At 46.3% G+C, this 57,671-nt stretch carries 54 protein-coding genes and 1 tRNA gene (2 of these 55 cut by a window edge); 36 read left to right on the top strand and 19 right to left on the bottom strand.

What is annotated here, in order from left to right; translation table 11 throughout:
- The 12 genes from metK to FE785_RS09475 form a co-directional block, all read left to right on the top strand.
- Positions 1 to 316: the final stretch of a methionine adenosyltransferase gene (metK, locus tag FE785_RS09420; protein ID WP_138565504.1), read on the top strand. Its footprint begins 845 nt before the window's first position; only the last 316 of its 1,161 coding nucleotides appear in the window; its start codon lies beyond the left edge, outside the window; the stop codon is at positions 314 to 316.
- A 68-nt stretch (positions 317 to 384) separates the two neighbouring features.
- Entirely contained in the window at positions 385 to 1,236 is an 852-nt protein-coding gene (gene metF, locus FE785_RS09425; RefSeq protein ID WP_138565505.1) for a methylenetetrahydrofolate reductase [NAD(P)H], read from the top strand.
- Positions 1,237 to 1,265: 29 nt separating this feature from the next.
- Positions 1,266 to 2,009 (top strand): 16S rRNA (uracil(1498)-N(3))-methyltransferase, encoded by a 744-nt coding sequence (locus FE785_RS09430; protein ID WP_138565506.1) that lies wholly within the window; start codon positions 1,266 to 1,268, stop codon positions 2,007 to 2,009.
- A gap of 111 nt (positions 2,010 to 2,120) precedes the next feature.
- Positions 2,121 to 3,431, top strand: a complete 1,311-nt coding sequence (gene gshA / locus FE785_RS09435; RefSeq protein ID WP_138565507.1) for a glutamate--cysteine ligase — start codon at positions 2,121 to 2,123, stop codon at positions 3,429 to 3,431.
- A 43-nt stretch (positions 3,432 to 3,474) separates the two neighbouring features.
- Positions 3,475 to 4,437, top strand: coding sequence for a glutathione synthase (gene gshB / locus FE785_RS09440; RefSeq protein ID WP_138565508.1), 963 nt, complete (start codon positions 3,475 to 3,477; stop codon positions 4,435 to 4,437).
- Between the two features lie 14 nt (positions 4,438 to 4,451).
- A complete protein-coding gene (locus FE785_RS09445; protein WP_138565509.1) occupies positions 4,452 to 5,516 on the top strand; it encodes an FAD:protein FMN transferase in 1,065 nt (354 codons plus the stop codon).
- Positions 5,517 to 5,524: 8 nt separating this feature from the next.
- Positions 5,525 to 6,091 carry a YqgE/AlgH family protein gene (locus tag FE785_RS09450; RefSeq protein ID WP_138565510.1) on the top strand — a complete coding sequence of 189 codons (567 nt, stop codon included), beginning with the start codon at positions 5,525 to 5,527 and terminating at the stop codon, positions 6,089 to 6,091.
- Entirely contained in the window at positions 6,084 to 6,497 is a 414-nt protein-coding gene (gene ruvX / locus FE785_RS09455; protein WP_138565511.1) for a Holliday junction resolvase RuvX, read from the top strand. Before FE785_RS09450 ends, ruvX begins: the two co-directional genes overlap by 8 nt.
- Positions 6,498 to 6,558: 61 nt before the next feature.
- Complete coding sequence (gene pyrR, locus FE785_RS09460; RefSeq protein ID WP_138565512.1) at positions 6,559 to 7,071, top strand: bifunctional pyr operon transcriptional regulator/uracil phosphoribosyltransferase PyrR; 513 nt, start codon at positions 6,559 to 6,561, stop codon at positions 7,069 to 7,071.
- On the top strand, positions 7,068 to 8,111 hold the full coding sequence (locus tag FE785_RS09465) for an aspartate carbamoyltransferase catalytic subunit (protein ID WP_138565513.1): 1,044 nt from the start codon (positions 7,068 to 7,070) through the stop codon (positions 8,109 to 8,111). Before pyrR ends, FE785_RS09465 begins: the two co-directional genes overlap by 4 nt.
- Positions 8,108 to 9,391 carry a dihydroorotase gene (locus tag FE785_RS09470; protein ID WP_138565514.1) on the top strand — a complete coding sequence of 428 codons (1,284 nt, stop codon included), beginning with the start codon at positions 8,108 to 8,110 and terminating at the stop codon, positions 9,389 to 9,391. Before FE785_RS09465 ends, FE785_RS09470 begins: the two co-directional genes overlap by 4 nt.
- A gap of 19 nt (positions 9,392 to 9,410) precedes the next feature.
- Positions 9,411 to 10,130: a hypothetical protein gene (locus FE785_RS09475; protein ID WP_138565515.1), complete on the top strand. Its 720-nt coding sequence runs from the start codon at positions 9,411 to 9,413 to the stop codon at positions 10,128 to 10,130.
- 30 nt (positions 10,131 to 10,160) lie between these two features.
- Here FE785_RS09475 and FE785_RS09480 read toward each other — a convergent pair whose 3' ends face one another.
- Both FE785_RS09480 and ppk2 read right to left on the bottom strand, forming a co-directional pair.
- Positions 10,161 to 10,391: a hypothetical protein gene (locus FE785_RS09480; protein ID WP_138565516.1), complete on the bottom strand. Its 231-nt coding sequence runs from the start codon at positions 10,389 to 10,391 to the stop codon at positions 10,161 to 10,163.
- Between the two features lie 15 nt (positions 10,392 to 10,406).
- Complete coding sequence (gene ppk2 / locus FE785_RS09485; protein ID WP_138565517.1) at positions 10,407 to 11,201, bottom strand: polyphosphate kinase 2; 795 nt, start codon at positions 11,199 to 11,201, stop codon at positions 10,407 to 10,409.
- 131 nt (positions 11,202 to 11,332) lie between these two features.
- Here ppk2 and FE785_RS09490 point away from each other — a divergent pair, with 131 nt between their 5' ends.
- Positions 11,333 to 12,028 (top strand): YggS family pyridoxal phosphate-dependent enzyme, encoded by a 696-nt coding sequence (locus tag FE785_RS09490; protein WP_138565518.1) that lies wholly within the window; start codon positions 11,333 to 11,335, stop codon positions 12,026 to 12,028.
- A 262-nt stretch (positions 12,029 to 12,290) separates the two neighbouring features.
- Here FE785_RS09490 and FE785_RS09495 read toward each other — a convergent pair whose 3' ends face one another.
- On the bottom strand, positions 12,291 to 13,253 hold the full coding sequence (locus FE785_RS09495; RefSeq protein WP_138565519.1) for a hypothetical protein: 963 nt from the start codon (positions 13,251 to 13,253) through the stop codon (positions 12,291 to 12,293).
- Positions 13,254 to 13,751: 498 nt separating this feature from the next.
- Here FE785_RS09495 and proC point away from each other — a divergent pair, with 498 nt between their 5' ends.
- From proC to FE785_RS09535, 8 genes are all read left to right on the top strand, one after another.
- Positions 13,752 to 14,573, top strand: a complete 822-nt coding sequence (gene proC, locus FE785_RS09500) for a pyrroline-5-carboxylate reductase (protein WP_138565520.1) — start codon at positions 13,752 to 13,754, stop codon at positions 14,571 to 14,573.
- 5 nt (positions 14,574 to 14,578) lie between these two features.
- Positions 14,579 to 15,157, top strand: a complete 579-nt coding sequence (locus tag FE785_RS09505) for a YggT family protein (protein WP_138565521.1) — start codon at positions 14,579 to 14,581, stop codon at positions 15,155 to 15,157.
- A gap of 6 nt (positions 15,158 to 15,163) precedes the next feature.
- Positions 15,164 to 16,324, top strand: coding sequence for a homoserine O-succinyltransferase MetX (gene metX, locus FE785_RS09510; RefSeq protein WP_138565522.1), 1,161 nt, complete (start codon positions 15,164 to 15,166; stop codon positions 16,322 to 16,324).
- Positions 16,321 to 16,947 carry a methionine biosynthesis protein MetW gene (gene metW / locus FE785_RS09515; RefSeq protein WP_238696262.1) on the top strand — a complete coding sequence of 209 codons (627 nt, stop codon included), beginning with the start codon at positions 16,321 to 16,323 and terminating at the stop codon, positions 16,945 to 16,947. The genes metX and metW overlap by 4 nt, the downstream gene beginning before the upstream one ends.
- A gap of 184 nt (positions 16,948 to 17,131) precedes the next feature.
- Positions 17,132 to 19,519 carry an EAL domain-containing protein gene (locus tag FE785_RS09520; protein ID WP_138565523.1) on the top strand — a complete coding sequence of 796 codons (2,388 nt, stop codon included), beginning with the start codon at positions 17,132 to 17,134 and terminating at the stop codon, positions 19,517 to 19,519.
- A 119-nt stretch (positions 19,520 to 19,638) separates the two neighbouring features.
- Positions 19,639 to 20,172, top strand: coding sequence for a hypothetical protein (locus tag FE785_RS09525; protein WP_138565524.1), 534 nt, complete (start codon positions 19,639 to 19,641; stop codon positions 20,170 to 20,172).
- Between the two features lie 217 nt (positions 20,173 to 20,389).
- Positions 20,390 to 21,337 carry a PilZ domain-containing protein gene (locus tag FE785_RS09530; protein ID WP_138565525.1) on the top strand — a complete coding sequence of 316 codons (948 nt, stop codon included), beginning with the start codon at positions 20,390 to 20,392 and terminating at the stop codon, positions 21,335 to 21,337.
- A 14-nt stretch (positions 21,338 to 21,351) separates the two neighbouring features.
- Positions 21,352 to 21,783: a hypothetical protein gene (locus tag FE785_RS09535; protein WP_138565526.1), complete on the top strand. Its 432-nt coding sequence runs from the start codon at positions 21,352 to 21,354 to the stop codon at positions 21,781 to 21,783.
- Here the strand turns inward: FE785_RS09535 and FE785_RS09540 are convergent.
- The 3 genes from FE785_RS09540 to FE785_RS09550 are packed head-to-tail and all read right to left on the bottom strand — an operon-like array spanning position 21,780 to position 24,036.
- Positions 21,780 to 22,694, bottom strand: coding sequence for a PilZ domain-containing protein (locus tag FE785_RS09540; protein ID WP_138565527.1), 915 nt, complete (start codon positions 22,692 to 22,694; stop codon positions 21,780 to 21,782). The two genes, FE785_RS09535 and FE785_RS09540, sit on opposite strands and share 4 nt — an antisense overlap.
- Before the next feature lie 34 nt (positions 22,695 to 22,728).
- Positions 22,729 to 23,283 carry a HugZ family protein gene (locus FE785_RS09545; protein WP_138565528.1) on the bottom strand — a complete coding sequence of 185 codons (555 nt, stop codon included), beginning with the start codon at positions 23,281 to 23,283 and terminating at the stop codon, positions 22,729 to 22,731.
- Positions 23,284 to 23,340: 57 nt separating this feature from the next.
- Entirely contained in the window at positions 23,341 to 24,036 is a 696-nt protein-coding gene (locus FE785_RS09550) for an alpha/beta hydrolase (protein ID WP_238696263.1), read from the bottom strand.
- 195 nt (positions 24,037 to 24,231) lie between these two features.
- Here FE785_RS09550 and lptM point away from each other — a divergent pair, with 195 nt between their 5' ends.
- Positions 24,232 to 24,360, top strand: a complete 129-nt coding sequence (lptM, locus tag FE785_RS09555; RefSeq protein ID WP_138565529.1) for an LPS translocon maturation chaperone LptM — start codon at positions 24,232 to 24,234, stop codon at positions 24,358 to 24,360.
- Positions 24,361 to 24,449: 89 nt separating this feature from the next.
- Positions 24,450 to 25,703, top strand: coding sequence for a diaminopimelate decarboxylase (lysA, locus tag FE785_RS09560; RefSeq protein WP_138565530.1), 1,254 nt, complete (start codon positions 24,450 to 24,452; stop codon positions 25,701 to 25,703).
- Between the two features lie 19 nt (positions 25,704 to 25,722).
- Here lysA and FE785_RS09565 read toward each other — a convergent pair whose 3' ends face one another.
- The 5 genes from FE785_RS09565 to FE785_RS09585 form a co-directional block, all read right to left on the bottom strand.
- Positions 25,723 to 26,907 (bottom strand): hypothetical protein, encoded by a 1,185-nt coding sequence (locus tag FE785_RS09565; protein WP_238696264.1) that lies wholly within the window; start codon positions 26,905 to 26,907, stop codon positions 25,723 to 25,725.
- 30 nt (positions 26,908 to 26,937) lie between these two features.
- The gene (locus tag FE785_RS09570; RefSeq protein WP_138565531.1) at positions 26,938 to 28,131 is read right to left on the bottom strand and encodes a class I SAM-dependent rRNA methyltransferase; all 1,194 of its coding nucleotides are present in this window, start codon (positions 28,129 to 28,131) and stop codon (positions 26,938 to 26,940) included.
- Between the two features lie 134 nt (positions 28,132 to 28,265).
- Positions 28,266 to 28,658, bottom strand: coding sequence for a glycine cleavage system protein GcvH (gcvH, locus tag FE785_RS09575; protein ID WP_138565532.1), 393 nt, complete (start codon positions 28,656 to 28,658; stop codon positions 28,266 to 28,268).
- A 92-nt stretch (positions 28,659 to 28,750) separates the two neighbouring features.
- Complete coding sequence (locus tag FE785_RS09580; protein WP_138565533.1) at positions 28,751 to 30,637, bottom strand: sensor domain-containing diguanylate cyclase; 1,887 nt, start codon at positions 30,635 to 30,637, stop codon at positions 28,751 to 28,753.
- Between the two features lie 180 nt (positions 30,638 to 30,817).
- Entirely contained in the window at positions 30,818 to 31,423 is a 606-nt protein-coding gene (locus FE785_RS09585; RefSeq protein ID WP_138565534.1) for a LexA family protein, read from the bottom strand.
- Positions 31,424 to 31,543: 120 nt separating this feature from the next.
- On the opposite strand from FE785_RS09585, the gene FE785_RS09590 reads away from it, so the two are divergent.
- Positions 31,544 to 32,887, top strand: a complete 1,344-nt coding sequence (locus FE785_RS09590) for a Y-family DNA polymerase (RefSeq protein WP_138565535.1) — start codon at positions 31,544 to 31,546, stop codon at positions 32,885 to 32,887.
- Positions 32,888 to 32,905: 18 nt separating this feature from the next.
- Here the strand turns inward: FE785_RS09590 and FE785_RS09595 are convergent.
- Positions 32,906 to 32,982, bottom strand: a tRNA-Arg gene (locus FE785_RS09595).
- 259 nt (positions 32,983 to 33,241) lie between these two features.
- Between FE785_RS09595 and hemH the strand changes: the two genes are divergently transcribed.
- Both hemH and FE785_RS09605 read left to right on the top strand, forming a co-directional pair.
- A complete protein-coding gene (hemH, locus tag FE785_RS09600; protein WP_138565536.1) occupies positions 33,242 to 34,360 on the top strand; it encodes a ferrochelatase in 1,119 nt (372 codons plus the stop codon).
- A gap of 158 nt (positions 34,361 to 34,518) precedes the next feature.
- Entirely contained in the window at positions 34,519 to 35,796 is a 1,278-nt protein-coding gene (locus FE785_RS09605; RefSeq protein WP_138565537.1) for a diguanylate cyclase, read from the top strand.
- A gap of 23 nt (positions 35,797 to 35,819) precedes the next feature.
- Here the strand turns inward: FE785_RS09605 and folM are convergent, their stop codons facing one another.
- On the bottom strand, positions 35,820 to 36,548 hold the full coding sequence (gene folM, locus FE785_RS09610; RefSeq protein ID WP_138565538.1) for a dihydromonapterin reductase: 729 nt from the start codon (positions 36,546 to 36,548) through the stop codon (positions 35,820 to 35,822).
- Positions 36,549 to 36,820: 272 nt separating this feature from the next.
- On the opposite strand from folM, the gene FE785_RS09615 reads away from it, so the two are divergent.
- From FE785_RS09615 to folE2, 3 genes are all read left to right on the top strand, one after another.
- The gene (locus FE785_RS09615; protein WP_138565539.1) at positions 36,821 to 38,170 is read left to right on the top strand and encodes an FAD-dependent oxidoreductase; all 1,350 of its coding nucleotides are present in this window, start codon (positions 36,821 to 36,823) and stop codon (positions 38,168 to 38,170) included.
- A 42-nt stretch (positions 38,171 to 38,212) separates the two neighbouring features.
- Positions 38,213 to 39,250 (top strand): CobW family GTP-binding protein, encoded by a 1,038-nt coding sequence (locus tag FE785_RS09620; protein ID WP_138565540.1) that lies wholly within the window; start codon positions 38,213 to 38,215, stop codon positions 39,248 to 39,250.
- 164 nt (positions 39,251 to 39,414) lie between these two features.
- Positions 39,415 to 40,365: a GTP cyclohydrolase FolE2 gene (gene folE2 / locus FE785_RS09625; RefSeq protein ID WP_138565541.1), complete on the top strand. Its 951-nt coding sequence runs from the start codon at positions 39,415 to 39,417 to the stop codon at positions 40,363 to 40,365.
- An 82-nt stretch (positions 40,366 to 40,447) separates the two neighbouring features.
- On the opposite strand, the gene FE785_RS09630 is transcribed toward folE2, so the two are convergent.
- The gene (locus FE785_RS09630) at positions 40,448 to 41,563 is read right to left on the bottom strand and encodes an MBL fold metallo-hydrolase (RefSeq protein WP_138565542.1); all 1,116 of its coding nucleotides are present in this window, start codon (positions 41,561 to 41,563) and stop codon (positions 40,448 to 40,450) included.
- A gap of 162 nt (positions 41,564 to 41,725) precedes the next feature.
- Entirely contained in the window at positions 41,726 to 42,829 is a 1,104-nt protein-coding gene (locus FE785_RS09635; protein WP_138565543.1) for an AI-2E family transporter, read from the bottom strand.
- A 42-nt stretch (positions 42,830 to 42,871) separates the two neighbouring features.
- Between FE785_RS09635 and ppnN the strand changes: the two genes are divergently transcribed.
- Together ppnN and FE785_RS09645 are read left to right on the top strand one after the other, a co-directional pair.
- Positions 42,872 to 44,242 (top strand): nucleotide 5'-monophosphate nucleosidase PpnN, encoded by a 1,371-nt coding sequence (ppnN, locus tag FE785_RS09640; RefSeq protein WP_138565544.1) that lies wholly within the window; start codon positions 42,872 to 42,874, stop codon positions 44,240 to 44,242.
- A 72-nt stretch (positions 44,243 to 44,314) separates the two neighbouring features.
- Positions 44,315 to 45,553: a DEAD/DEAH box helicase gene (locus FE785_RS09645; RefSeq protein WP_138565545.1), complete on the top strand. Its 1,239-nt coding sequence runs from the start codon at positions 44,315 to 44,317 to the stop codon at positions 45,551 to 45,553.
- 78 nt (positions 45,554 to 45,631) lie between these two features.
- Here the strand turns inward: FE785_RS09645 and FE785_RS09650 are convergent, their stop codons facing one another.
- The 4 genes from FE785_RS09650 to FE785_RS09665 form a co-directional block, all read right to left on the bottom strand.
- Positions 45,632 to 46,444 carry an EI24 domain-containing protein gene (locus FE785_RS09650; protein WP_138565546.1) on the bottom strand — a complete coding sequence of 271 codons (813 nt, stop codon included), beginning with the start codon at positions 46,442 to 46,444 and terminating at the stop codon, positions 45,632 to 45,634.
- A 9-nt stretch (positions 46,445 to 46,453) separates the two neighbouring features.
- Positions 46,454 to 47,824: an NAD-dependent succinate-semialdehyde dehydrogenase gene (locus FE785_RS09655; RefSeq protein WP_138565547.1), complete on the bottom strand. Its 1,371-nt coding sequence runs from the start codon at positions 47,822 to 47,824 to the stop codon at positions 46,454 to 46,456.
- A gap of 127 nt (positions 47,825 to 47,951) precedes the next feature.
- A complete protein-coding gene (locus FE785_RS09660) occupies positions 47,952 to 49,151 on the bottom strand; it encodes an EAL and HDOD domain-containing protein (protein ID WP_138565548.1) in 1,200 nt (399 codons plus the stop codon).
- A gap of 85 nt (positions 49,152 to 49,236) precedes the next feature.
- Entirely contained in the window at positions 49,237 to 50,586 is a 1,350-nt protein-coding gene (locus FE785_RS09665) for a dihydroorotase (RefSeq protein ID WP_138565549.1), read from the bottom strand.
- 244 nt (positions 50,587 to 50,830) lie between these two features.
- Here FE785_RS09665 and FE785_RS09670 point away from each other — a divergent pair, with 244 nt between their 5' ends.
- The 5 genes from FE785_RS09670 to ppx all read left to right on the top strand — a co-directional run.
- Positions 50,831 to 51,919: an ABC transporter substrate-binding protein gene (locus FE785_RS09670; protein WP_138565550.1), complete on the top strand. Its 1,089-nt coding sequence runs from the start codon at positions 50,831 to 50,833 to the stop codon at positions 51,917 to 51,919.
- Positions 51,916 to 54,738, top strand: a complete 2,823-nt coding sequence (locus FE785_RS09675) for an EAL domain-containing protein (RefSeq protein WP_138565551.1) — start codon at positions 51,916 to 51,918, stop codon at positions 54,736 to 54,738. Before FE785_RS09670 ends, FE785_RS09675 begins: the two co-directional genes overlap by 4 nt.
- Positions 54,725 to 54,988, top strand: a complete 264-nt coding sequence (gene yidD, locus FE785_RS09680; protein WP_202978301.1) for a membrane protein insertion efficiency factor YidD — start codon at positions 54,725 to 54,727, stop codon at positions 54,986 to 54,988. Before FE785_RS09675 ends, yidD begins: the two co-directional genes overlap by 14 nt.
- A gap of 136 nt (positions 54,989 to 55,124) precedes the next feature.
- Positions 55,125 to 57,275 carry a polyphosphate kinase 1 gene (gene ppk1 / locus FE785_RS09685; protein WP_138565553.1) on the top strand — a complete coding sequence of 717 codons (2,151 nt, stop codon included), beginning with the start codon at positions 55,125 to 55,127 and terminating at the stop codon, positions 57,273 to 57,275.
- Positions 57,276 to 57,406: 131 nt separating this feature from the next.
- A protein-coding gene (gene ppx, locus FE785_RS09690) for an exopolyphosphatase (RefSeq protein ID WP_138565554.1) crosses the window boundary here: on the top strand, positions 57,407 to 57,671 show its 5' end (the start). The gene runs 1,268 nt beyond the window's last position; 265 of the gene's 1,533 nt are visible here — the first part of the coding sequence; its start codon is at positions 57,407 to 57,409; its stop codon lies off the right edge, out of view.

Genomic DNA, 57,671 nt, shown 5'->3' on the forward strand with positions numbered 1-57,671 from the left:
TGTCGCGAAAAACATCGTTGCCGCCGGTTTGGCGGATAAATGTGAAATCCAGGTATCTTATGCCATCGGTGTTGCCGAGCCGACTTCGATCAGCATCGATACTTTCGGCACTGAGAAAGTCGATATCACACTCATCGAGCAACTGGTTCGCGAGCACTTCGACTTACGTCCAAAAGGTTTGATCGCGATGTTGGACCTTTACCGTCCGATTTACCAGCAAACCGCTTCTTACGGTCACTTCGGTCGTGAGCTGGATGATTTCACCTGGGAAAAAACAGACAAGGCCGACGCTTTACGCCGAGATGCCGGGCTGTAATACAGCCAAACAATCAAGCCGCCTGAAGGTCTTACCGCTAGCGGCTTGATCCAAACAAGAGAGAGTTTATGAAATCTCAACAAAAATACGAACAGAAATTTAGTTTAGAATTTTTTCCGCCGCGTACCGAAAAAGGCAGTGAAAAACTCAAAACCGTTGTTGAAGAACTGGGCACACTAAACCCGGAATATATGTCGGTGACATACGGTGCTGGTGGAACCACTCAGGAACGTACCCTGGAAACCGTGCGTTATATTCAGCAAAACACCAACTTTGATGCAGCGCCGCACTTAACCTGTATTGGGGCCAGCGAAGAAAGCGTGACCGAATTGCTTGATACCTATGAAGCCATGGGCATCAAACGTATTGTTGCTTTGCGTGGTGATTTGCCGTCGGGAATGATGGACCCGGGTGAATTCAAATACGCCAGCGATCTGATCAGATTTATCAAAGATACCCGTGGTGACACCTTCAAACTGGAAGTCGCCGCCTATCCGGAAACCCATCCACAGGCGCGTAACTGCGAAGTCGGAATCAAATGGTTCAAGCATAAGGTTGATCAAGGTGCGGATTCGGCGATTACCCAGTACTTCTTTAATGTCGACAGCTATCTGTACTTTATCGACAACTGTGAACGCCATAATATCGATATCCCGATTGTGCCGGGTATTATGCCGATTACCAACTATGAAAACCTGATCCGTTTCTCGGAAGGCTGCGGTGCTGAAGTGCCTCGCTGGTTAAAATGCCGTCTGGAAAGCTTTGAAGACGATCTGGCCAGTCTGCAAGACTTCGGTAAGGAAGTGGTGATGGACTTGTCGCAACGTTTACTTGACGCGGGAGCGCCGGGGGTTCATTTTTACAGTATGAACAGCACTGAGCCGACTTTGGAAATCGTCAAATCCTTAAGCTTTAAATAAGTCGAACACATTTCAGGTGCCGCCGTTTCATGCGTATCTCCAGACTTTATATTCCCGCTGACTACCAGGCTCGGCAGTTATTGTCATTAACTGCCGAGCAAATCCACTATGTGCTCACCGTACTTCGCCTCAAAAACGATTTCAAGGTCGAGCTGTTTAATGGTTACGGACAAGTCGCACAAGGTCGTTTACAGGTTCAGGGCCGCCGCCAGGCCGAGGTCTTTATTGATGAAGTCGCCGAGGTAGACAACAACTCACCGCTCAACACTTTGCTGGTGCAATGTATCTCCCGTGGTGACCGCATGGATTACAGCATTCAAAAAGCGGTTGAACTCGGGGTTCATCATATCCAACCGCTTTTCAGCGAACGTTGCGAGGTAAAACTTAGCGGCGATAAGCTGGAAAAACGACGCCAGCAATGGCAAACCATCGCCATCAACGCCTGTGAACAAAGTGGCCGCACCCACGTACCGGAAATCTTGCCGATTATCGACTTTAGTGACTGGCTGGAACAGCTCAATGGTGCGGATAAAGTCCAAGGCTTTGTTCTCGACCCTTATGCCGAGTCACAATTAAAGCAGCTCAGCCCGCCCGATTTTGAGCAAAATATCCAAATTTTGGTGGGGCCTGAAGGCGGCCTCAGTGAAAGTGAAGTCGAACAAGCCCGTGCCCACGGATTGACAGCAATCCAATTGGGCCCTCGAATCTTGAGGACAGAAACCGCAGGCCCGGCCTTACTGGCGATTATGCAAGCCCTTTGGGGAGATTTTTAAGCCGCTCTGCCTCAAAATCCAGCTAATTGAAAATAGGCTTTTCAAAGCAAGGCCTATCTCACGTATAATAAAAAACACTAACCATAAACCGAAGATTCGAAGAGATTATCTATGTCGTTAACTACGCAAGTACCGCATCTAAAAACCGCCCTTAAAGGTCCGCTTCTGGAACTGGAGAAACACTTTTTAGATAACCGTGCACAAATCGAATCTTGGTTTCGTAAACAGTTTAAAAACACCCCTGCACCGTTTTACGCTTCGGTCGATTTACGTAATGCCGGCTATAAACTGGCACCGGTGGATACCAATCTGTTTCCAGCAGGTTTCAACAACCTCCATCCGGATCTACGCTCTTTAGCGGTTCATGCCGCACAAACGGCAGTCACTCAAGCCTGCCCGATTGCCGATGGCGTATTGATTATTCCCGAGAACCATACTCGTAATACCTACTATCTGGAAAACCTTTACTCATTAAAGGAAATCATCGAAGCGGCCGGTTATGAAGTGCATATAGGTTCTTTAATGGCCGATTTAACCGAGCCGATGCAAATCGATTTGCCTTCCGGCAACCAACTACTGTTAAAACCGATTGAACGCAAAGATGATCGCGTTGGTGTCGAAGGTTTCTTTCCTTGTGCGGTATTACTGAATAATGACTTATCCGGCGGCCGTCCAGAAATTCTGGAAAACATTGAACAGACGCTATTGCCGCCTTTGGAACTGGGTTGGGCCGATCGCTACAAAACCGAACACTTTGCCCATTACTCGGTGGTGACTAAAGCCTTTGCCGAAATGCTCGGGCTTGATCCGTGGCTGATCAACCCGACTTCGATCTCTTGTGGTCCGATCAACTTTAAGGAGCGTACCGGTCTGGAAGAGCTGGCAGGCACGGTAAACAAGGTACTGGAACAGACACAAAAAGATTACGATGCCCACAATATCGCTTGTAAGCCGTTTGTTATTGTGAAGTCCGACAGCGGTACCTATGGTATGGCGATCATGTCGGTCAACAGCGCCGATGACGTCTTGAACCTCAACCGCAAACAGCGCAATAAAATGGCCTCAGTCAAAGAAGGTCTACAGGTTGAGCAGATGCTGGTGCAAGAAGGGGTTTATACCTATGAGAAAATGGATGATGCGGTTGCCGAACCGGTTGTCTATATGATCGGCAGTCAGGTCATCGGTAGCTTCTATCGTGTCCATACAGGTAAAACCGCGACAGACAACCTGAATTCGCCGGGAATGCACTTTGAACCTTTGTCATTTGCCGAATCTGGGGTTGTACCGGATGAAACCCAAAACCCGGATGCGTCACCTAACCGCTTCTATGCTTATGGGGTAATTGCTCGTCTGGCACTGTTGGCGGCAGCAAGAGAAATCGCCGAAGCGAAAGGCTCACTTACCCAAATTGATGCGATATAAGCGCATCCACTTGCACACCAACCAATTAAAAAAAGGAAAAGCGATGAGTTTAAATGTCGGCATAGTGATGGACCCGATTGAGAATATCAAGCCACATAAAGACAGCTCATTTGCCATGCTTTTGGAAGCACAAAGACGCGGTCACAAGCTGTTTTATATGCAGCCAGAAGACATCTATCTTAAAAATGCAGAACCGAATGCGCTGATCAGCGAATTAAAGGTCTGGGACAGAGCAAAAAGCGAACAGTATTACGGTTTTGGTGCCAGCTACGATATAGCGCTAAAGGAACTCGATATCATCCTGATTCGTCAGGACCCGCCGTTTAATAACGACTATCTATACAGCACGCATATGTTGGAGCTGGCCGAAGCCCAAGGCGTGCTGGTGGTCAATAAACCGCAAAGCCTGCGTGATGCCAATGAAAAGCTATTTGCCAGCTGGTTCCCGGCATGCATACCGCCAACTCTAGTCACCGCCAATGCCGATAAATTGCGTGAATTTGTCCAGAACCATCAAGACACCATTCTCAAACCGCTTGATGCGATGGGCGGTGCATCGATTTTTCGCGTTCGTCAGGATGATCCGAATATCAGTGTGATTATTGAAACCATGACCAACCATGGCCAGCATCACATTATGGCGCAAACCTATTTACCGGAAATCAAACAAGGCGATAAACGCATTTTGCTGATTAACGGCGAACCTTTGGATTACACTTTGGCTCGCATTCCTGCCGAAGGTGAAACCCGAGGCAATATTGCCGCTGGCGGCAGCGGGGTCGGTATGCCGATTACAGAACGAGAGCGTTGGCTATGCCAGCAAATCGCTCCGGTTTTACAGGCCAAAGGCCTTTATTTTGTCGGCCTCGATGTAATTGGTGACTATATCACCGAAATCAATGTCACCAGCCCGACCTGTATTCGAGAACTGGATACACAATTTGATCTCAATATCGCTGGTCAACTCTTCGACTGCCTCGAAGCACAATTGGCTGAGCGCATCTAGTCAGCCGAGTTAGCATGCCAACCCTAACAGCTCATAGCGCTTACTTGTTTATGTCCACTCGATTGACAGCATTAAAAAAACTATTGGTTTTATCGCTATTTGCTTTATTACTGAGTGCTTGCGATAAAGCCGCCGTGCCGATTAAAGCGCAATTTCTGGTTTTTGGCACTCAAGTTGACATCACCATCTACCACAGCGACAAACAGACCGCCAACCAAGCGATCCACCAGGTAGAACAACGCTTTCAACAGTTCCACAAAGCGTGGCATGCTTGGGAAAAAGGCGGCATTGTCAGCAAAATCAATCAAGCGATTCAGCAACGGCAAAGCATTGTGGTTGATAACTCGGTTAAACAATTTATTATCAAATCCCAGCAACTCTGCCAACAAAGCCAAGGCCTATTTGACCCGGGTATAGGCTCACTCATCGCCCTATGGGGTTTTCATAGTGACAAATGGCAAGGCCCACCACCTGCGAAACAACAAATCAACAATTGGTTGGCACAGTCGCCGTCCATTCTCGATATTCATTTCAACGGCCAACGGCTTGTCAGTGACAATCCGTATGTGAGCCTAGATTTTGGCGGCAACGCCAAAGGGCTGGCAATCGACATAGCCTTGGAGACCCTGCAAAACCATGGCATTGAGCATGCATTGGTGAGCATAGGCGGCGATATGAAAGCCTTGGGAGAAAAAGATCTTGAACATAAACAACCTTGGCAAATTGCCATTCAAGACCCTAAAAACCCTAGCCGGGCAATTGCCAGCCTTAGCTTACAGGGCGGTGAAAGCGTGGTAACCTCTGGGACTTACCAGCGCTATTTTGATTGGCAGGATCAACGTTACTCGCATATCCTAAATCCAAAAACCGGCTACCCGGCGCAAAGCTTCGCTTCGGTAACGGTTATCTTCAGCGATGCGACCAGCGCCGATTCGGCCGCAACCGCTTTATTGGTGGCAGGTCCCGAACACTGGCAGGAGATTGCTCAGAGTATGGCCATTACCAAGGTGTTTGCGATAACCCAAGAGGGCAAAATCATACAAACAAAAGCCATGGCGCAGCGTGTGAAACTGCTATAATTCGGCTTATGAAGCAGATAAACTCCCTAGAACACCATTTTCTTGTCGCCATGCCCTCTCTTGACGATAGCTGGTTTGAAAAAACCGTTATTTACTTGGCGGAAGACAATGAACACGGCTCCATGGGGTTGGTAATCAACCAACCCCATAAATTGGTTGTGTCCGATCTACTGGAACACTTTGATTTATCGGTTGCCAACAGCAACGACATCAATAATCAAATAGTGCTTACCGGAGGTCCGATTGATGGTGAACGCGGTTTTATTCTGCATCAGGACCGCCATGAGTGGAAAAGCTCAATGCACCTGCCGGATAATATTTCGATGACGGTTTCCGAAGACTTCCTGAAGGCACTGAGTGATAACGAAGTCGATGGCGACTTTCTTGTCTGCCTTGGCTTTGCCGGTTGGGAACCCGGTCAATTAGCACAAGAGATACAGGAAAACTGCTGGCTGACCATTCCGTTTAACCAAAGCCTGATGTTCGAGACCCCGATTGAACAGCGCTGGCAGGTTGCACTGGGTACCTTGGGCGTTTCTCCTGAATTTTTAAGCCGCGAGGCCGGCAATGCCTAAACGGCAGAAACAAGATATCGAAGGCATTGTCATCGGGTTCGATTTCGGCCTGCGTCGAATAGGTGTGGCAATCGGGCAGACCATTAGCCAAACCGCTACTCCGGAAGCGATTGTCGCGAGTCAGGACGGCAAACCCGACTGGCAGCATATCAGCGCACTGTTTGAAAGATGGCAACCCGAAGCGATTGTTGTCGGTCTGCCGATGCGATTGGATGGCAGTGAACAGCCACTAACACAACCGGCACGCAAATTCGGCCAGCGTTTAAGCGGACGTTATCAGCGCCCGGTTTTTTACATCGAAGAACAATTAAGCTCTGTGGAAGCCGAGAACCGCGCAGTAAAACAACAACATATCGATGACCATGCGGCACAAATTTTATTGGAAAACTGGTTACAATCTGCGTAGCGAACTGTTTAAATAACGCATAATAGCAACCGATTTCAACCATCTTAGGTTAGGATTTCTAATGTCTGAACTCAATATTGATGTTCCACAACTGATCGAACAGATTAGCCAACAATTACAAAGCCGTTCGATTTTCACCAGCCCACCGAAAATGATTGGTATCCGCACAGGTGGCGAATGGATTGCCCAAGCCCTGCATGAAAAAATGCAACTACCGGATGAACTCGGGGTTATCGATATCGCCTTTTACCGCGATGACTTTTCCCAAAAAGGTCTGTCGCCATCGGTAGCACCGTCACATATTCCATGGCCGATTGATGATCAACATATTATCCTGGTTGACGATGTCCTCTATACCGGACGCACCATTCGCGCGGCGCTAAATGAGATTTTTGATTTCGGTCGCCCTGCCAGTGTCACGCTAGTTACTCTGATTGATCGTCTCGGCGGGCGTGAATTGCCGTTTCAGGCCGACATTATCGGCACTACCGTAGAATCGTCGCAAGCGATCAAATTATCTGGTCCAGAACCATTAACCGTTTCCCTGATTGAAAACAGTGAGGAATCTGCATGAGTAAATTGGCAGGCCCAAACATTCAGCTCAACGAACTGGGCAAACTCAAGCACTTTATTACCTTGGAAGGCTTAAAGGCCCACCACCTAACCGAAATTCTCGATACCGCCGAATCTTTTATCAACCCGGCGACCAACGATATTAAAAAAGTGCCTTTACTGCGCGGTAAAAGCATTATGAACCTGTTTTTCGAGCCAAGTACCCGTACCCGCACCACTTTCGAAATTGCCGAAAGACGTCTTTCGGCGGATGTGGCCAGCTTGGATATCCAGACCTCGGCGACCAAAAAAGGCGAGTCTTTGCTTGATACCATGTGGAACCTGCAAGCGATGCAGGCGAATATGTTTGTTATTCGTCACTCCGAAAGCGGCGCGGCGCACTTTTTTGCCAAACATGTCGCTCCCGATGTTCATGTCCTCAATGCCGGTGACGGACAACATGCCCACCCATCACAAGCGATGCTCGATATGTTTACCATTCGTAAACACAAGGGCGATATCTACGACCTCAAGGTAGCGATTGTCGGTGATGTTTTGCACTCACGTGTAGTACGCTCGCAGATTCAGGCCCTAAGCATTCTCGAAGCTCGTGAAATTCGCGTTATCGGTCCAAAGACTCTGATGCCATCTCATCCGGAAGCGATGGGAGTTCACGTTTATCACAATATGGAAGAAGGCCTCAAAGACGTTGATGTCATTATCATGGTACGTCTGCAAAACGAACGCATGACCAGCGCATTGATCCCAAGTGAAAAAGAGTTTTTCAAGCTCTATGGCTTAACCGAAAAACGTCTTAAGCTGGCGAAACCGGATGCCATTGTCATGCACCCGGGACCGATCAATCGTGGTGTGGAAATCGACTCGGCGGTCGCCGATGGTCCGCAATCGGTGATTCTTGAACAGGTCACCTACGGTATTGCCGTGCGTATGGCGGTGATGTCGATCATTATGAGCAATGCCGCCCAGCTAAAACAACATCAACTGGAACAACAGCAACAAGCCGATCTCGACTTAGAGGATACTGCGGAGGACAATCAGTGAGACATCTTATTGCCAAGGGTCGTGTTATCGATCCAAGTCAAAATCTGGATAAAGTCACCAACGTTTACCTGTCGCGCGGCAAAATCCTTGCTGTCGGTGATGAAGCGCCTGAAGGCTTTACCGCCGATCAGGAAATTGATGCCAGCGGAAAATGGATTTTACCCGGACTGGTTGATTTACGAGCACGTTTAGGTGAGCCGGGCAGCCAATATGCCGGCAATATTGCCAGTGAAACCTTAGCGGCGGTGGCCGGCGGCATTACCAGTATCTGCTGCCCTCCGGACACTAATCCGGTTAATGATACTCAAGCGGTAACCGAGTTGCTGCAACGCCGTGCTCGCCAAGCGGCAACCGCTTATGTGATGCCGATCGGTGCCTTGACACAAGAACTCAAGGGCGAGCGTCTGAGCAACAGTTATTCATTGATTCAGGCCGGCTGCATTGGTTTAAGCCAAGCAAACCTACCCATTCAAAATGCATTGACACTGAAAAATGCGCTCGATTATAACGCCAGCCAAGATATAACCATTATCTTACGCAGTGAGGACCAACAGCTGAAAAATGGCGGTGTCGCTCACAGCGGTCCGGTGAGCTCGCGTTTAGGTCTGCCGGCCATCCCTGCGGAAGCGGAAACCGCCGCCTTAGCTCGTGATTTGATTCTGGTTGAGGAAAGTGGCGCACGCGTGCACTTTTCACAAATCTCTTGCGCTCGCTCTGTGGAGCTGATTCGCGAAGCCAAAAAACGTGGTCTACCGGTCACCTGTGATGTCGCGATTCACCAATTGCAACTCAGCGAAATGGATGTAATGGGCTTTAACAGTCTGTTCCATGTCAGCCCGCCACTGCGAAGCTTGCAGGACAAACAAGCGCTAATTGCTGGGGTCAAAAGCGGTGTCATTGATGCGATTGTCAGTGACCACACCCCTTTGGAAAAAGACGCCAAACAGTTACCTTTTGGCGAAAGTGCTCCGGGTATTAGCGGTCTGGAAACCCTGTTACCGTTATTGTTGAAAATGGTACATGAAGGTGAGTTGGATTTAATGACCGCGATTCGTTGTGTGACCCACAACCCGGCAAAAATCATTAACCACCCTACCGGTAACCTTAATGAAGGTATGTCGGCGGACATTACCATTGTCGACCCACAAGCGATTTGGACACTGATCCCTGAGAACATGCTTAGTGAAGGCAAAAACACGCCTTTCGCCAACTGGGAATTTGTCGGACAAGTAGAACAGACCCTATTCCAGGGGCGTCCGGTATTCAAACAAAACGCCTGATAGTATTAGTGTTATGTCAATGAATGCTTTCACAATAAACCTAAACGCCATTGTCTGCGAACCACAGCTCAACGGTTACTGGCTTTGGCAGGTTGAAATTGATGAGCAGATGGCCGCCGAGGATCTGCTCGGTCAAGTCTTGTCGCTTAGCAGCGATAGCTTACCTAGCAATCAATTCATCGAAACTTGGCTGTTTGCCATTAACGGGCAATCTTTACAGCTGTTGAGCAAAGATGCCAATCATGCTGAAAGCACCATTGACGAGACCAGTACATGGCAACTGAGCTTAAACAGAGAGACGCAATCACAGAGATTAGACTGGCAAAAACCGATTTTGCTGGTAGCTGAAAACCTGGCGATGGCCAATGCATTTGTAATCGCTAAGCAGAGTCAGCTTGTCCAAGGGCGCTGTCAGGTGATACTGGGCAGTGAAGACGGTTTTCCATTTATGCTTAAACCGGCTCGCTTCATTATGGATATGATGCCTGCACAAGCCATTGGTGCCTGCACTTTATTGGAAGACTGGAAAATCCCGAACCGCTTGGCGAGTCAATCCGGCGTTGCCGGATGTTTCGATGGTTCGACATTGGAATGCTTGAGCGAGTATCTGCATAACTGTCAGCGCTTTGGTGATTTAACCGATCTACAAATTGTTATTTTTAGCGACGCTGAAAACAACGATGATTTCAAAAAACTGTGCCAGCAATTTTCTCAAGTCGACTGTCATATTTTTGCTTAAAATGACTCATCGGGCCTTTTTGTCAATCGCTTACTTTTCCAATTGATCGATAAACTTGGCACGTTTTCGTGCTTTTTTAGCCAACTTTTCGATATCCTTGGCGCAGTCGTCCAATACACATTCGGCGGTATTGGCAATCGCCGCTTCGATTAGAATTTGTAGCTGTTGATAGTCGTTTTCACTCAACAGTTTGCGCTTTGACTTACTCAATGACTCTTTAAAGCTAGCCACGACTCGGTCGGCATGTTTATTTACTTTCATCTCTCACCCCGCTTATTAATCATCTAAAAAGATATCTTCACCAGAACTGACAATCAATGGATCCGCCTGACCGACAATCGTTTCATCCTTGCCGTGATAATCTAGCTGGCTGAGGATATATCGCATAGTTTCCAGACGTGCGCGTTTTTTATCATTCGATTTGATAACCGTCCAAGGCGCATGACTGGTATTGGTATAGAAAAACATATCCTCTTTCGCCTTGGTATATTCCTCCCAACGATCGAGAGAAGCCAAATCCATCGGGCTTAGTTTCCACTGTTTCAAGGGATCGGTCTTGCGTTGATTAAAACGGCGCAGCTGCTCCTGACGACCCACCGAAAACCAGAACTTCATAATGGTGACACCATCGGCTTGAATCATACGTTCAAACTCCGGAGCCTGATGCATGAACAAGGTGTATTCCTGCGGGGTACAAAATCCCATGACCCGCTCTACACCGGCACGGTTATACCAGGAGCGGTCAAACAACACCATTTCTCCTGCGGTCGGCATATTTTCAATATAGCGCTGAAAATACCACTGGCCTTTTTCGATCTCACTGGGTTTATCAAGTGCGACAACACGAGCACCACGGGGATTGAGGTGTTCCATAATGCGTTTGATGGTTCCACCCTTGCCGGCGGCATCACGCCCCTCAAACAACATAATAATGCGTTGGTCGGTTTCCTTGACCCATTTTTGCAGCTTCAACAGCTCGATCTGCAATAAACGTTTGGTCTCTTCATAGTCCTTACGTTTGATTTTCTGCTTATAAGGGTAGTTCACTTCACTCGATTTAACTTTTTTCATGAGGATTCCCTAGTTACAATGGTTGTTAGATTCAATATACTCCGATTTAATTGAATTGAAATGAGCGAAATCATTTTTTCAAGCATTTAGACGGCATTTCGCGGAACATAGGAAAACACTTAGAGAGAGTTATGGATAAGGCCCTGCAAAACAACTATGAAAAGGTTAAACAGCGCATTGAAGAGGCTTGTAATAAATACCGATCAAGCAGCGACTGTGTCCAGTTATTAGCCGTCAGCAAAACCAAACCGATTGAAATGGTCAATACGATTGCCGAGCTCGGGCAAAAACACTTCGGCGAAAACTATGTCCAAGAAGCGCTTGAGAAAATCGACCAGCGCCCTGATCTTATTTGGCATTTCATCGGCCCGATTCAATCGAATAAAACACGCCCGATTGCCGAGAATTTTAATTGGGTTCACAGTGTTGATCGCCTGAAGATCGCGCAGCGTCTGAATGACCAGCGCCCTGATGACAAGGGCAAATTAAATATTTTACTGGAAGTAAATATCAGTCAACAGGCGACTAAATCTGGGTTTTCGGCAAATGAACTGAGCGATGCATTAAAGCAAATCGCCACCATGGACAACCTTCAGGTACGAGGCCTGATGGCGATTCCGCAACCAAGTTCGGATTTTAACCAACAACGTCAGACATTTGCCGCCATGCAACAGCTGCTTGTGGATTTACAACAGGAATTTCCAGAGTTGCAGCTAGATACTCTGTCAATGGGGATGTCGGGAGATTTGGAAGCGGCTATTGCCGAAGGGGCAACCATCGTGCGCATTGGAACCGATATCTTCGGTGCCAGAGATTACAGCAAATAAATACAGGCCAGAAAAGAAAAAACCAAAACCGCCACGGCGGTTTTGGCCATCTCCTTTTTATACAGCCCGTAAGATATAGTTAAATCACATTTAACCGGACCCTACACACTGTTAGGGCAATTCTAAAACAGTAAGTTGATGAAACTGTTTTGATCACCTCTGTAAATAAGTTAACGGCCAAAACACGAATGCTTTAACCGAATTGTGCGTTTTTTGACCTAGCATTGCCGAGACCGAAAAACTCAATAACCACTGGTAACTTTTAGACAGCCGGATTATTCTGATCGTTCACAACAGCCGGTTCAGAGTTCTCTGTCGCTTCTAGCTGTGGAGATTGCTCAGACTTCTGCTGCGCTAATTGCGCCAACTCTTCGTGGAAAGAACGCACTCTTTCCAACCAGCCAGGACGACTATCCTGCTCAGGAAAACGTTGTGCGTTAATATCGGCCATCAATTCATTGAAAAAGCTTTCAGCATTGGCAAACTGCTCATCTAATCTTTCCAGCACCTGTTGCCAGGTATCGTAGTAATTTGGCAAGGCGGCCGGATCGGCATTTTCAGCATTTTCCTGCTGATCAGCTTCGCTACCCTCAGTATCGTTTTGCACATTCTGATACTGCGCCAGCGCCTGCTGCTGATAACTCTTAACCACAGTTTCGGTTTGAGTCAGATTCAGGCTCATACCACTTAACTGATCCATATCCAGTTCTAGATTCTGAGCTTTTTCGAGCGCTTTTTCGATATTACCGCCATAAAACTCACCGGCCAACTCATCAACCTTGGCGAACACATCGTAAATCGCTTGCAGCTCTTCCTCGTTCAAATCACCTTGCACCGAAAATGCAAAACGCTCTTCAAACATGGTCGCTTCCATAGCTTGCTTAGATTCAAAATAACGCACACCGGAAGGGCCATCTTCAGCCACTTTCATTTCCTGATAAGACTGATACTGGGCATAAAGCTGTCGGAAATCGAGCGTGACCTTGTCACCCTCTTTGGTAGTCAATTGCAAACTCATGGTTTCGCTATATTGATAAGCCTGTTGCATCTGCATCATACTGGCGGCTTTAGCACTGCCACGCGCGGTCGGAGAATAATCAACATCAGCCTCTAGCTTTGCTTTTGCCAATTCAGAAATATCCTGCCCCGGTTTATTGTTGGGATTCTGTGCCTTAATATCAAACAACTGTTTGACAAAAGCGTTGTCGTTGATTGTATTAGCCATAATTTATTCCTTCATTTAAGAAAAAATATCCCCGGTGTGAATAGTGAATAGCAAAACAGAACTCAAGCTTGTCTTGATCTGAATTGTGCGGCAAAGAATCTGTTTATTTTAATGAATTGCCGTCGTTTTTTTACGCTTATTGCCAACGATTGATTGTTATTAGCAGTCGCTTATAAAAAATATAGCGGCCACCAAACCTAAAACTTTAGCAAAATAAATAAGTTAGGACGGAATCAATTTTTTCTTTATCTTCTTTTAAATCCAACGGCAAACAAATAAGCTGCAAATTTATAGACAATTGAATCAATTCAAATACAACTTTCTTATTAAAATCCAAGCCAAAAAGCCGCTTATTTGCTTAAACAACCGTCACCGTCTAATATTATTTAGCCATCAACTTAGCGTATAATACCGTTTAGTTATCAGACGCCGAAAATGGTGCGCTTGGATTCAATTTAGATTGATTGATTTAGAGCAAAGCAAAAAAGGGTATTTCACATGGAAGCAACCATCTGTTTTATTGGTGCGGGTAATATGGCGCAAAGCCTGATTGGCGGTCTTATTTCCAGCGGGTATGACAAGAACAAGATTATAGCCACCGATCCCAATCAAGAACAACGTGACTTGGTCACACAAAAATTTGCCATTCAATGCTTAGCTGACAATGATCAGGCGATTGGGCAATCTTCGATAGTTGTTTTGGCGGTCAAACCGCAAATTCTACAGCAGGTTTGCGCCGAGATTGAAAACATCGTCAATCAGCAAAACCCGCTATTGCTCTCTGTCGCCGCCGGTATTCGCAGTGCTGACATTGCCCGTTGGTTAGGTGGTGACAAAGCGATTGTGCGCACCATGCCGAACACACCATCGCTAATTCAAAGTGGTGCCACCGGAATGTTTGCCAATGATTCGGTTTCCTTGGAACAAAAAAGCCAAGCCGAACATATTATGCGCGCCGCTGGCTTGACTATTTGGGTTGATGAAGAGCCACAATTGGATGCAGTCACTGCTTTATCGGGTAGTGGACCGGCTTATTACTTTTTGTTTATGGAAGCGATGGAAAAGGCCGGCGCCGAGCTCGGACTTGATGCCAAAACCGCGCATCTATTGACCTTACAGACTGCTTTGGGTGCAGCTAAAATGGCACTGGAAAGCCACCAGGACTGCCAAACATTGCGCCGCAATGTGACTTCACCTAACGGTACTACCGAGAAAGCGATTCAAAGCTTTCAAAGCAATAACCTGGAAAGCATTGTCAAAACCGCGATGCAGGCCGCACAAAGCCGAGCCAAAGAGCTTGCCGACGAACTAGGAGGATAGAATTAATGGATGGTAGCAGCCCACTAGGTCAAGGCGGCCTTTTTTTACTACAGTTTTTAATCGGTCTGGTTATTTTCGCCCTGATGTTGCGTTTTTTACTGCGCGCAACACATGCCGATTGGCGCCACCCGATTGTGACCTTTATTGCTAAGGTCACCAACCCGTTATGTGCTCCGGTCAATACCGTGATCCCGGCTAAAGGTCGCTGGGATGTTTCCGCATTGATCACCGCAGTGGTTATCCAAGCAATCTTTGTTACCGCTATCGGTTGGCTAACCGACCGCAGTTTCGGCGTGGCGTTTATCTCCTTGGCTGCGACAACCGAAGTCGCCAATCAACTTATGGACATGATGTTCTGGCTGATTATTATTCAAGTTATTCTCAGCTGGGTATCACAAGGCTACAACCCGAATACAGCGATTTTTGACCAGATTACCCGCCCTATTCTGGAGCCGTTCCGCCGCATAATTCCTCCGATCGGCGGCATGGACCTATCACCGATTTTTGCTATTTTGGCGATTAAGCTGTTCCAAATTGTCATTATCGGTTCGATTGCCGGTCTAGCCCAACAAATGATAGGTTAAGCATCCATGAGCGAATTGTCAGTCAGCCCTCAAACTCTCAAAGTTGAGGACCCTTTACAGCTTAGCAGCGGTGCCAGCTTGCCGGGTTATGAACTCATCTACGAAACCTATGGTGAGCTCAATGCCGATGCCAGTAACGCCATTTTGATTTGCCACGCCCTAAGCGGTGACCATCATGTTGCCGGCGTCGATGATGAAGGTAAGAAAGGCTGGTGGGACGGTTATATCGGCCCAGGAAAAACGATCAATACCGATCAGTTTTTTGTTGTCTGCTCGAATAACCTCGGCGGCTGCCGTGGCAGCACCGGGCCGACCACGATCAACCCTGAAACCGGCAAGGTCTATGGCCCGGATTTTCCGATTGTTACCTGTCGCGACTGGGTCAATAGTCAGGATCGGCTGCGTGCACACCTCGGTGTTGAGCAGTGGGCGGCAATTGTCGGTGGTTCCATGGGGGGAATGCAGGTGTTGCAATGGGCAATTGATTACCCCGATAGATTACGCCATGCGGTAGTGATCGCTGCAGCACCTAAACTGTCGGCACAGAATATCGCCTTTAATGAAGTGGCGCGCCGAGCCATTATGAGCGATCCGGATTTTGCCGAAGGGCGTTTTATCGAAAAAGACACCCTGCCTAAACAAGGCCTGTCACTGGCTCGAATGCTGGGGCACCTGACCTATCTGTCAGATGATATGATGGGTTCGAAATTCGGCCGTGAACTGCGTGAAGGCAAATTACAATATAACTACGATGTCGAATTCCAAGTGGAAAGTTATCTGCGGTATCAAGGTGAAAAATTCGCCACCAAGCAAAACTTCGATGCCAACACCTATCTGTTGATGACCAAAGCCCTCGACTACTTCGACCCGGCGGCGGAATTTGAGCATGACTTATCAAAAGCTCTGGCCAAAGCGAGCGCCAAATTCCTCGTGGTGTCCTTTACTTCGGACTGGCGTTTTTCTCCGCAACGTTCGCATGAGATTGTCAAAGCCTTGCTCGATAACGACGCCAATGTCAGCTATGCCGAAGTCGAATCGCAACACGGGCATGATGCTTTCTTACTGCCTAATACACATTATGAAGGTATTTTCAGTGCCTATATGCAACGTGTTTATCAAGATTCAACGCCCTCCACTGGCACCCTTGATGGAGGCAATGCAGAATGAACAAACAAACCATGACTCAGATTTCCCCTGAATTCAAACTGATTGCCGATTGGATTACACCGAATAGTCGTGTACTGGATCTTGGCTGTGGCGACGGTCAACTTTTAAAGTACCTGATCGATAAACACCAGATCAGCGGCTACGGCATGGAAATCGATCCGGAAAAAAATGTCCAAGCGCTGCAAAAGGGACTCAATGTCATTCAAAGTGATTTGAACAGCCGAGATATCAGCCAATATTTTGATAACGACTCGTTTGATTTCGTCATTATGACTCAGGCATTGCAGGTAGTGCGCCGTCCGGATTTATTGATTGATGAAATGCTCTCTGTCGGTAAGCAAGGCATTATCACTTTTCCAAACTTCGGCCACTGGCGTATGCGTATGCAGTTAATGCTAAAAGGTCGCATGCCGGAAACCGAAACCTTGCCTTACCACTGGTATGACACGCCAAATATCCACCTGTGTACTTTCAACGACTTTGAAAACCTCTGTGAAGAAAAAGGCCTGGAAGTGGTGTCACGCACCGTAGTCAACGCACAACATAAAAGCTCTCTAGGTATGCGTCTACTGCCTAACTTACTCGGTGAAGTCGCGCTTTATCGAGTGCAAAAGAAACTCTAAGCGAATACCAATCCGTTCTAGGCAAACTGTTAAGCTAAAGCCTGTCTGGCTTTAGCTTAAATATTAGAATTTTCTGATAAAATTGCTTTACTTAGCCATAAAGAGATTCATACCGTTCTTATCTAGATAATTACTAGCATTTATATATACTTGTGCTAACCCAATAACAACTGACCACTCTTTTGTGAACCTAACCCGCACCTCAAAATTGATATTAATCGGCTATCTCTTTATCGCCCTGTTTATTCTGATTAATATCCAATCCACAGCGCATCACGATAATAATCTTGAAAGTCATTATCAAAAAATGCTTACCAGTGAGAAGCAGGTTCACCTCATCCAGCAACTGCAATTGCATGCGAAAAACCGCTCGGTTCTACTGGTTCGGATTATTTTTGAGAAAGACGCTTTCGCTCAGGACGACTACATCCAACAAACCTACATTGAAGGCTTTAACTTTGTGCAAACCCGCCAGGCACTGTTAAGAACAGACTTGAGCGAAAAGCAAAAATATCTGCTCAATGAAGTGCACAAGATCACCAGTGAAAACCGCAGCCGTCAGGAAAAAGTTATCGCTTTGATACAAGCTGGAGAAGAGCAAGCCGCTCATGAAATGCTATTGCAGACCGTACCGGTACAGAACAAGGTTGTAAAGAGCCTGAGCAATCTAAGCCATCAACTGCAGGCAACAGCGCAACAAGCCAGAGCCTCATATCAAACCATCGTCAAACAAAGCGACCTGCTCGAAACCCTATTACAAAGTTCCTTGTTGATTATTGTTATTATCGTCGGCATCTTCAGCTACAACCAAATAAGGCGCAGCGAGAACATACAGCAAAAAACCGTCTATAAACTGACCCGTAAAATGCAAAATCAGGCCTATGAAAATGCGATGGATGCGCATATTTTGCATGCCGTTGACGAGTATGTCGTCCTGGTTGACGATCATGGCCGTTTCATTCGCGCCAATCCACGCATGAATAATATCCTCGAAGAAACTCATTTTCTTGATGTACATACCATCTGGCAACTCCTGGAAGAGGCAAGCAATCAGCAAATTGAAATCTCCAGGGCGCAGCAAGCCCTGATGGATAAAAAGTCCTGGCAGAAAGAGCTGTTTCTGCTATCGCCGTTTGAATGCTTCGCTTTATGTGAAATACATGATTTCCATTCTGAAGAAATCCCTAATGCCCGATACCTGCTGACCATCAAAGATATTACCGAACTGAAAGAGACTCAGGAAGCGGTTGAGCTACAGGCCAACTTCGATTCAGTGACCGAGCTACCAAACCGTCACTTCTTCCAGAAAACCCTGACTGAACTGACCACACAAAACAACAAGCTGGCGGTCTGCTATATCGACCTCGATGACTTTAAGAACGTCAACGACACCTTAGGGCATGACTACGGTGACGGCCTATTGAATGCTGTCAGCCGTCGCATGTACAACCTGCTATTATCGGATTTTATACATGACTTCCATTTGGCGCGAATCGGTGGCGATGAGTTTGCCATCATCCTGACATTGCCCGAACAGCAACAACACGAATTCTGCCAGCAATTTGGCCACAAGCTAATCGAAGTGGTCAGTAAGCCCTATAACGTCTACAAGCAGAACCTGGTGATTGGTTGCAGTATCGGGGTGGCCTTGTACCCTCAACATGGAACCGATGCCACCAAACTGATGCGTCACGCCGACCTGGCGATGTACGAAGCCAAACACAGCGGCAAAAACCAATGTGCGCTCTTTAACAATACCATCGGTCAAAAACTGGAACAAAAACTGATATTGAAAAACCGTATCGAACAAGCTTTGGTCAATCATGAATTCATCCTTCACTATCAACCACAATACAATCTGCACAGCAACCAACTGATCGGTCTTGAGGCGCTGATTCGCTGGGAACACGATGATTACTGCTACTCGCCGAACGAATTTATCCCTTTTGCCGAAAAACACGGTTTTATCCAACTGATCGATGAATATGTACTGGAAATGGCTTGTCAGCAAATCGCCGAATGGCAGGAGCAAGGCCTTGAAGTACCAAGGGTCGCGGTGAACATTTCCAGCCAGCAGATTAATTCGCGCAAATTAGTCGACATCATCAATAGACAGCTGGAAAGGTGTCAGTTCTCCGGCAACTTAATTGAATTGGAAATCACCGAATACTCTTTAGTGAAAAGCTTAGAAAAGAACCATAAAGAAACGAACTGGTTGAATGAATTAAAACAAAAAGGCATTCAAATCGCCATTGATGACTTCGGTACCGGTTATTCTTCACTTAGCTACCTGCAACATATGCCGATCGACCGTTTAAAAATCGACCAGAGTTTTGTCCGCAACCTGAACACAGAAACAGAAACGCACAGCATTATTTCCAGCATTATCTCGCTAGGCCACAATGTTAATGCCACTGTGCTGGCAGAAGGTATTGAGACCGAACAGCAAAAAGATATCCTTAAACAACTCGGCTGTGACGACGGCCAAGGCTATTTAATGAACATGCCGATTAGCGCGAAGCAGGTCACAGAAATATTGTCAGAGGGTAAGACTCTGCTCGCCGCCTCCTAATCCATGTCATAAAAGCGTCATTTTTTTGTTAAAAAACCGTTAATTCCATCACCTAAAATGCAACGCAGATAAACAGCAATAGCGTGTTTATAAATTGAATAATTTGATTGGAATATTTTATGCGACTAAAGACTCTTTTCAGTACTGCTATGTTAGCCACCGCGATACTTTTAGGCGGTTGCCAAACCACAACAGAGAAAAACTCTGCCAATACAATCAACTGGTTCGAAGCCGATGAAGACGGCCGCATCCACGTATTTTACGACAAGGAAACTTTCAGCCAATTCAAACAGGTTGGCGAAACAGCCTACCGTTTAACCCGTATCGGTGGTGGCCCGAATGGTGAAACCCTTGTATTTGGGCTGACCAAGGCTGATAAAAAACTAGGTGAAAACACTCCGGCAGCCATGCTATGGGATGGTAAACAGGACGTTTCGTCATTCTATGGTGAAATGCACAAACACGGCCGAATCTATGTCTTCGACAACAAAGCCGATATGGACTTTGTCCGTAAAGTGGGTGAACCCTCTTATATGTATACACAAATCGGTGCCGGTCCAAAAGGTGAAACCGTCGTGTTTGTGCTTAACAAAGCAAATAAAAAACAAAAGCCAGAGAGCTTAATGGCGCAATTTGCCGCCATGCATAAATAATGCCGGCAAATCCCGCTTTCTAACTAAAAACCTTTAGTTATACCCAACAATTCAGCCCCCTTTATGGGGGCTTTTTTATAGTTCAAAACCGCCCAATCCCAAATTGCATTGAGCACATAAAAAATTCATGGTTTTATAGAATAATTTTTGGCTATTAATTTGCTTATAAAAAAAGTAGAATCAGGATAATTAACGCTCAGGGATACATATCAGTTCAATGAATAAATGGTTTAGAAAAGGCAATGCCAGGCGCTACAACCGTGTAGATATGCCGATCCGATCATTTATTGTGCCCAGCTCACCGATTCGTGACCGTGAAATTTATGCAACCGGCGCCAATTACTTGCCCAAGGTGGTGATCGACAAGATTAAAAGCCAACGCCTTAAGGTCTTTGAGGCCGTATCCAAGGTTCAGGAACAAAAGGAATTGGTTACTGAAATCACCAAACAGATCGTTTTGGCTTTAGAAATTTTTGGCCAGTGCTGCGAAAAAATCTCCAGTGGCGCCAGTCCGAAACTTGATTTACCGCTATGGCGACAAGTCAATATTATTTCCGCAGGCTTTGCCAGCATCAAAAAATTGCAAGCCGCCTCCCCTAAAACACATCAATATCTAGCGTTGCTTGAAGATAAATTCATCAAGCATTTCTATTATCTGATCTTCTCGATAGAGAATTCAACAGCTGATCAGTTTCAAGTCAAAGGGCATCTACCGAAAGGCTTTGCGATTGATAAGTTGTTAAAAAGCTTCGAAGATCCCAAATATGAAAAAATCCCCTTGGTACAAACCATCCTCAACTTGGGGGGATTGATGAATACTTATCTCGAAGTCTATGAATTGATCAATGAAGACAACTATGCGAGACAGTTCCCTGAAGAATGGGCCATCAAACCGGCCAATGTCAGTGCCAGCGGTATCGCCATCCATTTGGGCAAACGCTTTGAGCTCTATACAAAACTGGACGTTTTGATTTATATTGAAGGCCTGAACAAAATTCTTGAATTCGAAGGCAGTGTGGTCGATATTCGCGACAATGCCGCGCAAGGAACAGAGCGCGTGGCGATAAACTTTGAATTTCCCGACGGTAAAGACCAAACGTTACTGCAACAAGAGATTCAAAAACAGGAAGTCAAAGAGTGCATGAAGTTTGCACTTTTTTCATAGATTGGAGAAACTGAATGCCAGGCACAAACCATGACATAGATCCAAGCTTTATGGATAATCTGGATCAATCGCTACGCGACCCGGCGCTGGAGTTGATTCGTTTTTCGAGCTTGAAGGACATGCTGGAAATGCGTCTTAAAGGGCCTAGCGAGTTTTTGGCGGCCAACTTTGACCTGAGCCAGCAACAATGGCATGAAGTTCTCAATAAAGTCATTCTCACCAAAGTCAGTTATTTCGATATGCAAGTCCACTTCCCTAACCGCTATATCGACAAATTGATTGAAATTGCCTGCTATGCGGCAAGCATGGATCATGTCGATCCGATCGTGCTTTATCAGGCCATGTTGAAAGATCACCCGATTTTTGCCGCCTGGCTGAAAAAGGCCATTCAGACCAAGCAACTCAATATCCGTTTTGAACAACAGCGCCTTGGCGAAACGGCCTAAATAGGAACCGATACCATTGCGTCCTGCAATTCTTTATGCTGCTCGAATAGAGTAATCGATTGCTCCTGCTCGGTGGTCAGCAAATCGAACTCAACGCCGATACGATAAGGAAAAAGTTGATCATTGGACGCGGTTTGCGAAACAATTTTGCCGCGGCATACCAACACCTCATCATTGATTTCCATAAACACATCCATACTGCTAAAGCGCTCATAAGGGTCAACCGATAAGAAACTAAAACCTCCGGCACTTAGATTAACCCGATAGTTCATCCAGTTTTCCGGCTGGGAAATGCCTTTATAGGCTTGCTTTAAACGCTCATAGACATTGGTTTGCAGATTCAATGTATCCACCAATAAACGCAATACCTTGGCGGCAATCACGCCTTGTTGCGCCAACTTATCGAGATTGGAGACATATTTTTTCTCATCAAAGGCGACTTTCGATGGCGCGGTGTATTTAAAAATCTTGCCGTCGACACTGTTATCCACCACCGAGACTAACTCACGGATATAATCTTCAATCTGATCATATAAACCGGCAATCAATGGACCAATTTTTGAAGTATTGCCCGTTTTAGGACGGTCAAACTTAGCATCTTCTTTAAGGCGAAAACGATAGTCCCTTTGCTCACGCGGATCAGTGGTATCGACCAGCTGATCGATCAACCACCACATAAAACTCATGCGCTGATTCAAGCTATAGAAAATATAAAATGCATTTGAGTTGGAACTGTAGAGCTTATCCAGTTTGGCTTTGATTTGCGCATTGAGAAAATGTAGCTGCTCTTCTTCCTGCTCGGAAATCAATTGACGACGACTGGTAGACACGTGTTTACCGTAGCGATCCACCATTTCCAGGTGCATCGGTAAAATCACATCATAACGAAAATATCGTCTTACATTAGTCATAAACGTCTACTGAATCCTAAGTTGGAATGTTGCTTTATTGTCTTTTCTGTTCAAGCTTGTCACAAGGAAGTCCTTGAAAACGATAAGCCTGACCAAAGCCCTGCACATAATCACCGCTAATGCATTGCAGCTTGAAAAGGTGAAAGTCCAATGTCTTTAATATATCGACCACTTCACCAAACTCTTCAGTAAATTGCGCCAATATCGGCTGGTAGATTTTGCTTTGCGAGTCAACCTTGCCAACCTCGCACTGCATGCTCAATCTCTGGCGAGCGAAAAGCTGTGTCGTTTCGGCTTCATCACAACTCAATAAGATGCTGATCAACACCGCGGGCTCTTGTTGATGCAGCGCATTGTACTCAATTAACGCTTGGAGGTTAGCGGTATGTTGCGCAAGCTCACTAATAAAGATAAAAAAGGCGTTATCGCGATAGATAAAAGGCGTCACCGAACTATGCAAAACCGGTACAGCAGTAGCTTGATTTACCTTTGATTGCCGCCAAAAACTGCTCTGCAAGGTGCTCAACATCAATGTTTTACTATTGGCAATCAATTCCCGACAACTTTGTTGCGGTGCTGTTTCACTCATTTTTTCTCCAAGTGACTTAAATCGTTATAACTCCATACCTTAATAAATCAATGGCTGTTACTGCAAATTCAACCTGGCAAGTAGCCAGGCTCCCATATCATGGATCTCTTGCAAACAGACATTATGCGCCATTGGATAGGCATGCCACTCGACATCCACACCGGCATTTTGCAAACGCACTCTAGAGGCTTCGGCCACCTCATAGGGTATGACCGTATCCTGATAGCCATGCGTCATAAACACCGGTGCCTTATCAAGCGGCTCCGCATCAAGACAAACCTCTGGAAAATAGGTCGATAATGCAACGATTCCGGCTATTTTATAATCTAAATAGAGGCCCGATTTCAACGCCACCAGACCGCCTTGGGAAAATCCGGCCAAGACGATGCGCTGCTCGACGATGCCTTGCGCAATCTGCTGTTCGATCAGGTACTTCACATAGAGCACGGAATCGGCAATACCCTGCACATCAATACGCTGGGCAATATCAAGGCTATAAATATCGTACCAAGAACGCATAGACATGCCGCCATTCACGGTTACCGCTTGTACCGGAGCATTCGGAAAGACAAAACGCCAAGCAATATCCTCAGGTAGATTCATCTGCGCTACGATATCGGCAAGATCCAAACCATCCGCGCCCAATCCGTGTAACACTATGACACAGGCATCCGTGGTTGAATTGGTTTCGATAATGACCGGCTTATCGAAACTGTTTTCAAAATCCATTTCTTGTTGCGAATTGTCGTCCATTAATCAACCTCTGGTTCTCATTGAAATGAGTAAAGCTAGCTATACAGGCTTCATTCTATGCCGTGTGACATTCTATTGCTGTCTATTAACAGCGGCTCTGTTAAAATAATGCCAATTATTTTCAAGACCTTGGTTCCAGCAATAAATTTTCAAACGATTCAAAGCTGATCCAAGCAAACAGGATTAAACAAACCGATGCGAAATTGGACAATCGTTTTAATAAGCTGTTTTGTATTACTAGGCTGTGGCAAAAAAGGCCCTTTGTATATGCCTGAACAAAACTCAATCGAGCACCATCAAACTTTGCATAGTGCGCAATTCTGAAATTGCTTATTAAAGCGATAGATTTCGCCTACAAACATTTTCCCCTGTGAAGTCAACGATTGCAAGCCAACAGGGATTTAGGACAGATAATGAACCCAGTTTTTCAATTAAAAAACCAAAGCCTTTATGCCGAAGATGTCAGCCTAGCAAGCTTAGCTAAAGAGTACGGCACGCCACTTTATGTCTATTCTCGCAGTGAATTTGAAAACCGCTGGCAAGCATTTGACCAAGCTTTCGGCAACCAGCCGCACTTAGTCTGTTATGCGGTCAAAACCAATTCAAATATTGCCGTATTGAATGTACTGGCAAAACTGGGGGCCGGTTTTGATATTGTGTCTCAAGGTGAACTGGAGCGTGTGCTGCGCGCCGGCGGAGACCCGAAAAAAGTGGTGTTTTCCGGCGTTGCCAAGCAATCTGGAGAAATTCGCCGCGCACTGCAAGTCGGCATTCGCTGTTTCAATATTGAATCTCATGCCGAGCTGGATCGCATTCAAGCGGTCGCCCAGCAGATGGATAAAGTCGCTGATATTTCAATTCGCGTTAATCCCGATGTCGATGCCAAAACGCATCCTTACATCTCTACCGGTTTAAAAGACAATAAGTTCGGTGTCGATATCAATACCGCACCGGAACTCTATCGCAAGGCCAATAGCTATTCGCATATCAACCCGATCGGTATCGACTGCCATATCGGTTCACAGTTGACCGAAATCACACCGTTTGTCGACGCACTGGAACGCGTCCTGACATTGAAAGACCGTTTGGCTGAAGATGGCTTGAATATCCACCACTTGGATTTAGGTGGCGGCCTGGGCATCCAATATACCGATGAAACACCACCTGCCATTGCCGACTATATTCAAGCCTTAATCACCAAGCTTGATGATCCGTCGATTGAAGTGATTATCGAACCCGGTCGTGCCATTGCCGGTAATGCCGGCGTGTTACTTACCGAGGTTGAATACCTGAAACCGACAGAGCATAAAAACTTCGCCATTATCGATGCGGCCATGAACGATCTGATTCGCCCGGCACTCTATCAGGCCTATCAGGATATTGTTGCGGTCACGCCTCGCGAAGATGGCATTGAAGCCGAATGGGATCTGGTCGGACCGGTTTGTGAAACTGGCGATTTTCTTGGCAAAAACCGCAAATTAAACCTAAAAGACGGTGATATTCTGGCGGTCAAATCAGCTGGCGCTTACGGTTTTACCATGAGCTCAAACTACAATACCCGCCCACGTGCGGCGGAAGTCATGGTTAAAGGCGATAAGGCTTATCTGATTCGTCCACGTGAAACCTATGATGAGTTAATGGGCACTGAACAGCTGATTGAAGACTGATTAGCTTAAAACCATGCAGCTAAGCCTTAAGACGGCTTAGGTGCAACTGGGTCAGTTGTTGCGCGCTCGGCAAGACATTATTTAAACCCCGCACTTTTATGACCGCTTGCTCCACAGGCAACACTTTTGTATCCAGCAGTGCACCCCAAACACCCTGTTCATCCTGCCAGGCTAAAAGCTGCAATGTCGCTTTCGATTCTCTAGACGACTTTTGCCAGTGCATTAACCAGGCATGCTGCTGCAATTCTGTCAAAGCCAACCATTGCTGTTTCTGATGCAGAACTTGCGGCGTACTGGTCAGTTGGTTTTGCAGTTCATCAATGCTAAAGTCCAAACAAGAATCGACATGACCATTGTCAGCCTGATCCAACAGCACCAATATCCATTGTTGATAGAGTTTTTCCACCTCGACCAAATAACGGCATCCACCGATTTTGTCTTGCTCGCCAGACGCTAAACCGAGGAAGTCCGCCAACCGGTATGCATCTTCCAGCATGGCCACCATTGATTGGCACTGCATCGGCCGACAAGGCAGTTGCGCCAAGGTTTTATGCAGTCGCGAGCCAATCAGGTGAGGAAAACGCGCCGCCAAAGACAGCGCCATCGAGTTCACTCGAGGCAAATCCTGCAAAGCCTTTAAACGCTGTTCGTCTAACAGACAAGCCTCGACCTGTTCGACAATCTCCGGGCTAACCCAGCGTAAACGCAGATTGGTCAAAAACTTGATGGTCTGAGCTTTTCCAGGCCAACCGACACTGGCGGCAATCTGGGTACGCTTACCGGCCAGCAATGCGACGATTTCAGCCTCTTGCAGATCCGATTTAACCAATTGCCAAGCCAGCATCGGCGCATGATCGAGCAGTTCCAGAATCTGTGGATACTTACCGGCATAATGCAGCAATGTTAACTGATGCGATGGAAACAGACGACAACTGTCTTGCACCCACTTGGGAATCTGTTTTAGCCAATCGACAAAGGCCCCCTGCTTTGCCCAAGCCATGGGTTTGAAAAAACTCGGGTAGCGGGGAATCGGTTCGTTATTGAGCATCATCGCATCCCAGCCGATGACATTAACCACACCAATTTTTGGAAAAATTCGGCGCGCATCGATGTACAACAGCTGTTCGACATCGTCCCAATAACAGTGACGAACCAACTGCTGCTGCCAACGATCCTGTTGTGTCAATACATCGATATGCTGCACTTTTGTTCCAAAATGATTTTTGCTTAGTCTTTACCAGCTGGCGCTGACTTTAAAAAACAGGGTTTTAATGTATTCGGTTTCGGCAATCGCCGGATGTACCGGATGATCCGGCCCTTGATGGCCTTGTTCAAACAACTGTACATTACGGTCAATATGACGTGCCGCGGTCTGCACCGCTTGCAATAAGTTATCACGACTCAAGTGATGTGAGCAGGAGGCTGAAATCAGAATCCCGTCTTTATTGAGCACTCGCATCGCCAGTTCATTGATTCTGCGATAGGCTTCAAAACCGTTTTTAAAATCTTTTTTACGTTTGATAAACGCCGGTGGATCGACAATCACCACATCGAATTTCTGGCCATCGGTTTTCAATGCACTCAAAACATCGAAAGCGTTGCCTTGGATGGTCATCACCTTATCGCTAACACCGTTTAACTGGGCATTGTAATCAACTCCGTCCAAAGCCAACTCGGAAGCATCGACACAAGCGACTTCTTCGGCACCGGCGGTTGCCGCAGCCAGTCCCCAGCCGCCTAAATAGCTGAATACGTCCAATACTCGCTTGCCTTTGACCAAGGATTGCATTCGCTGACGTGCCATACGGTGATCATAGAACCAACCGGTTTTCTGACCGTTTTCCACCGGAATAGCGAACTGGGTGTTATTTTCGGTAATCAGGATCTGTTCCGGCAGCTCGCCGGCGACCACTTCTTCATAAAGCTCCAAACCTTCCAACTTGCGGTTGGCGTTATCGTTTTTGAGCACAATCGCCTGCGGTTGGTACAGGTTCTCCAGCACTTGCAAAATATCGGCCTTGACCGCTTCCATTCCCGCAGTGGTGATCTGTACCGAAAAAACATCGCCAAAACGGTCGATTACCAAGCCCGGAAGACCATCCGATTCACCAAAAACCAAACGGTAAAAGGGGTCTTCAAAATGCAGCTCTCTTAAATCCTGTGCGGCTTGAATGCGTTTTTTCAAAAACTTCAGGTTCAGCTCCCGCTTACTGCTGCGGCTTAACATACGAGCGCAGATCAAAGTATTCGGGTTGACATAAGCCAGCCCCAATTCCTTGCCGTTGGATGCCTCAACAATGACTTGCTGCCCCGCTGCAAACGATTTCAATGGACTGACATTATTGTCCACCTCATTTGAATAGATCCATAGATGGCCTTGTTTAAGGCGACGTTCTTCATTTTTCTTTAAACGTAATTTGGCTAACATTGTTTTTCTCTTTTGGCGCTAAAAATGGACGCCTCTAAATAAAAAAGAGGTTCAGCTGGGCTAAAACCTCTTTTGTTTATCATTCATTTCAGCGAATCATCGCGGCTGAATAGGTAACGGCGGCTAAGAACGCATTAATACTCGCTATCAATTTGGTTTTGATAATCCTCATCGGATAGCAGCTCTTCAATCTCTTCAACATCATGCGGCATAATCTTGAATAACCACCCCCCGTCATAAGGCTCATCGTTAATCAACTCGGGCTCGTCTTCGAGCGCCTCGTTGATTTCAACAATCTCTCCACTGACCGGCGCAAGGACTTCGGTGGCGGTTTTCACCGATTCCACCGACATAGCCTCTTCACTGGCAGCGATATCGGTACCTAATTCAGGATAGGTCACACTCATAATCTCACCCATTGATTCCTGGGCGAAATCGGTTAAACCGACCACCGCATGACCATCGGCATCGATATAAACCCATTCGTGGTTTGGTGTGTATTTTAAGTGATTGGGTAAAACGCTCATCTGCCCACCCTTTAAAAAAGTAATAAGGTTATTATAACGACTATTTATCGCGGCATGATACCGTAAAACGGATGATTTGTTTTAGGGGAGTTTTAAGCGCTGGCTTCTTTTGCGATTTCGACGCGGTTACGGCCATTGCGTTTAGCCCGATAGAGCGCATCATCGGCACGTTTCAACAGCGTTTCATGACTATCCCAGCGCGAGATCTCGGCGACACCGAAACTTAAGGTGACACTGTCCGGCAAACCATCGCGATGCATGTTTTCTATCGCTCTGCGCACACGCTCCACACTTTGCAGTGCCTGTTCTATTTTGGTCTCCGGCATAATCACGGTGAATTCCTCACCGCCGATACGGCTGAACACATCGGTTTCTCTCAACAGGCTCTGAACTTCTTCGGTCAAGGCGATTAGAACCTGATCTCCGGCGGCATGGCCGTAATTATCATTAATCCGTTTAAAGTGGTCGATATCAAAAATCGCCAAGCAGAAAACCTGATGATAACGGTGTGCGCGTTGTACCTCTGTTGCCAATGCCTGGTTAAACACCAAACGATTCGATATACCGGTTAAGTTGTCGGTGCGAGATAACTGTTCGAGCTGTTTTTTATAAACTTCCTGATGGGTGATATCGTGCATAATCACACTATAAAGAGGTTTATCAAAAATATTGATTTTGGCGATTTTAATTTCAAAGAAATACGCCTTGCGATGCTTATAGATTTTAGCTTTATTCTGCTTAGCATCGCCTTGCAAGACCTTATTGATACAATGTTTGAAATCAACCCCGGTAGTCAAATACCCCTCTTCATTGGCAAAGGTGTCACACACGCATGGATAGGCATCAACAAACTCCTGCAAACTGTCGAATTCATCGTAAAACTCGAAAAAGCGCTGATTAGCCTCGAGAATACTTTCACTATCGGAGACAAAAATAATCTCTGACGCCGAATCCAATACGCTTTGATAATAGCGGCTGGATTTATCAGAGCGCTCTTTAAAGACATAAAGCAGCACCAACAATATGCTGAGCACCAGCAAGGTCATTAACCCGTACAGATACTGTTTCTGCAAACGCTCTAATTCAACTAAATCGAGATTGGCCATATCGGAAAAGGTAAACCAGTAACCTATCGGCAAGGATTCATCATTGCGGATCATATGCTGAGTGATAATCTTATGCCCAACTTCCAACTGAGTATGTGCTCTAAAAGCCTCATTGACGCCAATGCTAGCCAATATATTCAGATTGCTGGGATTAGCATCGCCATTGACCACATAATAATTGTCGACAAAAAGCTTCGTCTGGTTTTTATCGAGTTGTTGCTGAAAACGGTCATCGGCAAGAATCACCGATTCGACACCGGTGCTCTTCTGCAGCTCTTGCGCTAGGTTGGAAAAATGACTGATGACCTCAATCACCCCTAAAAGCTTATGGTCATCAGCGAATAACGGCACCATCGCCTTAAAAGTCATACTAAAACGTCCGACACTGACGCTCTGGTAGATTCTCGGTGCCAGCAAGACTCGACGCAAATCCTCACGCACCCCCTTGAGGTTGTCACCGATCTTGTTGGTCCAACTCCGGTAACGGCTAAAGCCGTCTTTATCGATCACTTGAATCCATAAATTACGATGACGAGTGTGAAAAGCCAAACGCTCCAATAAAGCGCTCAACACCATTTCGTTCTGCTTATTGCAATCATCACACAATAACGATTGCACACGATTGTTTTCCGCCAAAGCGAGTGCCAGCGCCATCGTCGATTCACGGCTATCCTTGATTAAACCTTGAATATCCATATCCAGCTGCTGTTGATACTTGTGTAACGAGACGTTATATAGATGATCTTTCGCATTACCGTAAAACAGGTAGGCAAGCACCATCAAAAATGCAATCAAAGCAGCCGCCATACCGATAACCAGATTCAAGTTTCGGTCACTGAAAATATGCTTGTTAAATCGTGAAGATGGCGTCACATAATTCCTATTTGTAAGGATAATGGCTTAAGCTAAACAACAAATATTAGCTATGTTTGTCGATATAAATAACCGTATTAATGGTAGGTCAATTTTACCTAATTTCTTTTATTAGGCAATTGCCAATATATAAAATCCGCTCGCCACTGGCAAGCAGAATCAAAGCTCCCTTCCGAGAGTTCAAAATTGTGAAATCGTTGCGGTAACCACTCCCCAAATCAGCATATCGGTCTCTTCTTTGACTTTAATCGGTGGATATTGATCATTTTCCGGCAATAGCCAGACCCCATCTGCGCGCATAGCTAAGCGCTTTACCGTCAATTCACCATCCAAAGCTGCTATGACAATTTTGCCATCAACCGGTGTGATGCTACGATCCACCACCAAAATATCCCCATCTTTGATTCCCGCATCCTGCATCGAATTACCTTGCACGGTTAATAAAAAAGTGGCTTCTTTATTACGAATCAACTGGTCATTCAAATCAATACGCGCCTCAATATAGTCTTCCGCCGGACTGGGAAAGCCGGCGACCACCTTGTGACCGAACCACGGCAATTCGACTAATTGTGCATCATTGGCCGGCACGGAAACCTGCACCGCTTGATTTGACCAGTCCGGCTCGATCGTTTTCTGTGCCTGCAACCAAGCTTTAATGGCAGCCACCTTGGATTCAGGAATACGCATAACCTTGGTAGCTTCCCCAAATTGCCCGCTACCAGGCTTTCTGCCGGCACCTTGACGCGCACCGCCACGGGTCGGCGCTTGTCGTTCTGTTTTTTTCATGACACCCAATCCTATTGATAGCAATAAATATTAAATAACTGCGTTTATTATCGCAATTTATTGACTTAATTTGAATAGTGTTACAATATTCAAAAAGCTTATTTTTATCGAACCGATCTTATGCCTATTTATGCCTTAGTTGACGGCAACTCCTTTTACGCGTCTTGCCAAATCGCTTTTCAGCCCCATTTGAAAAACCGTCCGGTGGTGGTTTTATCCAATAATGACGGCTGCATTGTCGCCGCCAATGATATTGCCAAAGCGCTGGACACTCCAAAAAACTATGGTACCGGCGGTTACCGTGCCGCCAAGCCGACCAGCATGATGTTTCAGCCTTACTTTAAAGTCGCGGCTTTGTTAAAGCGTCATAAGGCGGTGATCTTCAGCTCCAACTATGAACTGTATCAGGACATGAGCCAGCGTATGCACGCCATTAGTGCACAATTCAGCGATTCTCAGGAAATTTACTCCATTGATGAAAGTTTTCTCGATTTCAGCGGCTTAACCCCTATGCAACGAGAACAACAGGCACAACAACTCAAACAACGCGTTATGCAATGGATCGGCATTCCGGTCGCTGTCGGTATCGGCCGAACCAAAACCGAAGCCAAACTTGCCAATCATCTGGCAAAAAAACTGCCGACGCAAAACGGCGTAATGGATTTAACCGAATTTGACCCCAGCGCGCGCGCATTGCTCTATAAAAAAACACCGGTGGATAAGGTATGGGGGATTGGCCGCCAGGTCTCGACACGACTCCAGCAAATCGGCATTAACACTGTCTACGATTTACAAAATGCCGACAATAAAACCTTGAGAAAGTGTTTTTCGGTGAATCTGGAAAGAACCATCCGCGAACTCAATGGTCAGGCGTGTTTTGCTTTACAGCAAACGCCACAGGCGAAAAAAAGTATCGTTTCATCTCGCTCGTTCGGTCTACTGGTCGATGATTTTCAACAGATGCGCCAAGCGGTTTCCAGCTATATGGCGATCGCTGCGGAAAAACTGCGCCATCAACAGCACCTCTGCCGAGTAGTCAGCGTCTATATCAGCACTCCCAAACACCAAGCCGTTGCGCAATATCGCAATCAGCACAGCATTGCTTTGGTCGAACCCAGCGACAACACCATTGTGCTAAACAAAATGGCCTTAACCGCACTGAAAGAGATTTGGCGGCCTGAGTTCAAATATCAAAAAGCCGCCGTCATGCTCAGTGGCCTATTGCCAGACAGCGGCATACAAGCCGACCTGTTTGGCGAACCGGTCATGACATCACAAACACAAGCAGAAACCTCCGCCAAATTGATGCAGACCATCGATCAGATCAATCGAAAAATGGGCAAAAAAACGTTGCAGCTGGCGAGTTGCGGTCAAGGAAAAACCGCTTGGCAAATGAAACGTAATCTGATTTCACCGCGCTATACCACGCGTTGGCCGGAGATCCCGGTTGCAAAAGCCAATTGACATCACAAAACATAAAAATGGCGCGCTTGAGAGGAGTCGAACCCCCGGCCTTCCCCTCCGGAGGGGGACGCTCTATCCAGCTGAGCTACAAGCGCAGAATAAGATAGTACAATCTTTATCGAATAGGGATTAAGGTCATACTTGAGGCGGTATTATAAAGTTTTAGGCACCCTTTGTGAAAAGTTTAACTGATGGATGTGCAACTTATTCGCACCAATATCGACAAATCACAAATAGGCAGAAAAATTTTATTGTCACCAACAGTTCATCTAAAATCTTACTCTGAGCACACTCTAGAGTGAATTTGTGCAAAAATAAGTCCATCGCAAAAATTTAGATAAAAAAGGAAATCCAGTGCATTACCAAGGTGTAACAAACTATCAACACGGTACTGAAGCAGCGACAGGAATTTTAATCACCAATCTGGGAACACCAGATGCGCCGACCAAAGAAGCCTTAAAACCTTATCTAAAAGAATTTTTAATGGATCCTCGGGTGGTTGAGCCGCCTCCAGCACGCTGGCTTTGGAAACTGATTCTGAATGGCATTATTTTGAATACCCGCCCGGCGAAATCGGCAGAAGCCTATGCATCGGTTTGGGATTCAGAAGGCCCAGGGGCGCCCTTGTTGAACATTTCCAACCGTCAGATCAATGCGGTGGCCGAACGAGTACGCCCACATTTTAAGGGCCGTGTGGAATTCGCTTTGGGAATGCGTTACGGCAATCCGTCGATTGCCAGCGGCCTCAAAGAACTGCAGGATAAAGGTTGCCAACGTATTTTAGTACTCCCTCTTTATCCGCAATATGCAGCCGCCACCACCGCTTCAACCTTTGATGCCGTCAGTGCCGAACTGCAAACCTGGCGCTGGTTGCCGGAGATGCGCTTTGTTAATAAATACCATCGCCATCCGGGCTATATCAAAGCCTTGGCGAATAGTATTCGTGAACACCAGCAACAACACGGTAAGCCACAATTATTGGTGATGTCTTATCACGGCGTGCCGCAGCGTTATCTGGACAATGGCGATCCATACCACTGCGAATGCCATGTCACCTCTCGTCTGGTTGCCGAAGAACTGGGGCTGAGTAAAGACGAATATAAAGTCACCTTCCAATCGCTGTTCGGTAAAGAGGAATGGATCAAGCCTTATACCGATGCCACCATGAAATCTTTACCTGAAAAGGGCATTAAAGATATTCAGGTTATCTGTCCTGGTTTTTCGGCGGACTGCCTGGAAACCATTGAGGAGATTGATGAAGAGAACCGCGAATACTTTATTGAAGCCGGCGGTGAAAAATTCAGCTATATCAAATGCCTGAATGACAGACCCGATCACGCCGATGCTCTGGCTACATTGGTTTTACAGCATACCCAAGGCTGGTATGAACGCGATCAGTTTGATGCCGACACTGACAGCAAAGAACGTCAAACGGTTGCCGCCAATGCCAAGGCGATGGGCTGCCCATTTTAATCGGCTTATTGATCAAGGCCATTTGAGTTTTAAATGGCCTACTGTACCTGAGTACAATACACTTATAAGCATCAGCTTATATAATCGATAACTAAGAACTCAAACAACGGTGTTTGACTCGAAGATATTTTGTAGCTTATACAAGGTGAGTCGGATACATGCTTTCTACCCAGAGTCTTAGTCAAAAAATCACCCTTCATTACGCTTTGGCGGTGTTTATTCTCGCGCTGCTCTCTACCTCTGTGTACCTGGCATTCAGCTACCTCATCGCAAAAAACCAAGCCAGTGCCGCGGTAATCAATATTTCCGGCCAACAACGCATGTTAAGTCAACGTGCGGCCTTATTTGCCAGTCAATTGGTGCTTGCCAAGGTGCCCAGCGAACAAGAAAGAATTCGCCAATCCTTGGCAAATACCATCGAGACCATGGCTCTCAATCATCAAACCCTAACACAGGGCAATGACGCCCTTAATATTGCCGCTGAACACAGCGACGCTATCAAAAGACTGTATTTCGGTGACAGCTACCTTGATGCCAGAGTAAAAAAATATCTGAACCACCTACAGTCTCTTCTTGAACTGAATCGTCCGCAATTGAGTTCGCGCAACCATCATTACCTTTATATCGAACGCCAATTCACCCCCTTATTGATCGATCTCGACAGGGTCGTTTTCCAATACCAGCTTGAAGGCGAAGCCAATGTGGCTCTTATCGGTCAGGCCGAGCAAGCGTTATGGTTAATCACCCTATTTATTTTAATGCTTGAGGTAAAATTCATCTTTAGGCCGATGAAACGCGAAGTACAAGAGGCATTAATCGAACGTGACGCTTATGAGACTCGCCTGCAAGAAGATGTCGAGAAAAAGACCCGCGCCTTGAAAAAAGCCAATCAAAAACTCAATAAACTGTCTAATACCGATGCCTTGACCGGTTTACGTAATCGTCGTTCCCTGGAACACAAACTCAAACAATTTTATCGAGGTTATCTCAGCCATCATCAAAGCTATACTTTAGCAATTATAGACTTGGATCACTTCAAGCAACTCAATGACCGCTATGGGCATAAATGCGGTGACCAAGTCTTGCAGCATATTTCAGACACCTTTATGAACGGCTTAACCTCCGAGGATATTATTGCCCGCTATGGCGGTGAAGAGTTCGTGGTGCTCATGCCCAATTGTGGCATTCATAGTGCTCAACACAAAATTGAACAGCTGTTGGCACAAATCAAACAGCAACCGCTGCAGTGTGAGAAGCAATCGATCTATATCAGCTTCAGCGCCGGTTTGGCTGAAGCCAAACATACTCGAAGTGAAGATGAATACGATATTTTTAAACAGGCAGACCAAGCGTTGTATCGTGCTAAAAAGCAAGGGCGTGAACAGGTTAAGTTACAAGAGTTCGAGGCTTTGACACTGAATGAAAGCCTGCAATAAAAGGCTGTCATGAACACGCCGGCCTACATGATAAAGCGACCGCCATCCAAACGCAGACTGGTTCCGGTTGTATAACAATTGTCCATTAAATATTGCACCGCCTGCCAGATCACCTTTGCTCCCGGTTCAATCGGCAAGGCCGCCTGTGCCAGCCGTTGCTGTTTGTATTCATCGGAGTCATCTGCATGAAAGATAATCAACGACGGCGCTATATCGTTTACCTTGATTTGCGGAGCAAACTTTTTCGCATAGCCCTGACTCAAGGTTCGCAGAGCGGCCTTACTGGCCAAATAACCGATATGATCGGCTTTAACCCGATCCACCGAATAGTCGGACAGAGAAATAATGTCTTTCAGTTCTGAATCGGACTGCAATAACAGCGGCGCCAAAGCGGTATTTAAAAAATGCGGTGCTTCGACATGCACGGCAAACATCTGATGATAACCTAAAGATCCCGGTGGCGCCTGATGATCATCCATCCACAAAGAGGCATTATGAATTACCGCACGCAAGGACCCAACCTGCTGTTCAATCTCATCAACCAAACCGGCCAAGTCATGCGGTTTGGTAAAATCGGCTTGGACACCCACCGCACCCAACGCCATCAATTCTTCGACTTGCGGCCTTAAGCTACGATAACTGAAAATGACCGGATAATCGCTGTGTGCTAGGAACTGACGCACCAGAAACTCACCGATACGTTTACCGGCGCCACTGATAAAAACCGCATTTTGCATTTTTGCCACTTGCATTATCCCCCCTACTATTTTGTAATGAATCCAAAGTCGATCACTTGCTTGACTCACTATAAACCAGTGGCAAAGCGATACACAACCCAGATTTGGCAAGAATCATTCAAGTCCATAAACGGAATCCAGAATCCTGCATAAAATAATTTTTTATTGGCATAAGATTTCAAATCAGGCGTTTCTTTTATATAATAGCGGGCTTGCATTTCAAATGATTGTTATTGCGGTGTTTTCTGCCTTCGGTGGAGCCGTCTTTGACCAGAGATAAAATATTCATGAAAAATCGTAGTTTTGATGTCGTCATCGTTGGTGGAGGAATCTCCGGAAGCGCCCTTACTTATATGCTGGCCAAATACTCCAACGTTAACTCTATTGCCATGTTGGAAAAATATGGTTCTTTAGCGCCATTGAACTCCCATGCACGCGCCAACAGTCAAACGTTGCACTGCGGTGACATCGAAACCAACTACACCTTGGAAAAGGCCAAGCTGGTCAAACAGCAAGCCAATATGATTGTCCACTATGCCGACAAGGTGGAAAAAAACGATTTTCTGTATAAGTTCCCGAAAATGATTCTTGCGGTTGGCGACGATGAATGCGAACGTCTGCAAAAACGCCACGAAGAATTTAGCGACGCCTTCCCTTATATGGAGCTTTGGGATGCCGAACGTATTGCCGAAGTGGAACCTGCGGTGGCACTGGTAGACGGTAAACCACGTGAAGAGAAAATCATCGCTTCAGGCTGTACCGATGAATATTCGGCGGTCAACTACGGTAACCTGTCCAAATCCTTTATTAACAGCGCGCGTAAAAGCAATAAGGAGATCAATGTCTCTTTAAGCTGCGCGGTGGAGAAAATCACCAAATTCGATGACCACTATGAACTGGTCACACCTCAAGGCACCTTCCTTGCCAAGTTTGTTGTCGTTTCTGCCGGCGCGCACAGCCTGTTATTGGCGAACCAGCTTGGTCACGGTATGGATATGTCGATTCTACCGATGGCCGGTAGTTTCTACTATGTGCCGAAGATGCTTAACGGCAAGGTCTACACCATGCAAAACGACAAGCTGCCGTTTGCCGCTTTACATGGCGATCCGGACTTGATCGAATTAAACAAAACGCGTCTTGGGCCGACCGCTTTGGTATTGCCTAAACTGGAGCGCTATACCGGTGGCACCTATTGGGATTTCTGGAAGAGCCTGAAACTTGATTTCAAAGTACTCAGAGTATTCTGGGATCTCATGAAAGACAGCACCATCCGCAACTATATCTTGCGTAACTTCGCTTTTGAAATTCCGATTTTACGCCGTAAGCTATTTGCCAAGGATGCACAGAAAATCATCCCAAGCCTAAAGCCGCAAGACTTGGAATATGCTTCGGGGATCGGTGGCCTGCGCCCTCAGGTAATCGATAAAACCACCATGCAGCTTAAGCTCGGTGAGGCAAGCATCGTTCCTGAAGACGAGAACCTGATTTTCAATATGACACCATCGCCAGGGGCAACCACTTGCTTGGGTAACGCCTATCGCGACGCCAAAATCGTCTGCCAACGCCTTGGTTTGGAACTGAATCGTCAAGCGGTTGTCGATGATTTATTGGGCGGCACCGATATTCCTGAAAAATAATCACCTTGGCGGTGGTTATTATCTCAAACAGAGATACGCTCCATGACCTCTCAAGCGCTGCCTGTTCATCTTATTAGCGGATTATTAGGTAGCGGCAAAACCAGCTGCCTGATCGACCTGATCAAACAAAAGCCATTAAACGAACGGTGGCTGATCATTATCAATGAATTCGGTGATATCGATATTGATAAGGCACAAATCTCCTCCTCTAATGACGACAGCATCTATTCTGAGGCCGTTGCCGGAGGCTGTATCTGTTGCAGTGCGCAACTCAACCTGCAGCAGGCTTTGATCGAGCAACTCCAGCAGCACCAACACCAAATAGACCGTATTTTTATCGAGCCGACCGGCTTGGGCCATCCGGCAAAAATTATCGATACCCTACAAAAAACTCATTGGCCTTGTGAACTGGTACTGGGGCGCAGCGTTTGCCTGACCAACGCAGAGCAGCTAACCGAACAGAACTGGCAAAAATCCGCCGTGCTTCGCGATTTAATCAGTTTGGCAGACATTATCGTCATCAACAAAACCGATCTGGCTGCAGAAGATGACATCAAATGCTGTGAAACATTTATCGGCCAACTCTATCCAGGCAAAGCAACGCTTATCAAAAGCCAGTTCGGCAAACTGGATTTAGCCATAGTCTGTAAGAAAAAGGTTCCCCAGCCGCTACAAATATTAGCGGCCAAGGATGAACACACAAAATCACTGCAACAGTTTAAGCGCAGCGCGTTCGATTCCCATATCAGCAATACCGAGCAGTGTTTTGTGCACACCGACACTGCCAATAATCTTTTCAGCATCGGCTGGCAATGGACAAATAAAAACCAATTCAATCGCGTCGCGCTGAAACAGTTTTTTGCCAACTATGCTGCCCACCTGCACAGAGCCAAAGGCTTAATAAAAACCGGTAATGAATGGCAACTACTCAACTTGAGTGATGATATGCTGCAGTTTGATGATATTGCCTGGCGAGCAGACAGCCGTTTACAACTGATTTTTAAAAGCGAAACAGAAAACCCGGTTAATATCAGCACACTGGAAAGCGATTTACAGGCTTGCTTATATAAAACTGAGTAAATGTGCCGGCAACCCGTTAACAAGAAAAATGAATAACCCAGTAAATTTGTCAATTTTTTGTTAAAATTCAAACTCTTTATTTAATCCATACAGTCAGTTACACAATATTAAAGCCGCCGCTTACGGATTAATATTACAACTAGCTCAAAGTCGAAGGAAATTGCATGACCAAGCACATGCCCGATATCGCTTGCCAACCTCATCACGGTCCACAAGGGAAACTAAACTGGGTCGGAATGAGTGGAATCGAGCTCCCGATTCAAATTCAACAAGGTTTAAGCCAAGATAACCCGATTCAGATATCCTCGAAAGCGCAAGCTTACGTCAATCTGAACGACCCGGAAAGCAAGGGCATTCATATGTCGCGCCTATATCTGATCCTCGATCAGATGGCGACACAACAGCCATTGACTTCAAGCCGTGTGAAAACCATTTTGGAAGCCTTTATTGATTCGCATCAAAACTTGAGTACTCAAGCTTTTGTCGAATTCAAGTTTGACTACTATGAACGTCGCAATTCATTGCTCAGTCAAAACAGCGGCTGGAAACACTACCCGGCAACCATTCGTGGTGAAATGCGCGACGGTGAATTTAGCTGTGAAGTGTCTATTGAAGTGCCTTACTCATCAACCTGCCCATGCTCTGCCGCCTTGTCGCGCCAGCTGATTCAAGAAGCCTTTGAAAAACAATTCGCTGGCCAGTCTCTGGACTACCAACAAGTCATGGACTGGCTCGGTACACCGGAAGGAATCTGTGCCACGCCTCATAGCCAACGCTCTTATGCGCAGGTTAAGGTCAAGGTAAATGAATCCGACCTGCTTGAGCTATCGGCTTTAATCAACGACATCGAAGCGGCACTTCAGACGCCGGTACAAGCTGCGGTTAAGCGTGAAGACGAACAAGAATTTGCGCGCTTGAACGCGGCGAATTTGATGTTCTGTGAAGATGCCAGTCGTCGACTGCAACAGGCGTTGAACTCGAAACCTAACTATCTGGATTTCTGGGTACGTGTCAACCACCTAGAAAGCCTGCATCCGCATGATGCAGTCGCAATTGTCACCAAAGGCATCGCAAACGGTTATATTGATGATCCAAACCTAATGGATCCGATGTAATCCGCTCAATGCTTTCAGTGATTCAATAAAAAAGCCGCAGCTTAAACACTGCGGCTTTTCTATTTGAAAACCCCAAAAGCGTTTAGAAGAAACCGCCGCCGGTGAGTTCTTTATAGACATGCTGGGCATTATTCGAAGCCGCTTGATCGAATACCGGACGATCCTTATACATCGATTGGTCGATATTGGTCGCATCCTCCAAAGTACCGTTGTTATCAACAACCTTACCGATCTCGGTATGCAGATATTTCAGGTAGTCATAGGTTTGCTTCTTGATGGTTGCCATAGGCGCCGCATTACCGTGCCCCGGTACCACCAATGTATCCGCTGGCAGCTTACTCATCATATTTTCAAACGAAGCCGCCCAGGCATAAGAGTCGGTATAGCTGAAAAAGACCGGCATACGCTCATTGAAACCAAGGTCTCCAGAAAGCACAACCTTACGAGACGGCACATACAGACTGGTTGAAGCCGGGGTATGACCTGGACCATAATCGACCAACTGGACAATTTCCCCGCCACCGACATCAATGATCATTTCCGAATCGAAAGTGGTGAACTTATCCGAAACATTACGTGCCGATTTGGTAATGTCTTTGCCTACCCGGCTTCCCCAATCTTCCTTGATAAAATCAAACGCTTCATTGAATTGACGGTTAGCCATGCTGCTCGAATAGAGATTCTTCACCCCAACATCGACCCAATAACTCGCCCCTAAATAAGCATGCCCTTGGTTATTTTCAACCGCGACCCATTTAACCGGCTTGTCGGTAACACGTTTGATTTGCTGATGTAATGAATACGCCAAGGCCGGGTTGGCTCCAGCATTGAAAACAAACACGCCCTTGTCAAAAATAATAAAGGAAAGGTTGTTGTTCAAACCGAAATTGGAAGGTGTATGCCAAATCATACTGCCGATTACCGAATAGACACCATTAGCCACCTCTATTGCCTTTGGAATCGGTAATTCATCGCCGATATAACCAACACTTCGCTCGGTTTTGATGACATCGTCAATATATTCATTAGCCGCATCGGTCAGCACATTGCTGTAGCTGTTAACTTCTTGCGCATAGGCTTTGAAGCCATCGACATAAGGATCTCCACCAGAGCTGGTGGAGGCCTGGCTTAAGGTTGAAAACGACATGACTGCCGCCGCAATCAGTGAATAGGACCAAAGTTTTGGCTGTGCTCTCATAGCGTATCTCCTATACAACTTTGTATGACTTGGGCAAGATGCCTGTAACAACATCTCGGTGGTTTGCTCATGCTGAATGGACAAGCCCCCAATATTATTAATTAGATTAAATGCTAAGTCGTAGTATGGATATTAACATGAGTCCAAAGCGGAAATCTACGCCTAACTTCTATCCAAAACATCGGCATTTTTATGCTCGTAAACATCAAAAATGGTAATGGCCATCGCCGCCAAAACTGGCCCGAAAAACAAGCCGATCACACCAAAATGGATCAAACCCGCAAAGGTCGATAAAACCGTGATCAAGGTATGGTTCGCGACTTGCAGACCTTTTGCCGCCAATCCCATGCTTCGTGTCAGACGGTTGATCAACCAGGGGCGCATTAGATTATCGACGACAAAACCGGTAATCACCACACCCCAGAAGGTGATAATCAAAGCGCTGCTGTAATCGCCCTGCAACAGCGCATAAATCACCATTGGAATCCAGACCAGCGCAGCACCGACCACAGGAATAAACGAAGTCACCGCAATTGCCATACCGATAAACAGTCCCGGCCAACCTAATAGCCAAGCCAGAGAGGCAAACAACACGCCTTGAATCAAAGCAATACCCACCACACTTAAGGTCAATACCGTTGAAAGCGAAGCAAAACGGTCCATAATCATCTGATCATAATGGTTTTCCAATGGCGACAAAACCTTTAGATGGCAGGCAATATTATGACCATCGCGGTAAAAGAAAAACAGTGCGAAAACCGACAAGCCAAAAAAGGTTAAAAAAGAAGAGGTCGTACCTAAAACGCCCTGCAACAAAAAGACACTGACCTGCTGTACCCAACCGATGATTTTCTGCGAGTGTTCTTTAAGCTGCTGCAATAACTCATTTTGCGTTATATCACTGATCGGCAAATAATGGAGCACCGTCTGATGCAATACCGACAAGCTTTCCGGGGTTTGCTGGGCAAGCCAGCTCTGCGCACTGCCATATAAAGAACCCAATTGAAGACTGACTTCAAACAGCAAATAAGTCACCGGTGCGATAACACCGAAAAATACCGCCAAACTCATAATACTTGCCGCCAGCGTAGTCGATTCTTTGACTTTTGGCAGCAGTTTTAGATAACCTTGGTACGAAGCTGTCGCCAAAATCATGGCGAAAAACAACGCTTCCAGAAAAGGCGAAAACAACCATAACAAACCTGCAATGGCTAATAACAATAAAATATTTAAAAATCCTTCTTCATGCGATCGCTTGTCGCGCATAATAGACCCCTGTTTGGCTGTCAATACAGTGAGTACACTACCATGAATACCGATATTTCAGAAGTCATTATTAGACCGGAAGGTTCGTTGCAGATTCTCTCTTATCAAGAAGCGCAGCAGCTTTGTGATGTCAGCGATGCCGGTCTAAACGACTTACTTAAACGCTGTGCACTGGCCGTGCTCAATACCGGTGCCAGCGAAGATGACGAACCGACCTTATTGAATAAATACAAACGTTTTTCCATTGAAGTTACCGTCAAAGGTCGCGGTGTACAGTTGGTGCTTAAAAATGCACCGCGTCACGCCTTTGTCGACAACAAACTGATCACCGGTATTAAGGAGCACCTGTTTGCGGTCATTCGTGACCTGATTTATTCTCAAAATGAGGTATTACAGAACCCAGACCTGAATTTGGAAAGCTCACACGGCATCACCAACTCCGTCTTTCATATCGCGCGTAACGCGCTGCTGATGAAACCTAATATCTTACCGAATATTGTTGTCTGCTGGGGTGGTCACTCCATTCCCGAAGACGAATACAAATACAGTAAACACCTCGGGTATGAACTCGGTTTACGTAATCTTGATATATGCACAGGCTGTGGTCCCGGGGTGATGAAAGGGCCGATGAAAGGCGCGATTCTCGGTCACGGTAAACAACGCTATAAAAATGGACGTTATATCGGCATTACCGAACCCGGCATTATTGCCGCCGAAGCGCCGAACGCCTTTGTTAATGAACTGTGCATTATGCCCGATATCGAAAAACGACTGGAAGCCTTTATTCGCATCGGCCACGGCATCATTATCCTACCGGGAGGCCCAGGCACCATGGAAGAACTGCTCTATCTCTTGAGCGTGATTCTGCACCCGGAAAACCAGGAGTTAATGCTCCCCGTTATCTTGACCGGAGATGAATGCAGCCGCCAATATTTTGAATCGGTGATGAACTTTATTCACAGTACCATCGGCCCTGCCGCCACCGAAAAGCTTGAAGTGATTATCGGTCATGCACGTGATGTCGCTTTTAAAATGCAGCAAAACATGGAAGAGGTTCGTCAAGACCGCAAAGCCAGTAGCGATGCCTATTATTACAACTGGCGTTTAAAACTGGAATTGGATCACCAGCAACCGTTTCTTCCAACCCATGAAAATATGGCCAATTTGAATTTATACGGCAATCAGGAGCCGCATAAACTCGCCAGTGAACTGCGTAAGGCCTTTTCAGGTATTGTCGCCGGTAACGTCAAAGCCGAAGGCATCCGTCAAATCAAAGAGCATGGCCCCTTCGAATTACGTGGTGATCCCCACATTATGGAAGCGATGGATACACTGTTGCATAGCTTTGTCGAACAAAAACGCATGAAACTCGATTACAGCGAGTACCGTCCTTGTTATAAAATAGACAGATAATTTCTCGCCACGCCGGTTTTCGACTCAATCAAACCGGTAAATTGGCGCAACCCATTACATACTGAGACGCACATGACTTTTGAAGAACTGGACCTGGATCCTGTTTTATTAGCCGCCGCTGAGCAGCAAAAATTCCACAAACCGACACCGGTTCAGCAACAAGCGATTCCGGTAATGCTTGACCGTCAGGATTTATTGGCGGGGGCTGCCACCGGAACGGGGAAAACCGCGGCATTTGTTCTACCCGCTTTACAATACCTGCTGGATGAACCGCGCCACGCCACTTCACGCCCTCGCATCCTGATGCTGGCGCCAACTCGCGAACTGGCCTTTCAAATCCATAAGGTGGTCAAGCAACTCGGTACCCACTGCCAATTTCCAAGCACCATTATCACCGGTGGCTTTAAGATCTCACAACAGCTGGAAACCTTGAAAAAACCATGCGATATTCTGGTTGCGACACCGGGACGTCTTGCCAAGATCATGGAAGAAGACGGTGTCAATTTAAGCGATATTGAAATGCTTATTATCGATGAAGCCGATCGCATGCTCGATATGGGACAAGGCCCTACAGTGCGTGCACTTCTGGATTCAATCGCCGGTGACTTCCAGGCCGCTTTGTTCTCGGCAACGCTAAGTGGAAGCGGCGTGGCGAAGTTTGCTGAAGATATTTTGGATGAACCGCAAACGGTACAGATCGATGCTCCAAACCAAAAATCAAACCAGGTTCAACAGCTGGTCTATCTGGCCAACGACAAAGAACACAAACAAGCGCTATTGAACAACTTGCTCAATGACGCCACCTGTCAAAGCGCGATTGTCTTCTGCAATAAAAAAGAACGTGCCATCGAGGTAACCGATTATCTGCAATCACAAAACCTTTCCGCACAGGTATTGCACGGTGACTTCATTCAGGCGATACGTTTGGAAAAAATGCACAAGTTCCGCAGTGGTAAAATCAAGATTCTAGTCGCCACCGATGTCGCCGCACGCGGGTTGGATATGCTCAATATCACTCATGTCATCAATTATGACCTGCCTTATCGCGGAGACATCTATATTCACCGTATTGGCCGAACCGGGCGTGCCCAGCAGGTCGGTATCGCGATCAACCTGGTGGAACGTCACGACCTGGTCAATCTGGAACGTATCGAATACCATCTGCAACAGAAGCTGCCTATTGAAAAAATAGCCGGCTTGGAGGCGAGCTGGAAAATCAAAGATGCGATGAAAAAAGCGACTAGCAAGAAAAAGTCAAAAAAGAAAACCGCCGACAAGAAAAAAGCGGCGAAGAAAAAAAGCAAAAAATAAACGCCTCTACCGCAAACAGCAAAAACAAAAAAACGCCGGCTCTAGCCGGCGTTTTTTACTGATAAACCTGCCAAGTGTTTATGAATCAACACCCTCAGCTTGAGTCTGCGCTGGTGACGAATCCATTACCGCGGCAGCCTCTTGTTCACCACGTAAGATTTCAAAATAGTAGTGCGCCAAAGCAATCACCGCAAGAACCGGAATAAACAAACCGACCAATGGCATGGTGCTCAACAAAAACAAGGCACCCAAAGCCAAAGTCGGCGGCCAGTTACCGAAGTCTTTTACCTGATTGAACAGAGCTTCTGGCAAAATCACCTGGCCGACGTCCAAAACCAGCGAATATCTAAAGAATAGAAAGCCCAGCAACCAGAACCAGATCAGATTGACTAAAGGAATAAACAGCATCGGAATGGTGACAATGAACAACAACAACAGCAAAAAACCAAACCAGAGCAGCTTCCCGGTCATCCCCAGCAGACTGCCATGCCCCTGATAGGCGACATTCGGATAATGCTTGTCGTGAACAGCCTTAACCAGGCTGTCGGTCATAAAGGCGGTAATCAGCATGGCAAACAATAAAATAAGATAACTGCCGAGTAACACTCCTAACACACCGGCGATTACCGCAAACACCAGGCCTAACACCCATAATAATGCCGCGCCGACAAATGGAATCGAGCCAATGGTCTGTTCCGCCTCATTGGTCCATTGAGTGACTTCGGTGACAAACGGATTTTGCATCACCATATCGCTGACCAGAAACACGCCGAAAATACCGTAACCCAGCAGTGACACCAGTATAATGGCGGCCACAAATGGAATAAACAACCGCCATAAAATGGCGGGTTCTTTTAAGTCTGCAAAGGTTTTAAACAATAAGTCCAGCATCCATTCGCCTTATTTAATCCAGATTGATTTGATATTGGTGAACTCGCGAATTCCGTGATGCGACAATTCTCGGCCATAACCGGAATTTTTCACTCCACCGAATGGCATACGCGGATCGGAGAAACTGAAGTTATTGACAAAAGTCGCCCCCGATTCCATCCCTCGCGCCATGGTTTCTGCGGTCGACAAATCATTGGTCCAAATAGAGCCCGCCAGCCCCAAGTCGATACCGTTGGCGATACCCAAAGCATGTGCCGGCTCGGAAGCTTTGATTACGATGGCAACCGGACCAAACAACTCTTCATTATAGGCCGGCATATTCGAGCTGACATTGGTTAAAATGGTTGGTGCATAATAGCAACCCGGACGGTCTAGTTGATAACCGCCGGTGACGATCTCCGCACCCAGCGCAACCGAATCCATCACTTGCTGATGCAGTTCATCGAGTAAATCCTGACGCGCCATAGGCGCCAATGTAGTCGCTTCATCCAATGGGTCTCCGGCAACAAACTTTTCTTCAATCGCTTGCTTGAACTGCTCGATAAAATCATTGGCAATGGTCTGGTCGACAATAAAACGTTTGGATGCGATACAGCTTTGTCCCATATTCATAAAACGCCCGGTCACCGCACCCTGTACCGCGGCTTTCATATCGGCACTATCCAACACGATAAACGCATCCGATCCACCCAGTTCAAGCACCGTTTTCTTCAGCTCCGCGCCGGCGATACTGGCTACCTTGCGCCCTGCCGTTTCACTACCGGTTAAGGTCACCGCCTTAACAGCCGGGTGACGGATTACCTGCTCTACCTGATCTGAACCGATCATCAATGTCGAGAATATCTGATCCGGGAAACCGGCCTTGCGAAATACTTCTTCCATTGCCAAAGCACACTGGGGTACATTCGATGCGTGTTTCAATAAAGCGATATTACCGGCGATCAATGCCGGTGCGGCAAAACGGAAAACCTGCCAGAACGGAAAGTTCCATGGCATAACCGCCAACACCACCCCCATTGGCAAATAAGCGACATAGCTTTTACTGGCATCGGTTTCGACCATCTCATCGGCCAAGAATGACGGGCCATTATCGGCATAGAACTCGCAGCAAACCGCACACTTTTCGATTTCAGCACGCGCTTCATTAATGGATTTACCCATTTCCAAAGTAATCAATTCGGCCAAGGGCTCCATATCATCTCTGAGCACGTCGGCCACACGGCGAACCATCATGCAACGGTCTTCAATCGGGGTTAACTTCGACCAGTCGGCAAACATATAACCTGCCTGAGTCACTACCTGATCGAGGGTTTCCGCATCCCAAGTATCGAACTCGGCCTGTAATTCACCTGTTGCGGGGTTAATGGATTGCATAGTCATAATGAGACTCCTTTTGCGCTACAGCCAAAACCTTAGGCGTTCACGGCATTGGAAAACAAATAAGCCGGATAGAATCCGACTTAACTGTGAATTTGAATGGTTTGAATAATTTAGCTCAAAAAATCAATTACGATTTCATCACCGTTTGCGCCCAGGCATTGGCCGCCATAAAATTATTACCAAGTGAACCGATGCCCATACCTTCGTACTCGACATTGGTTAGGGTGGTGTTGGCGCTTTCCATACTGTTCAGCACCTTCAGGGCTTCACCCATTTTTCCGGTCTTATGGATCAGCGCTTCTTTGATATCATCCGCTACCGGAATCTCATTGACGATTTCCTCAACCGGCACCTTGAAAAAGGCGCTTAGGTTTGAGAAAAGCCCAACGAGGAAATAGCTGTCTTTGTGCGATTGCTGACCGATAGATTCCGCCAACAACTCACAAAATTTAGCACGCATCAACGAGGTGGTGATCAACTCTTGCGGAATATTTTCCATCGAGGAGAGCATTAACATATTGACCCAGAACTTAAGGCGCTTAAGTCCCATATATTTGAGCGCATCGGAAACCTTTTCAACCTTGACCGGAATCATCGTCGCCGGATTATTAATGGCGATCAGCAACTTATGACTTAACCCCACATCTTGACTGATAATCGATGACAGCTCATCAAAGTCGGTATTAGGGTTGTTCACCTTAGCCAATAACTGCAACAAAGTCAGCTTATTGCCGGACAGAGTCTGGCCGTTGATCACCACCGGATTGGTGAAGAAATAACCTTGGAAATAATCAAAACCGATTTTGCGCAGATAATTGAACATCTCTTCGGTTTCAACCTTCTCGGCAATCACCTTAATGCCTTTTTCATGCATATCCTCGATGATTTTTTTCAATTTCAGCTCTGAAAACTGCTCGATATTGACTTTAATGTAATCACTGATGGTTGCCAAGCGCAGACTGGCATCTTCCTCGACGAAGTCATCCAGCGCAATGGAGGAGCCTTCGGCTTTGAGTTCTTTCAGGTGACGGAGTAACTCGACATCCTTGGTGATGTTATTCGGGATTTCCAACACGATTTCCTGTTCAGGATTGAATTCAGGGATTTTACTTTTGTCGATCAAGGCTTTCGGCAGATGAAGCATGGCGGCATGCTGACCGACAATGGCCTTGAAACCGATGTTCTCATCGGTTTTCTTAATCAGTTCTTCAGTCGCTTCAATGGTTTCTTTATTGGGGTTCAATCCGGTATGAAACTGTAACTCATAAGCAAAGACTTTCATGTCTCTGTCCAAAATCGGCTGTCTACCAATGAACACTTCTGACATAGTGCTACCTCTTAACTGATTATTATTTTATATATCACACCGGTAGAACAGACCCACCAATGTTTCAGGGCAATTTTTCGCTGTTTTACTGACGATTAAACAACAAACGATGACCCGGTGTAAAGTCTGCAAACTCACCTTGGTGATATTTTACTTTACCGGACACAATGGTGGTCATCACCGAAGACTTGAATGTATGTCCTTCCCAAGGAGACCATTGACACTTATATAAGTTGTGCGCCTTGTCATCGGTATGCGGCTTGTTCATGTCCACCAAAACCAAATCGGCCCAATAGCCCTCACGAATATAACCACGCTCTGCCACTTGATAGCGGATCGCTACATTGTGAGCGGTTTTCTGGACAATGGTTTCAATATCGAAAACGCCGTCATGCACCATATCCAATAACGCCGACAGCGATTGCTGTACCTGCGGCAGTCCCGCTGGAGCCATAAAGTAACTGTTCTGCTTCTCTTCATCGGTATGAGGTGCGTGGTCGGTGGCGATAATATCAATACGCCCGTCTCTTACCGCTTGACGAATCGCTTCACGATCCGATTTGGATTTAATGGCCGGATTGCACTTGATATAGGTACCACGGGTTTTATAGTCTTCATCGCTGAACCATAGATGATGCACACAGGCTTCAGCGGTGATCTTCTTACCTTCAACCGGGCCTGGTTCAAACAAATCCATCTCTTCAGCGGTGGTCAAATGCAGAATATGCAAATCCGCTCCGGTTTCCTTAGCTAGCTGTACGGCAAAAGAGGACGACTTATAACAGGCTTCACGGCAACGAATTTGCGGATGCATTTCAATCGGTACATCTTCACCATATTTGGCGCGGTATTTTTCTTCCTGAGCCTTAATCATCGGTGTATCTTCACAGTGCGTGGTAATCAAAGTCGGACTATGAGTAAAGATGTCGCGTAACGCCTGTTCACGATCCACCAACATATTACCGGTTGAAGCTCCCATAAAGATTTTCACACCACAAACCGTATTAGGATTGACCTGCTTTAGCTCTTCCAGGTTATCATTGGTCGCGCCGAAATAGAACGAATAGTTGGTCCAGGCTTTTTGCGCCCCCAACTCATATTTGGCTTCGAGGTTGGCGATCGTCGTCGTGGTCGGTTTGACGTTCGGCATCTCCATAAAGCTGGTGGTACCACCTGCCACTGCCGCACGGGATTCGGTAAAGATATCCCCCTTGCTGGTCAAGCCCGGATCTCGGAAATGTACCTGATCGTCAATCATTCCAGGAAGCAGCATTAAACCTTGGGCATCGATCACCTCTGCGTTATCCGCCGAGACCTGCGCTCCGATTTTACTGATACGACCATTTTCAACCAGCACATCCACTACCTGCTGCTGACCTTCGTTTACCATGGTGGCTTGTGAAATCAATAAGCGATCTGCATTCCATAACGACATAATTAAACCTCTGTGTTTTCCAAGGCGTTTACTCAACGCGGGTGAATATCTTGATTGTATTTTATCTAGTTTCCATCTGTTGTTAGTGAAATTTTAAGTAAGTTTACAGGCAACGTCAGGGGAAGATTGATTAAAACCGCCAATTTGACCTAATTTGTCCTCGCCTGCTTTTGTAAATAATAGGTGACAAACTTATAATATAATCAAGTTAATACATGGTTTTGAAAGCTTGAGATTCTTCTTGATGTTAAGCAATGCAACTTTAACATTCTCCAAAAATGGCGATCTGAATACGACTCGTCAGGGCATCGAGATAACAAAATTCCATCTACCAACAAGCGGCTTGGCGGTTCTTGCCTTGATTATGTTATGCCTGCCATGGAAAACTTTTGCCGATCAACAAGCACCCAAAACCTATGATTTACCTATTTGTGCCTATGTCGCTTCTTATCACCCTGGCTACGAGTGGCAGGACAGAATCACCCAAGGCCTTCAGCAAAGCCTTGATGGTAAATGTCACTTGAAAACCTTTTATATGAACAGCAAATCGTTAAAAGCCCGGCGCGAATTGATGGCGGTAGGAGAGCAGGCAGCCAATTTTATCAAACAAAGCCAAGCCAAGGTTGCGATCGTTTCAGATGACAATGCGGTACGCTATGTCTTACAAAAACACTTTAAAGACGATGCGCTGCCCTTTGTGTATTGTGGCGTCAACCACAGTGGTAAACGTTATGGTTTACCTTATAAAAACACCACAGGCATGGTGGAAAAAAACCCTTTGGAGCAACTTTTACGTTTAATCTTCACCATCCAACCGGCAAAAACCCGCACAGCCATGCTGACAACACAAAGCAATTCAGCCAATATCAATGTCAATGCCTTTATTGAACTGGCGCGTTCACTCGGTATTGACTACTCGGTCTATCAGGTCTCTACTCAAAAGCAGTGGCAGGATGCTTACCTCGATATACAGTACAATCCCAATATCGATATTCTTCTGTTCACCAATTATCAACCCATCAAAGATTGGGATGCCCGGGCCAATGTTGAATTGATCGAAAACAACAACAATATACTCTCTCTGACCATGCAACACTTCATGATGGACTTTAACGCCATCGGCATGATTAAAATCCCTGAAGAACAAGGCCATTGGGCGGGTGAGGCGGCAATGGAAATTCTTCATGGCAGTCGTCCCGACCAAATAGCCGTTGTCCCCAACGAACAATTTCAACTCTGGGTAAACCCGAAACTAATCAGACCATACAGAACAGCGAAAATGGACGGAATCATCAATCAAGCGATTGTTTTCAGTCCAAATGAGACTCCATGAAAACCGGTTATTTAAAACATCTATTCAAATCGAATCCAAAACAGTGGCAACTATTGATTATCAGCGGGTTCCTATGGCTGCTGTTTACCAACTTTCAGTTGACCCTTAATCAATATGCTCAGGATGAAGCGCGGTTTTATAACAACGTAAAAGAGTTTATTTCCAAGCAAGAAATAGAAATCAAACGCTCGGATACGCTATTACACGCCTTGTCGGAATACTATTCTGCACAGACCCTAAAATCGAATCTCGATTTTCGCCATTTTGCCAGCGGTTTGGTGAAAAACAACCAGGGCGACATGATTATCGGCTTAGCCAGTTTGATTAATCGTAGCCAGAAAGCCGAATTCGAAAATCAACAACAGCGCTTGGGTTATGAATCGTTTCGCGTTGATGACGATTTTATTTTCAACCAACAACAAGAAAATAAAAAATACGCGTATCTGCCGGTAGTCGCCGTGACACCGATGAACCCGAAAAACTCAAGCCTACTGGCACAGGATCTATTTACCATTCCCAAACTGGTCAAGAAATTCGCCGCTAGTCTAAAAAGCAACAGTACCCAACGCATTTTACTTGCCGAAAAACAGAGCGGCAATGTGGTTCAAATATCGATTCTGCCAACCTATGTCAACAACAACTACCTAACCAGCCATGAACAACGGTTAAAAGCGGTGCGCGGCATAGTGTTCACCATCGAACCTCTGGAACAGGTACTTAGTAAAATTGCCAGGGAGTTATTTACCGAACGTGACTTGAGTTTGATTCTCAGACAAAGTGAAGACATTCGTACAACAAAACACTATTTTATTGATGAAGACAAAAGCCATCATCATGCTATCGACCATATCTTCAACTGGGAGTTTATCGCCAAGATTCCGACCATGTCCAACGCCGAGTCACAAAGCCTGGAGATTCGTGAAACCTGGCACCTGGAACGCCTGCAAACCTGGGATCTGCTTAAATACAACCTGATTGCGCTGATTATCTATCTGCTGATCGCGACACTGTTAATTGCGTTCTATCGCTACACTTACCATCTTCAAGAGATTGAAAATCGATTAAAACAGATCTTTGCCACCTCTCAGGATGCGGTGATCATCACCGATGAAAAAGGCCATATTGAAGAATGGAACCCTCAGGCCGAGAAAACCTTCGATATCAAACGCGAAGACGCCATCGGTGATTCGATTGTCAATCTGATTATGGGCAGCGCAAAAGATAACGACCTCTCGCGTTATAGCGAATCCGGGCGCATCGAACTGTTCCAACGTACATTCGATTTGGACTTGGATAACCCGCAATCACAAACCAATGAGGTATTGCTTTTCAATGCACACGGTAAACAGATTACCGCGGAAGTGGCAAGCTCCATTCTGCAAATCAACAACAATACCGAAATCAGCTTGTTTGTTAAAGACATCACCCATCAGCGCAAGACAGAAGAAGCCATGACGCAAATGGCGTTTTACGACCCTCTGACAGGCCTGGAAAATCGTAGTTTCTTTAAAAAATCGGTGACCGAAGTATTAAAAAACAACCCCTATCATCAAGTCTCGATTTTGTTTATGGATTTGGACGGTTTCAAAAAGGTCAACGACACCCTAGGCCATAGCGTTGGAGATGAATTGCTCAAGGTCATTGCCAAACGCATACAAACTACTATTCGTGATAGCCGCGACAAGGTTCATATCTGTCGTTTCGGTGGCGATGAATTCATTATCATGCTGGAAAACGTCAATGCCAACGGAGCGGCCAATGTCAGTAAACGACTGCTCAACAAGGTCGAAAGGACCATAAAAATCGCTGAAGATGAAATGGATGTTTCCGGCAGTATCGGTATCGCTTGCTACCCTGACCACGGCAGTGACGTCGATACCTTATTGCGCCATGCCGATACCGCAATGTATCAATCCAAGGCAATGGGCAAGAACACTTATTCACTCTATAACGAAAATATGGAAGCTCAGCTCGAAGAGAAACTATTGATTGAAAAGCACCTGCGTAATGCCATCGAAAACGATGAGCTGGAAGTTTATTATCAACCGCAAGTCAGTCTCAGCAGCGGCCATATCAATGGCGTTGAAGCCTTATTACGCTGGCATAATCCGACCTTGGGCTTTGTACCGCCTGATAAATTCATCTCCATCGCCGAAGACAGCCAACTGATTCTTAAGCTTGGTGAATGGGTAGCTCAGACTTGTATTGAACAATTGCAAATCTGGCAGCAAACGCACTTGGCCAATCTGCATATCGCCATGAACGTCAGTAGCGTTCAGTTTGAAGACCCCGACTTTATTGATCAAATTTCAAACATGATGAAACAGGCTAACCTGCCCAATCACCTTTTGGAAATTGAACTGACCGAACGCACCGTTATGAGCAATGTCAGCGATAATATCGTCAGGTTCAACCAAATCCGTTCCAGCGGTTATGGTCTGTCTGTGGATGACTTCGGTACCGGTTACTCATCATTGAGTTACCTGAAGCGTTTTCCTTTGAGCATTCTCAAAATCGATAAATCCTTTGTTGACGGCATTCCCAAGGATGATGATGACAAGAGTATCGCCACCGCCATCCTTAATTTGGCACACAGCCTAAATATGCACGTTGTGGCCGAGGGAGTCGAGACCATTGAACAACTGCTTTTCTTGCGTGAACTGAATTGCGATTTTGCTCAGGGTTACTTTATCAGTCGCCCCTTACCTATTTATGAGCTGGAAGAGTGGTTACAATTAAATAAAGGCAATTTCTATTATCGCCACAATGACCTGAAACAACTGATTGATGCCGAGAGTTTACGTTATGAAAACCTATAATCCGTTATCTTGGCTGGTGATTATTCTGGTTAAGTTCTATCAGCTCTTTATCAGTCCGTTATTAGGTCCGCGCTGTCGTTTTTACCCTTCCTGCTCACACTACACCATAGAGGCCATCCAAACCCACGGCTTTTTCAAAGGAAGCTGGCTCGCAATCAAGCGTATCAGCCGCTGCCACCCTGGGAATCCTGGTGGTATCGATCCGGTTCCGCCTTGTCAGTGCAAGCCCTCCGAAGATAAAAAAAACTAATCGAAAACTTTACGATTTGTGTCACGAATCTGTAACCATTTAGCTTTTAAAAGCATTAGAATAAATGGTTATTAAGTGTATTTAGTAACCGATCAATCTCGGCAACTTTCACCACAAAAATTCAGTAAAGGCCATCATGACAGACGTTAGCGACACTCAAACCTCCGCAGAACATACCGATAGCGATGCAGAATTACCGCCTTATATCAACCGTGAACACAGCCTGTTGGAATTCAATAGACGCGTGCTTGCGCAAGCTAATAATGAAAGTATTCCACTTTTGGAACGCTTGAAATACCTGTGTATTTCCAGCAGTAATATGGATGAATTTTTCGAGGTTCGTCTCGCCAGCCTGCATGAGCTGCAGGATGATCCCGGCGCTGTGACGCAACCTGACCAGCAATCACCGCAAACCGTGATAGACAGTCTCTCGGCAGTGGCGCATGACATAGTTGAAGAGCAATATCACACCCTTAACCATGTACTGATTCCGGCTTTACGTAAAGAGAATATCCGCTTCCTGCGCCGTACCCACTGGGATGATGTGCAAAAGAACTGGCTCAGCGATTATTTTAAAGACTCCCTACAGCCGGTATTAAGTGCGGTAGGACTGGATCCCTCTCACCCTTTTCCCAAGGTACTCAATAAAAGTTTGAATTTTATTGTTTCGCTTGAAGGCAAGGATGCCTTCGGTCGTTCGAACGGTTTGGCAATCGTCCCGGTACCGCGCTCCTTGCCGCGTATTATCAAGCTGCCGCCGGAAGCGACCGATGGCGAAAACGATTTTGTTTTCCTGTCCTCCATCCTGCACGCCAATGTCTCGCGTCTGTTCCCGGGAATGACGGTAACCGGCTGTTATCAGTTCCGTGTCACCCGCAATACCAACCTGTTTATCGATGAAGAGGAAGTTGACGATTTAATGAGCGCTCTGCGCGGTGAATTATCGAGCCGTCAATACGGTGGGGCGATTCGTCTCGAAGTGGCCGATAACTGCCCACAACACATGATCGATTACCTGATGGACCGCTTCAACCTCAATGAACAAGCGCTCTATAAAGTTAACGGCCCGGTCAACCTGCACCGTCTCAATACCGTACCGGATATGGCAAACCGTAACGACTTACAGTTCCCCCCTTACCAACAAAAAAACCTCATTAGTCAGAAGGCGCAACCCAAGGGCGCCTTGCGCCTATTCACCCGCCAGAAAAATCGCGAAAGCCTGTTTGACAGAATCAGTAAACAGGATGTGTTATTACACCATCCTTATGACTCCTTTAATCCGGTGGTCGACTTTCTGCGCGAAGCCTCCGCCGACAAGGATGTATTGGCGATTCGTATGACGCTATATCGCACCGGTGAAGATTCCGCCATTATCAAGGCCTTGGAAAAAGCGGCACAAAACGGCAAAGAAGTGACCGCCGTGGTTGAGCTGCGCGCCCGCTTTGATGAAGATAACAACATCCTCCAGGCGACCCGTTTGCAGGATGCCGGGGTGCATGTGGTATATGGAGTGGTTGGCTATAAAACCCACGCTAAAATGATTCTGGTGGTTCGACGTGAAAACGGCCGCATCCGTTATTACACCCATATGGGAACCGGAAATTATCACCATATCACCACGCGTTTCTATTCCGATTTCGGACTGATGACCGCAAACCAAGCAATTGGCCGCGATTCGTCTAAAATCTTCCAGCAGCTCACCAGCCTTGGTGACACCAAAGATCTGGAAGCCTTGCTGCAGTCGCCTTTCACCTTAAAAAGCGGCATGATCGAGCGTATCCAGCGCGAAGCGGAAAATGCCCGCCAAGGCGTATCGGCGCGCATTATCGCGAAAATGAACGGTTTGGATGACCAAGACATTATCGATGCGCTTTACCAAGCCTCACAAGCCGGTGTCCAAATCGATCTGATTGTTCGAGGCATATGCAGCCTAAGACCCGGTGTGAGCGGACTGTCGGAAAATATTCGCGTGACATCGATCATCGGCCGATTTTTGGAACATCATCGCATCTATTATTTTCAGAACAGTACCGGCAAACCGGAACTGTTCTGCTCAAGTGCCGATTGGATGCGACGTAATCTGGTTTCGCGAGTGGAAACCTGCTTCCCGATTCTTAACCAACAATGCTTCCAAAAAGTCTATACCGAAGGGCTGGCCATTTACCTTGAAGACAATCAAGGCGCATGGCAATTGCATCCAGACGGCCACTACCATCTCAAGACCAATAACACGGCACCCCCATTCAACGCGCAAACCGCATTGATTGAAAACTACAGTGGTAATTAATTAAGAATCAATCAGTTAACCCTAAAGCTAAGTACAAACAGACAATAACCGCGCCGTTTAACGCGATCCAGAGCGTTAAATGGCATACAATATCTGCTAAATCATTCGCCTTTCAGAAAGTTGTAAAACCTATGCAAGACTCAAAAGCCCCTAGCGCCGCCAACTCGGATTTTAATAACGACCTCTATGCCGCCATCGATTTAGGCTCCAATAGCTTCCATATGATTGTCGCCCGTGAAGTCCACGGTCAGATGCAGATTGTCGATAAACATAAAGAGATGGTACGTTTGCGCTCCGGACTGGATAAAAACGGTAAGATCAACTCCAAAGCCTTTCAAACCGGTATTGATTGTCTAGAACGTTTTGGCCAGCGCATTAAAGGCATTCCCAATAACA

Source organism: Thiomicrorhabdus sediminis, from assembly GCF_005885815.1.
Taxonomy (GTDB): domain Bacteria; phylum Pseudomonadota; class Gammaproteobacteria; order Thiomicrospirales; family Thiomicrospiraceae; genus Thiomicrorhabdus; species Thiomicrorhabdus sediminis.

Excerpts from the sequence above, each read along its gene's own strand:
- FE785_RS09465 (WP_138565513.1), top strand. The coding sequence starts at position 7,068 with ATGAGTAAATTGGCAGGCCCAAACATTCAGCTCAACGAACTGGGCAAA.
- FE785_RS09585 (WP_138565534.1), bottom strand. The coding sequence starts at position 31,423 with ATGAAAAAAACAGAACGACAAGCGCCGACCCGTGGCGGTGCGCGTCAA.
- FE785_RS09645 (WP_138565545.1), top strand. The coding sequence starts at position 44,315 with ATGACTTTTGAAGAACTGGACCTGGATCCTGTTTTATTAGCCGCCGCT.
- FE785_RS09620 (WP_138565540.1), top strand. The coding sequence starts at position 38,213 with ATGACCTCTCAAGCGCTGCCTGTTCATCTTATTAGCGGATTATTAGGT.
- folM (WP_138565538.1), bottom strand. The coding sequence starts at position 36,548 with ATGCAAGTGGCAAAAATGCAAAATGCGGTTTTTATCAGTGGCGCCGGT.
- FE785_RS09615 (WP_138565539.1), top strand. The coding sequence starts at position 36,821 with ATGAAAAATCGTAGTTTTGATGTCGTCATCGTTGGTGGAGGAATCTCC.
- ppk2 (WP_138565517.1), bottom strand. The coding sequence starts at position 11,201 with ATGAAAAAAGTTAAATCGAGTGAAGTGAACTACCCTTATAAGCAGAAA.
- FE785_RS09480 (WP_138565516.1), bottom strand. The coding sequence starts at position 10,391 with ATGAAAGTAAATAAACATGCCGACCGAGTCGTGGCTAGCTTTAAAGAG.
- gshB (WP_138565508.1), top strand. The coding sequence starts at position 3,475 with ATGAGTTTAAATGTCGGCATAGTGATGGACCCGATTGAGAATATCAAG.
- gshA (WP_138565507.1), top strand. The coding sequence starts at position 2,121 with ATGTCGTTAACTACGCAAGTACCGCATCTAAAAACCGCCCTTAAAGGT.
- ruvX (WP_138565511.1), top strand. The coding sequence starts at position 6,084 with ATGCCTAAACGGCAGAAACAAGATATCGAAGGCATTGTCATCGGGTTC.
- FE785_RS09675 (WP_138565551.1), top strand. The coding sequence starts at position 51,916 with ATGAAAACCGGTTATTTAAAACATCTATTCAAATCGAATCCAAAACAG.
- FE785_RS09635 (WP_138565543.1), bottom strand. The coding sequence starts at position 42,829 with ATGCGCGACAAGCGATCGCATGAAGAAGGATTTTTAAATATTTTATTG.
- FE785_RS09655 (WP_138565547.1), bottom strand. The coding sequence starts at position 47,824 with ATGACTATGCAATCCATTAACCCCGCAACAGGTGAATTACAGGCCGAG.
- lptM (WP_138565529.1), top strand. The coding sequence starts at position 24,232 with ATGCGAAATTGGACAATCGTTTTAATAAGCTGTTTTGTATTACTAGGC.
- lysA (WP_138565530.1), top strand. The coding sequence starts at position 24,450 with ATGAACCCAGTTTTTCAATTAAAAAACCAAAGCCTTTATGCCGAAGAT.
- pyrR (WP_138565512.1), top strand. The coding sequence starts at position 6,559 with ATGTCTGAACTCAATATTGATGTTCCACAACTGATCGAACAGATTAGC.
- FE785_RS09450 (WP_138565510.1), top strand. The coding sequence starts at position 5,525 with ATGAAGCAGATAAACTCCCTAGAACACCATTTTCTTGTCGCCATGCCC.
- FE785_RS09660 (WP_138565548.1), bottom strand. The coding sequence starts at position 49,151 with ATGTCAGAAGTGTTCATTGGTAGACAGCCGATTTTGGACAGAGACATG.
- FE785_RS09590 (WP_138565535.1), top strand. The coding sequence starts at position 31,544 with ATGCCTATTTATGCCTTAGTTGACGGCAACTCCTTTTACGCGTCTTGC.
- FE785_RS09535 (WP_138565526.1), top strand. The coding sequence starts at position 21,352 with ATGCCAGGCACAAACCATGACATAGATCCAAGCTTTATGGATAATCTG.
- FE785_RS09505 (WP_138565521.1), top strand. The coding sequence starts at position 14,579 with ATGGATGGTAGCAGCCCACTAGGTCAAGGCGGCCTTTTTTTACTACAG.
- FE785_RS09490 (WP_138565518.1), top strand. The coding sequence starts at position 11,333 with ATGGATAAGGCCCTGCAAAACAACTATGAAAAGGTTAAACAGCGCATT.
- FE785_RS09530 (WP_138565525.1), top strand. The coding sequence starts at position 20,390 with ATGAATAAATGGTTTAGAAAAGGCAATGCCAGGCGCTACAACCGTGTA.
- metX (WP_138565522.1), top strand. The coding sequence starts at position 15,164 with ATGAGCGAATTGTCAGTCAGCCCTCAAACTCTCAAAGTTGAGGACCCT.
- folE2 (WP_138565541.1), top strand. The coding sequence starts at position 39,415 with ATGACCAAGCACATGCCCGATATCGCTTGCCAACCTCATCACGGTCCA.
- proC (WP_138565520.1), top strand. The coding sequence starts at position 13,752 with ATGGAAGCAACCATCTGTTTTATTGGTGCGGGTAATATGGCGCAAAGC.
- FE785_RS09630 (WP_138565542.1), bottom strand. The coding sequence starts at position 41,563 with ATGAGAGCACAGCCAAAACTTTGGTCCTATTCACTGATTGCGGCGGCA.
- ppnN (WP_138565544.1), top strand. The coding sequence starts at position 42,872 with ATGAATACCGATATTTCAGAAGTCATTATTAGACCGGAAGGTTCGTTG.
- metF (WP_138565505.1), top strand. The coding sequence starts at position 385 with ATGAAATCTCAACAAAAATACGAACAGAAATTTAGTTTAGAATTTTTT.
- FE785_RS09670 (WP_138565550.1), top strand. The coding sequence starts at position 50,831 with ATGTTAAGCAATGCAACTTTAACATTCTCCAAAAATGGCGATCTGAAT.
- FE785_RS09605 (WP_138565537.1), top strand. The coding sequence starts at position 34,519 with ATGCTTTCTACCCAGAGTCTTAGTCAAAAAATCACCCTTCATTACGCT.
- FE785_RS09650 (WP_138565546.1), bottom strand. The coding sequence starts at position 46,444 with ATGCTGGACTTATTGTTTAAAACCTTTGCAGACTTAAAAGAACCCGCC.
- yidD (WP_202978301.1), top strand. The coding sequence starts at position 54,725 with ATGAAAACCTATAATCCGTTATCTTGGCTGGTGATTATTCTGGTTAAG.
- ppk1 (WP_138565553.1), top strand. The coding sequence starts at position 55,125 with ATGACAGACGTTAGCGACACTCAAACCTCCGCAGAACATACCGATAGC.
- FE785_RS09475 (WP_138565515.1), top strand. The coding sequence starts at position 9,411 with ATGAATGCTTTCACAATAAACCTAAACGCCATTGTCTGCGAACCACAG.
- FE785_RS09430 (WP_138565506.1), top strand. The coding sequence starts at position 1,266 with ATGCGTATCTCCAGACTTTATATTCCCGCTGACTACCAGGCTCGGCAG.
- FE785_RS09665 (WP_138565549.1), bottom strand. The coding sequence starts at position 50,586 with ATGTCGTTATGGAATGCAGATCGCTTATTGATTTCACAAGCCACCATG.
- FE785_RS09495 (WP_138565519.1), bottom strand. The coding sequence starts at position 13,253 with ATGGCTAATACAATCAACGACAACGCTTTTGTCAAACAGTTGTTTGAT.
- metW (WP_238696262.1), top strand. The coding sequence starts at position 16,321 with ATGAACAAACAAACCATGACTCAGATTTCCCCTGAATTCAAACTGATT.
- gcvH (WP_138565532.1), bottom strand. The coding sequence starts at position 28,658 with ATGAGCGTTTTACCCAATCACTTAAAATACACACCAAACCACGAATGG.
- FE785_RS09545 (WP_138565528.1), bottom strand. The coding sequence starts at position 23,283 with ATGAGTGAAACAGCACCGCAACAAAGTTGTCGGGAATTGATTGCCAAT.
- FE785_RS09445 (WP_138565509.1), top strand. The coding sequence starts at position 4,452 with ATGCCAACCCTAACAGCTCATAGCGCTTACTTGTTTATGTCCACTCGA.
- FE785_RS09540 (WP_138565527.1), bottom strand. The coding sequence starts at position 22,694 with ATGACTAATGTAAGACGATATTTTCGTTATGATGTGATTTTACCGATG.
- FE785_RS09570 (WP_138565531.1), bottom strand. The coding sequence starts at position 28,131 with ATGTTAGCCAAATTACGTTTAAAGAAAAATGAAGAACGTCGCCTTAAA.
- FE785_RS09550 (WP_238696263.1), bottom strand. The coding sequence starts at position 24,036 with ATGGACGACAATTCGCAACAAGAAATGGATTTTGAAAACAGTTTCGAT.
- FE785_RS09525 (WP_138565524.1), top strand. The coding sequence starts at position 19,639 with ATGCGACTAAAGACTCTTTTCAGTACTGCTATGTTAGCCACCGCGATA.